At 43.9% G+C, this 54522-nt stretch carries 47 protein-coding genes and 2 pseudogenes; 12 read left to right on the top strand and 37 right to left on the bottom strand.

The window, feature by feature from the left end; translation table 11 throughout:
* Positions 1-493 (top strand): annotated as a pseudogene (locus LOSG293_RS03920) (IS30-like element ISLpl1 family transposase); the annotation flags it as partial.
* Positions 494-779: 286 nt separating this feature from the next.
* Here LOSG293_RS03920 and guaA read toward each other — a convergent pair.
* The 3 genes from guaA to helD all read right to left on the bottom strand — a co-directional run bounded on the left by guaA (position 780) and on the right by helD (position 5723).
* Positions 780-2330 (bottom strand): glutamine-hydrolyzing GMP synthase, encoded by a 1551-nt coding sequence (gene guaA / locus LOSG293_RS03915; protein WP_034527263.1) that lies wholly within the window; start codon positions 2328-2330, stop codon positions 780-782.
* Between the two features lie 79 nt (positions 2331-2409).
* Positions 2410-3333 (bottom strand): type I pantothenate kinase, encoded by a 924-nt coding sequence (gene coaA / locus LOSG293_RS03910; RefSeq protein WP_034527260.1) that lies wholly within the window; start codon positions 3331-3333, stop codon positions 2410-2412.
* Positions 3334-3425: 92 nt separating this feature from the next.
* A complete protein-coding gene (gene helD, locus LOSG293_RS03905) occupies positions 3426-5723 on the bottom strand; it encodes an RNA polymerase recycling motor HelD (protein ID WP_034527258.1) in 2298 nt (765 codons plus the stop codon).
* A 202-nt stretch (positions 5724-5925) separates the two neighbouring features.
* On the opposite strand from helD, the gene LOSG293_RS03900 reads away from it, so the two are divergent.
* Positions 5926-6585: a histidine phosphatase family protein gene (locus LOSG293_RS03900; protein WP_034527256.1), complete on the top strand. Its 660-nt coding sequence runs from the start codon at positions 5926-5928 to the stop codon at positions 6583-6585.
* A 476-nt stretch (positions 6586-7061) separates the two neighbouring features.
* On the opposite strand, the gene LOSG293_RS03895 is transcribed toward LOSG293_RS03900, so the two are convergent.
* The 6 genes and pseudogenes from LOSG293_RS03895 to LOSG293_RS03870 form a co-directional block, all read right to left on the bottom strand.
* Entirely contained in the window at positions 7062-8024 is a 963-nt protein-coding gene (locus LOSG293_RS03895; protein ID WP_034527251.1) for an ABC transporter ATP-binding protein, read from the bottom strand.
* Positions 8024-9115, bottom strand: coding sequence for an ABC transporter ATP-binding protein (locus LOSG293_RS03890; RefSeq protein ID WP_034527248.1), 1092 nt, complete (start codon positions 9113-9115; stop codon positions 8024-8026). The genes LOSG293_RS03895 and LOSG293_RS03890 overlap by 1 nt, the downstream gene beginning before the upstream one ends.
* Before the next feature lie 14 nt (positions 9116-9129).
* Complete coding sequence (locus LOSG293_RS03885) at positions 9130-10158, bottom strand: ABC transporter permease (RefSeq protein ID WP_034527245.1); 1029 nt, start codon at positions 10156-10158, stop codon at positions 9130-9132.
* Positions 10159-10167: 9 nt separating this feature from the next.
* Positions 10168-11097, bottom strand: a complete 930-nt coding sequence (opp3b, locus tag LOSG293_RS03880) for an oligopeptide ABC transporter permease (RefSeq protein WP_034527242.1) — start codon at positions 11095-11097, stop codon at positions 10168-10170.
* A gap of 133 nt (positions 11098-11230) precedes the next feature.
* Positions 11231-12823, bottom strand: a pseudogene (locus LOSG293_RS03875) (peptide ABC transporter substrate-binding protein).
* Between the two features lie 41 nt (positions 12824-12864).
* Positions 12865-14502, bottom strand: a complete 1638-nt coding sequence (locus LOSG293_RS03870) for a peptide ABC transporter substrate-binding protein (protein ID WP_034527239.1) — start codon at positions 14500-14502, stop codon at positions 12865-12867.
* 327 nt (positions 14503-14829) lie between these two features.
* On the opposite strand from LOSG293_RS03870, the gene hflX reads away from it, so the two are divergent.
* Entirely contained in the window at positions 14830-16101 is a 1272-nt protein-coding gene (gene hflX / locus LOSG293_RS03865; RefSeq protein ID WP_034527237.1) for a GTPase HflX, read from the top strand.
* 60 nt (positions 16102-16161) lie between these two features.
* Here hflX and LOSG293_RS03860 read toward each other — a convergent pair whose 3' ends face one another.
* From LOSG293_RS03860 to LOSG293_RS03815, 10 genes are all read right to left on the bottom strand, one after another.
* A complete protein-coding gene (locus tag LOSG293_RS03860; protein ID WP_034527236.1) occupies positions 16162-17085 on the bottom strand; it encodes an L-lactate dehydrogenase in 924 nt (307 codons plus the stop codon).
* A gap of 175 nt (positions 17086-17260) precedes the next feature.
* Complete coding sequence (locus tag LOSG293_RS03855; protein ID WP_034527235.1) at positions 17261-17917, bottom strand: amino acid ABC transporter permease; 657 nt, start codon at positions 17915-17917, stop codon at positions 17261-17263.
* A 12-nt stretch (positions 17918-17929) separates the two neighbouring features.
* The gene (locus tag LOSG293_RS03850; protein WP_034527233.1) at positions 17930-18568 is read right to left on the bottom strand and encodes an amino acid ABC transporter permease; all 639 of its coding nucleotides are present in this window, start codon (positions 18566-18568) and stop codon (positions 17930-17932) included.
* Positions 18565-19398 carry a transporter substrate-binding domain-containing protein gene (locus tag LOSG293_RS03845; RefSeq protein ID WP_034527230.1) on the bottom strand — a complete coding sequence of 278 codons (834 nt, stop codon included), beginning with the start codon at positions 19396-19398 and terminating at the stop codon, positions 18565-18567. The genes LOSG293_RS03850 and LOSG293_RS03845 overlap by 4 nt, the downstream gene beginning before the upstream one ends.
* Positions 19399-19412: 14 nt before the next feature.
* Positions 19413-20156, bottom strand: a complete 744-nt coding sequence (locus tag LOSG293_RS03840) for an amino acid ABC transporter ATP-binding protein (RefSeq protein ID WP_034527226.1) — start codon at positions 20154-20156, stop codon at positions 19413-19415.
* A 247-nt stretch (positions 20157-20403) separates the two neighbouring features.
* Complete coding sequence (locus LOSG293_RS03835; protein WP_034527223.1) at positions 20404-21234, bottom strand: DUF6681 family protein; 831 nt, start codon at positions 21232-21234, stop codon at positions 20404-20406.
* Between the two features lie 16 nt (positions 21235-21250).
* Positions 21251-21658, bottom strand: a complete 408-nt coding sequence (locus tag LOSG293_RS03830; protein ID WP_081919883.1) for a hypothetical protein — start codon at positions 21656-21658, stop codon at positions 21251-21253.
* Between the two features lie 103 nt (positions 21659-21761).
* Positions 21762-22199, bottom strand: a complete 438-nt coding sequence (locus LOSG293_RS03825) for a Fur family transcriptional regulator (RefSeq protein ID WP_034527217.1) — start codon at positions 22197-22199, stop codon at positions 21762-21764.
* Between the two features lie 74 nt (positions 22200-22273).
* Complete coding sequence (locus LOSG293_RS03820) at positions 22274-22840, bottom strand: AAA family ATPase (RefSeq protein WP_034527216.1); 567 nt, start codon at positions 22838-22840, stop codon at positions 22274-22276.
* Positions 22841-22953: 113 nt separating this feature from the next.
* Entirely contained in the window at positions 22954-24600 is a 1647-nt protein-coding gene (locus tag LOSG293_RS03815) for a peptide ABC transporter substrate-binding protein (protein ID WP_235786801.1), read from the bottom strand.
* A gap of 109 nt (positions 24601-24709) precedes the next feature.
* Here LOSG293_RS03815 and LOSG293_RS03810 point away from each other — a divergent pair, with 109 nt between their 5' ends.
* Positions 24710-27136: a Xaa-Pro dipeptidyl-peptidase gene (locus LOSG293_RS03810; RefSeq protein WP_034527214.1), complete on the top strand. Its 2427-nt coding sequence runs from the start codon at positions 24710-24712 to the stop codon at positions 27134-27136.
* Positions 27137-27203: 67 nt separating this feature from the next.
* On the opposite strand, the gene LOSG293_RS03805 is transcribed toward LOSG293_RS03810, so the two are convergent.
* Positions 27204-28079, bottom strand: a complete 876-nt coding sequence (locus LOSG293_RS03805) for a DegV family protein (protein WP_034527212.1) — start codon at positions 28077-28079, stop codon at positions 27204-27206.
* A 135-nt stretch (positions 28080-28214) separates the two neighbouring features.
* On the opposite strand from LOSG293_RS03805, the gene LOSG293_RS03800 reads away from it, so the two are divergent.
* On the top strand, positions 28215-29126 hold the full coding sequence (locus LOSG293_RS03800; RefSeq protein ID WP_034527209.1) for a proline-specific peptidase family protein: 912 nt from the start codon (positions 28215-28217) through the stop codon (positions 29124-29126).
* 44 nt (positions 29127-29170) lie between these two features.
* Here the strand turns inward: LOSG293_RS03800 and LOSG293_RS03795 are convergent, their stop codons facing one another.
* From LOSG293_RS03795 to LOSG293_RS03760, 8 genes are all read right to left on the bottom strand, one after another.
* A complete protein-coding gene (locus LOSG293_RS03795; RefSeq protein ID WP_051907200.1) occupies positions 29171-29902 on the bottom strand; it encodes a YoaK family protein in 732 nt (243 codons plus the stop codon).
* Between the two features lie 75 nt (positions 29903-29977).
* Positions 29978-31531 (bottom strand): bifunctional metallophosphatase/5'-nucleotidase, encoded by a 1554-nt coding sequence (locus LOSG293_RS03790; protein ID WP_034527206.1) that lies wholly within the window; start codon positions 31529-31531, stop codon positions 29978-29980.
* Between the two features lie 4 nt (positions 31532-31535).
* Positions 31536-32345 carry a phosphonate ABC transporter, permease protein PhnE gene (phnE, locus tag LOSG293_RS03785; protein ID WP_034527204.1) on the bottom strand — a complete coding sequence of 270 codons (810 nt, stop codon included), beginning with the start codon at positions 32343-32345 and terminating at the stop codon, positions 31536-31538.
* Positions 32342-33130 (bottom strand): phosphonate ABC transporter, permease protein PhnE, encoded by a 789-nt coding sequence (gene phnE, locus LOSG293_RS03780; RefSeq protein ID WP_034527202.1) that lies wholly within the window; start codon positions 33128-33130, stop codon positions 32342-32344. Before phnE (LOSG293_RS03780) ends, phnE (LOSG293_RS03785) begins: the two co-directional genes overlap by 4 nt.
* A complete protein-coding gene (gene phnC / locus LOSG293_RS03775) occupies positions 33130-33939 on the bottom strand; it encodes a phosphonate ABC transporter ATP-binding protein (RefSeq protein ID WP_051907199.1) in 810 nt (269 codons plus the stop codon). The genes phnE (LOSG293_RS03780) and phnC overlap by 1 nt, the downstream gene beginning before the upstream one ends.
* A gap of 83 nt (positions 33940-34022) precedes the next feature.
* Complete coding sequence (locus tag LOSG293_RS03770) at positions 34023-34958, bottom strand: phosphate/phosphite/phosphonate ABC transporter substrate-binding protein (RefSeq protein WP_034527198.1); 936 nt, start codon at positions 34956-34958, stop codon at positions 34023-34025.
* A 259-nt stretch (positions 34959-35217) separates the two neighbouring features.
* Complete coding sequence (locus tag LOSG293_RS03765) at positions 35218-35826, bottom strand: L,D-transpeptidase (protein ID WP_034527196.1); 609 nt, start codon at positions 35824-35826, stop codon at positions 35218-35220.
* A 91-nt stretch (positions 35827-35917) separates the two neighbouring features.
* Positions 35918-37471, bottom strand: a complete 1554-nt coding sequence (locus LOSG293_RS03760) for an ABC-F family ATP-binding cassette domain-containing protein (protein WP_034527194.1) — start codon at positions 37469-37471, stop codon at positions 35918-35920.
* A gap of 154 nt (positions 37472-37625) precedes the next feature.
* Between LOSG293_RS03760 and LOSG293_RS03755 the strand changes: the two genes are divergently transcribed.
* On the top strand, positions 37626-38303 hold the full coding sequence (locus LOSG293_RS03755; RefSeq protein ID WP_034527191.1) for a CPBP family intramembrane glutamic endopeptidase: 678 nt from the start codon (positions 37626-37628) through the stop codon (positions 38301-38303).
* Between the two features lie 52 nt (positions 38304-38355).
* Here LOSG293_RS03755 and LOSG293_RS09925 read toward each other — a convergent pair whose 3' ends face one another.
* The 3 genes from LOSG293_RS09925 to LOSG293_RS03740 form a co-directional block, all read right to left on the bottom strand.
* The gene (locus LOSG293_RS09925; RefSeq protein WP_034527188.1) at positions 38356-40392 is read right to left on the bottom strand and encodes a WxL domain-containing protein; all 2037 of its coding nucleotides are present in this window, start codon (positions 40390-40392) and stop codon (positions 38356-38358) included.
* Between the two features lie 51 nt (positions 40393-40443).
* Positions 40444-41403 (bottom strand): hypothetical protein, encoded by a 960-nt coding sequence (locus tag LOSG293_RS03745; protein ID WP_034527185.1) that lies wholly within the window; start codon positions 41401-41403, stop codon positions 40444-40446.
* Positions 41404-41502: 99 nt separating this feature from the next.
* A complete protein-coding gene (locus LOSG293_RS03740) occupies positions 41503-42504 on the bottom strand; it encodes a WxLIP family cell surface protein (protein ID WP_034527182.1) in 1002 nt (333 codons plus the stop codon).
* A 434-nt stretch (positions 42505-42938) separates the two neighbouring features.
* Between LOSG293_RS03740 and trpX the strand changes: the two genes are divergently transcribed.
* From trpX to LOSG293_RS03725, 3 genes are read left to right on the top strand one after another with little or no spacing between them, the layout of a single operon-like run.
* On the top strand, positions 42939-43943 hold the full coding sequence (gene trpX / locus LOSG293_RS03735) for a tryptophan ABC transporter substrate-binding protein (protein WP_034527180.1): 1005 nt from the start codon (positions 42939-42941) through the stop codon (positions 43941-43943).
* Positions 43940-44839 carry an ABC transporter permease gene (locus LOSG293_RS03730; protein ID WP_034527178.1) on the top strand — a complete coding sequence of 300 codons (900 nt, stop codon included), beginning with the start codon at positions 43940-43942 and terminating at the stop codon, positions 44837-44839. The genes trpX and LOSG293_RS03730 overlap by 4 nt, the downstream gene beginning before the upstream one ends.
* Positions 44832-45605, top strand: coding sequence for an ABC transporter ATP-binding protein (locus tag LOSG293_RS03725; RefSeq protein ID WP_034527176.1), 774 nt, complete (start codon positions 44832-44834; stop codon positions 45603-45605). Before LOSG293_RS03730 ends, LOSG293_RS03725 begins: the two co-directional genes overlap by 8 nt.
* Before the next feature lie 44 nt (positions 45606-45649).
* On the opposite strand, the gene LOSG293_RS03720 is transcribed toward LOSG293_RS03725, so the two are convergent.
* The 5 genes from LOSG293_RS03720 to LOSG293_RS03700 form a co-directional block, all read right to left on the bottom strand.
* Positions 45650-46522: an NAD(P)-dependent oxidoreductase gene (locus LOSG293_RS03720; RefSeq protein ID WP_034527174.1), complete on the bottom strand. Its 873-nt coding sequence runs from the start codon at positions 46520-46522 to the stop codon at positions 45650-45652.
* 83 nt (positions 46523-46605) lie between these two features.
* Positions 46606-46923: a thioredoxin gene (gene trxA, locus LOSG293_RS03715; protein WP_034527172.1), complete on the bottom strand. Its 318-nt coding sequence runs from the start codon at positions 46921-46923 to the stop codon at positions 46606-46608.
* Positions 46923-47693: a TerC family protein gene (locus LOSG293_RS03710; RefSeq protein ID WP_034527170.1), complete on the bottom strand. Its 771-nt coding sequence runs from the start codon at positions 47691-47693 to the stop codon at positions 46923-46925. The genes trxA and LOSG293_RS03710 overlap by 1 nt, the downstream gene beginning before the upstream one ends.
* A 67-nt stretch (positions 47694-47760) precedes the next feature.
* On the bottom strand, positions 47761-48378 hold the full coding sequence (locus LOSG293_RS03705; RefSeq protein WP_051907198.1) for a glycoside hydrolase family 73 protein: 618 nt from the start codon (positions 48376-48378) through the stop codon (positions 47761-47763).
* 88 nt (positions 48379-48466) lie between these two features.
* Positions 48467-49468 carry a choloylglycine hydrolase family protein gene (locus tag LOSG293_RS03700; RefSeq protein ID WP_034527167.1) on the bottom strand — a complete coding sequence of 334 codons (1002 nt, stop codon included), beginning with the start codon at positions 49466-49468 and terminating at the stop codon, positions 48467-48469.
* A 121-nt stretch (positions 49469-49589) separates the two neighbouring features.
* Here LOSG293_RS03700 and LOSG293_RS03695 point away from each other — a divergent pair, with 121 nt between their 5' ends.
* On the top strand, positions 49590-50498 hold the full coding sequence (locus LOSG293_RS03695) for a magnesium transporter CorA family protein (protein ID WP_034527165.1): 909 nt from the start codon (positions 49590-49592) through the stop codon (positions 50496-50498).
* A 26-nt stretch (positions 50499-50524) separates the two neighbouring features.
* Here the strand turns inward: LOSG293_RS03695 and LOSG293_RS03690 are convergent, their stop codons facing one another.
* Positions 50525-50770, bottom strand: coding sequence for a hypothetical protein (locus LOSG293_RS03690; RefSeq protein ID WP_034527163.1), 246 nt, complete (start codon positions 50768-50770; stop codon positions 50525-50527).
* 182 nt (positions 50771-50952) lie between these two features.
* Between LOSG293_RS03690 and LOSG293_RS03685 the strand changes: the two genes are divergently transcribed.
* Both LOSG293_RS03685 and LOSG293_RS03680 read left to right on the top strand, forming a co-directional pair.
* On the top strand, positions 50953-53646 hold the full coding sequence (locus tag LOSG293_RS03685; RefSeq protein WP_051907197.1) for an MMPL family transporter: 2694 nt from the start codon (positions 50953-50955) through the stop codon (positions 53644-53646).
* 162 nt (positions 53647-53808) lie between these two features.
* Positions 53809-54288 (top strand): C40 family peptidase, encoded by a 480-nt coding sequence (locus LOSG293_RS03680; protein ID WP_034527161.1) that lies wholly within the window; start codon positions 53809-53811, stop codon positions 54286-54288.
* Positions 54289-54522: the final 234 nt, after the last annotated feature.

The following is a 54522-nucleotide window of genomic DNA, read 5'->3' as shown; positions in this document are numbered from 1 at the left end:
GATGATTAATCAACGTAATCGCATCGGCGATTTTGAACTAGATACAGTCGTTGGTCCTCGTGGGCATAGTAAGGCAGTTTTATTAACTTTAATCGATCGAAAATCACGGTTCCTTTGGGCATACCGGTTAAAAGATCGGACGACAGCGACTGTTAATGAAGCACTAACTAAGTTCCTAACAACTTTTAATGGTCCGGTGCACAGCTTTACTGTGGACCGTGGCACTGAGTTTAGTGGGCTAGTATCACTTGAATCACAATATGGTATTAAGACCTATTACTGCCATGCTTATACTCCAGCTGAACGTGGTAGTAATGAACGCTTTAATCGGAATTTACGTTATTTTTATCCTAAGGGGACTCGTTTTGAGCACATTAGTGCTCAAGATTTAACGACGACGTTACTCCAAATTAACCAGAGACCGCTTAAAATACTCGACTGGCAAACACCGTATCAGGTTATGCTGACAAATTTTTCCAAAAATTCGGATTAAATTTGCAATCTACCATGTTGCAATCGCTGTAATTGAGGCCTCATCACCCTGAAGGCTACTAATAAAATACGTATCTGTCATATATACCACTCCATCCATACGTTTAGGTTCCACAATCATTATATGCTAAAGCCATCAAAAAATCCCCGCCAGCTTAGCCCTCATTCGGCCCAAACTTGGCGGGGATTCTGGCGGGGAACGTAACAAATTCCCCGCCAATCGTATCCTTTGTATCTTCCGAAAATGCCGTTAAATCAACATTCCGGGTTCAATTTACATGTACCTTTTATTCCCATTCAATTGTCGAAGGTGGCTTGCTCGTAACGTCATACACGATACGGTTAACATGCTTCACTTCGTTCACAATCCGAACAGAGATGTCACTTAAGACTTCCCAAGGAATGTGCGCAAAGTCAGCTGTCATCCCATCGATGGAGGTTACGGCACGAATACCAACTGTGTAGTCGTACGTTCTACCGTCACCCATGACGCCGACTGAACGGATACCTGGAAGTACCGTGAAGTACTGCCAGATGTCACGATCTAGGCCAGCTTTTTTAATTTCTTCTCGTAAAATTAGGTCACTATCACGGACGATTTCGAGCTTTTCTTCGGTGATTTCACCAATTACTCGAATTCCTAAACCAGGTCCAGGGAATGGTTGACGCCAAACAAGTTCTGAAGGCATCCCCAGTTTTTCACCCAACTCACGGGCTTCGTCTTTAAAGAGTGAACGCAATGGTTCAATCAATTGGAAATGCATGTCTTCTGGCAGGCCACCAACGTTATGATGAGACTTGATGGTTTGCGCCGTATCAGTCCCACTTTCAATCACGTCAGTATAAAGTGTGCCTTGAGCCAAGAAGTCAATGCCATCCAGCTTTTGAGCTTCATCGTTGAAGACTTGGATAAACTCGTTACCAATGATCTTTCGTTTTTGTTCAGGTTCACTAACGCCTTCAAGCTTAGATAAGAACCGGTCACGGGCATCTACAGCCACAATATTAAGACCAAATTTACCTTCCAAGCTATCCATAACTTGTTCAGCTTCGCCCTTACGTAATAGACCGTGGTCAACGAAAATACTCGTCAGTTGGTCCCCAATGGCTTTGTGCAACAGCACGCCGACAACGGAAGAATCAACGCCACCGGAAAGGCCCAAGAGCACTTTGCGGTCACCGACTGTTTCACGAATTGATTGAATTTGTAGGTCGATGAAGTCATCCATTGACCAGTTAGCCTTGGCTTCACACACGTCAAAAGCAAAGTTCTTCAAAATTTGGATACCAAAGTCCGTGTTCCGTACTTCAGCATGGAATTGGATGCCGTAGAAGTTACGGTCCAAGTCCTGCATCCCGGAAACAGGGCAATCATCGCTAGTTGCGACAATTTCGAAGCCTTCTGGTACTTTGGTTACTAAGTCACCATGACTCATCCAGACGTTTTGCGTCTTAGGGGTGTCCTTGAATAACTTAGCGTTATCAGAAGTAATGTTAATCTCGGCACGACCGTATTGACCGTTATCGGTATTAACATCGCCACCAAGCGTGTATGCCATCAACTGCATGCCGTAACAAATTCCCAAGATTGGAATCCCCAACTTGAAAATTTCTGGGTCAACGCGGAAAGCACCCTCATCATAAACACTGTTAGGGCCACCGGAGAAAATAATCCCCTTTGGATTAATTTTCTTAATTTCTTCTGCGGTTATTTTGTGAGATATGAGTTCAGAATAGATGCCTAAGTCCCGAATCCGTCTCGTAATCAATTGATTATACTGACTACCAAAATCTAGGACAATAATTTTATCAAATGTCGAAAGATCTACATTGGCCACTGCGTTCACCCTTTCAAAATTAACTATCTAATTATGATACCTATGAAAAACGACCCCGTCAAATATATCTGGAATCTGATTAGTATTTCCTGAGAGACAACCGGTCAATCAGGTGATTATCCGTTTTATGAATAATCAAATCCGCCCGTGAACGGGTAGGCAAAATGTACTCGTTTAAGTTAACTAAGTCCACCTCACGCCAAATTCGTTTGGCCATATGGAAAGCCGCCCGTCGATCGCCAATTGCGTAAGGATAGTAGTAATTGGCCGGGTCTTGGAACGCCGTATCCAGCAAGGCGCCAAATCGTTCCAGGTACCACTGCTCTACCAACTCCGCCTCAGCATCAACGTAAATCGAAAAGTCGGTAAAGTCTGATACGAAAATCGGTTCCGTACTTGGTAGTTGTAACGTGTTGATGCCTTCCACAATCAGCACATCTGGCCGATTAATTTCCTGAAACTCCTCCGGCACAATATCGTAAATTTGGTGTGAGTAGGTCGGCGCCTGCACAATCGGCTTGCCACCCTTCACATCGTTTAAAAATTGAATCAGTTTCTTCATATCATAGCTCTCGGGGAATCCCTTGCGGTCCATGATGCCACGTTCCGTCAACTCCGAGTTTGAATAAAGAAAACCATCCGTGGTGATTAATTCAATTCGGTCTGACGAGAAAAAGTGACGCAACAGCACCGCTAATAGCCGAGCCGTCGTACTTTTCCCCACTGCGACACTTCCCGCAATCCCAATAATATATGGCACATTGCGGGGTTCCTTTTGTAAGAAATTGGCCTGCACCACCTGCCAGCGCTTAAACTGCGCCAACCGGAGCGAAATCAGATACACCAACGGAATATAAATATCTTGAACATCTTGAAGCGAAATCCGGTCGTTAAACGCTTGAATTTGCTGAAGACTTTCCTGCGTCAACGGAACCTGGGCCTCTTGATAGAAATTTTTCCACTGCTCTTTGCTAAAAGAATCATAATTGATCAAATCTGCCATGATGTTCTTCCTTATCCTAGAAGTTGTGCTTAACGAAACCATTATATCATTCACCCAACAAAAAAAGACGACCATTTCTGGCCGTCTTCCGTTTATTTGATTACAGTGTAGTCACTCTCTGGTACTTGATCAAAAAGTGGTGATAATTCATTAGTTGCCAAGATTGAAAGTTGGTGCATCGCTCTTGAACAAATCGTGTACATGAGTTGGCGTTCATCGTCGTCATGGTAGTTGGTTTTTGAAGCTTCCCAAACAATCACGGCGTCAAACTCCAGTCCCTTCGCCAGGTATGATGGCACGATAATCGTTCCAGCGGCCAAGCGTTGGTTTTCGGATTGAATCAAGGTTGCTTTCAGCCCGCGTGCCTGCATGAGTTCAGATAAAGCGCGACAATCCTCCAGCGTCTTACCAATAATCGCTGTCGTTTCGCCTTCCTGATCATTAAACGCTAATTGCTTCTCCAACTTTTCTAAAGTCTTTTCAGCCGATGGTTGTACGCTAATAGTTGGTAAATCACCATCTCGGGCAAACGAGTCTACCGCCTCGCCGTTCGTGAGAATGTGCTTCGTAAAGTCAGTAATCTGCTTGGTTGAACGGTATGACTTGGTTAATTGAATGACCCGCGTCTTGTCCTTATCAAACATTGTACTCAACTCTTCCAGCAAGGTCCGACTGTTCTCCTTCGTGAAGATGGCTTGATTCAAATCACCAAGTAACGTAAATCGAGCCTTCGGGAAGCTGTACTTTAGATAAGCCAACTGGAATGGCGTGTAGTCTTGAATCTCATCGATGAAGACGTACCGCATGTCGCGCTCGCCCTTTTTACCAGTCATTAGATCGTAGAGATACAAGTACGTTGAAATGTCCGCTAAGCGCACGTGACGGTCTCTCAAGTGTTCGACCGTTTCATCGATCTCAGCTTGCCAGTCTTCACGACTAATCCCGTGCTTTTCTAAATTGATAATTTGTGGAATCGCCCGCATAAAGTGAACAAATTGCGAATTGATACTTAAGAAACGACTGCGCATAATCGCCTTACGGACAGACTGGAATTCGTTGACCACTATTTTACGGGCCAAGAATTTAAATTGCTTGTCTTCCGACTCGTCCTCACGCGCTTCGCCGGCATACATATCATTAATCTGCTCTTGGCTCAGGTCCTGAACCGCTTGCTCAACCCACTTGGTCTTCATTTCGGATGAAATCCGACGGTTCAGGTGCTTAATCAAGCGCTCCTTGGTACCTTGAAGACGGTTCGATAAGCTGTAGTTTTCATTAAAGCCATAGTAAATTTCGGCGATTTGTTCCGCTGAGATAAAGGTCTTACCTCTAAATGGAATGTTCCGGAAAATCATATCTTCCTTATTTAAATGGTTAGCATAAGTCGTAACCGCCTTAAAGAAGGCTAAGCTGCTAACTAACTCATTCGTCCGTTTTTGTGCCGGACTCATGTCCTGGGAAAACCGCTCCGTCAGTGTTTCAACTTGCATGTTTGGTACCCGACGCCCCATAAATTGGTAGTAGGTCATCTGTACCATATTGTGCTCACCTAGCTCTGGGAGCACTTGGTCAATATAGTCGTTGAACAATTGGTTTGGTGAGAAAAGAATCACCTGACCGGCCGTTAAATGACCACGGTAACGATACAATAAGTAAGCGACTCGTTGCAGCACAGCAGCCGTCTTACCTGAACCAGCAGATCCCTGAACAAACAGGAGATCCGACTTCGTATCCCGGATAATTTGGTTTTGTTCCTTTTGAATCGTGGTGACGATACTCTTCATCTTAGTGTCAGATTGCCCACTTAAAGCGTCCAAGAGCATCTGGTCACCAACCGCTTCTTCAGTATCGAAAACGGTCTTAATCTTGCTATCTTCAATCTGGAATTGGCGTTTGAGTTTGACGTTTACCACCTGGTCCCCATCAGGTGTTTGGTACGTCACCTCACCGATTCCACCATCATAGTAAACACTGGAAATTGGCGCACGCCAGTCATAGACCAAGAAGTGGTCTGGTTGATCTGAAAACGAAGCCAGTCCAATATAAATCGTTTCGGTTTTTGGTTCGCCCTTCTCATGAAAATCAATCCGAGCGAAATAAGGGGTCTTTTCCAAACGTGTCAGTGTTTCTAACTGAGACGTTGCGTGTTGCCAACTATTTTGGCGCTCTGCCAGTAATTGCTGTTGTTGCCGAACTGAAATGGCAGTTTCCATCATACCCGTATAGGAGTCAGTCTTGATTCTCAGGTCATTCTGGAAATTATTTCGAATGCCACTCTCGTCGGTTTCAGCGACCTTAATGCGGCGCTTAGCTTCAACTTGAGCATCCTTGATTTTAACGACAACGTCATCAAGGTGCTTTTGTTCTTGTGCTTTTATAGAATCTGGCATGTAACCCCTCCATTCTCAAATTCAACTTAAAATTTTACCACTTTTCGGTGCGAGAAGCTATTATAATCCGCTTTATGAAAAGCTTTCGCGCTGATTTCACAAATTCTGATATTTTTTATGAAAGTGGCTAATAAAGCGTTTTCAATTATGTTAGAATGAATCTGGTAGGTTAAAATTAGAAAAATTAAGGAGCGAATTTCACATGACAACTTTTAATATCTATATGGTTCGCCACGGACAAACGTATCTCAACAAGTACCATCGCATTCAAGGCTGGTCAGATACCCCTTTAACTGATAACGGGGTTGCTGATGCTAAACGAGCCGGTGAACGCCTAAAAGACGTTATCTTCACCCATGCAGTATCCAGTGATGCTCGTCGGGCTCGTCAAACGGCCGGCTACATTCTTGAAGCCAACAATGGCAAAATCAAGGAACCCGAAATCGATATTGCCTTTCGGGAAGAAAACTTCGGCTACTTCGAAGGAAATGACGACTACGCCACTTGGCACATGGTGGGTAGCCCTCACGGTACCAACAACTTCCACGAAATGATTGATACCTTCTCAATCGAAAAAACCAAAGACATGCTTCACGAAGCTGATCCTTACCATGATGCAGAAGACAACGCAACGTTCTGGGGTCGTTTGCAACCCGGTTTTGATCATCTCATTAACAAGTGCCAAGATGGCGACAAAGTTTTTGTTTCCACCCACGGTACCTTAATTCGAAGTGTTGTTTCAAAATACTCAGATATCGACGTGGCAGTTTCAGCCATTAACGGTTCCGTAACTAAATTGACAGTCACTGACGGTAAAATCTCAGTAGACTACTTCAACAATGTCGACCAACCAATCGACTAATTAATGCAACGCAAAAGGCGCTTGAGAATTAACTTCTCAGGCGCCTTTTGTGTGTTCTATAGGTTTAGAAACGAGAGAAAGACTTGGCAAGACCTGCTGACCCAACCGCCTCTCAGTTCGGTGAGTCATGGTTAGTACCAAAATATCGCTGTTGACTTGTACTTTGCCAACGTCGAATCATTTTCAAACGAGGCAGCCGTAACGGCCCTGGCCATCAGCATTGAAATTCTTCTTAGCGGCACGCTTAGAAGAAGGACGGGTCTGGAGACCGCTCTTCGGCTCCAGGGAGTCCCAATGCGTTCCATGGTCAGAAGGCCGGAGGCTGCTTTACTAACATTTGTAAACCTAAGCAACATTGCCGAAACGAGCTCCAACAATCTGCCCCTTACGTTTAATAGCACCTGACAATAATCCAAACCCGATTATTTTTTGTCAGGCGCCCTTAATCCTCAGGGCCACCCAATTGTTGTCGCTCTCTAATCCTTCACCAATGACTCTGCTTGCGCACGCTTCTGGTACATTGGAATTTCGTCCTCACTCGCACGAACCCAATGACGTGGTGAAATTTCAACCATTTTTCGTTCCTTATCATCGTGTTCAAGCTTGGCATCATAATCCAATTGTTGACGTGTCCGCTCGTACTCTGGATCCGGAACTGGAACAGCAGAAATCAAACTCTTCGTGTAATCATGCAATGGGTGCGCATAAATTTCATCGGCATCCGCAATTTCCAGCATCTTACCGTAATGCATAACCCCAATACGATCACTGATGTACTTAACCATTGAAAGGTCATGCGCGATGAACAAGTAAGTCAACTTACGTTCACGTTGCAGGTCCTTCAACAAGTTAACCACTTGGGCTTGAATGGAAACATCCAAGGCTGAAATAGGTTCATCAGCGATAATAAAGTTAGGTTCCAAAGCCAATGCTCTGGCAATCCCAATCCGTTGTCGTTGACCACCAGAGAATTCATGAGGGTAACGACTTGAGTGGTCTTTGTTCAAACCAACTGTTTCCAGCAAGTCTTCCACTCGTTTGCTACGGTCGTCATCGTCCTTAGCCAAATGGTTAATGTCGATTCCTTCCGCCACAATATCCTTAACCTTCATCCGTGGGTTCAATGATGCATACGGATCTTGGAAAATCATTTGCATGTCACGACGGAATTTCTGCATCTTCTGACGGTCTTTTAAGCCAATGATTTCTTCACCATTAAATTTAATGGAGCCACTCGTTGGTTGGTATAAGTGAATGATAGCTCGACCAATCGTGGTCTTACCTGAACCAGACTCACCAACCAAGCCAAAGGTTTCACCTTCGTAAATATCGAATGAAATGTCATCAACCGCACGCACTTCATCTGACTTGCCAACGTTGAAGTATTGCTTCAAATGGCTTACTTCTAGAACTTTTTTGCCGTTTTCGTAGTCAACCATTATAGCTCCTCCTCTTCCTTAACAGGTTGTTTAGCTTCGTCAGCTAACGCTTGTTGCATTTTTTTGTACTTCTTTTGACGTTCAACGATTTGCGCTGGTGGCGTTACTGCTGGTGCATCCGGATGGAGCAACCAAGTAGCCGCATAGTGCGTATCGGAGACCTTGAAGAATGGTGGTTCTTGTTGCGTATCAATCTTCATCGCGTACTCGTTACGAGGCGCAAACGCATCCCCTGTTGGTGGATCCAACAAATCAGGAGGCGTTCCTGGGATTGAAGGCAATGAATCATCTGCTGTATCCAAGGTTGGCATTGAGTTCAACAAGCCCCAAGTATATGGGTGCTTTGGATCATAGAAGATTTCGTCAACCGTTCCGTATTCCACGATTTTACCCGCGTACATAACGGCAACTCGATCAGCCATCCCAGCAACAACACCCAAGTCATGGGTGATGAAAATGATGGAAGTTGAAATCTTGTCTTGAAGTTCCTTCATCAAACGCAGGATTTGCGCCTGAATCGTCACGTCCAAAGCAGTCGTTGGTTCATCAGCAATAATGATTTCTGGGTAGTTAATCAACGCAATCGCGATGACGATCCGTTGACGCATCCCACCAGAGAATTGGTGCGGATAATCGTTAATTCGATTTTCAGCATCCGTAATACCAACCAACTTCATCATTTCGAGCGCTTGTTTCATCGCTTTATCACGCTTCATCCCTTTGTGAATCATAAGGGGTTCAGCAATTTGACGACCAATTTTCATCGTTGGGTCCAATGACGTCATTGGATCCTGGAAAATTTCAGCAATTTCAGCCCCACGCATGGACTGAAGTTCCTTGTCGTTCATTTTTAAAATATCCTTATCATGGAACATCAAACTACCCTTAACCACTTTGGCATTTGAGGCGTTCAAGCCCATGATAGAACGGGTTGTAACCGTCTTACCTGATCCGGATTCACCAACGATTGCCAGCGTTTCGCCCTTGTGGAGGTCGAAGCTAACATCACGGATGGCCTTAACCGTTCCGGCATAAGTATTGAAATTAATGGTTAAATCTTTAACTTGGAGAATTTTTTCTGTACTTTGCATAGTTGTTAGTTCACCTACCCTCTAGATTGTGATTGTGGATCAAAGGCGTCACGAAGACCATCACCGAAGAGGTTGAAGGCAATCATGATAATCGACAGAACGATCGCTGGATACCACATTTGATAAGGTAAAAATTGGAAGTTCTTTTGGCCATCATTCAGCAACGTACCAAGTGAAGCTTTTGGTGAGCTAATCCCAATACCGATATACGAGAGTAGCGCTTCGAAGAAGATGGCGTTAGGAATCGTGAACATGGTTTGGATAATGATGACACTTGATAGATTAGGTAATAAATGTTTGAAAGCAATTTTGAAGGAACTTTCACCCAAGGTTTCGGCAGCCAGAACATATTCTTGCTCCTTAATTTCTAGGGTTTGGGCCCGGACAAGTCGTGCCATCGTGGTCCAACCCGTAAAGGCGATGGCCAAGATGATTGACGTCATTCCTGGCTTCAAGATCAGGATTAACAGCACGATAACCACCAAGTTAGGGATTGAAAGGATAATTTCAATCACCCGTTGCATGAAGTTATCAACACGGCCACCCTTCCAGCCAGAAACGATACCGTAAGTAACACCAATTGTTAAATCAAAGAACGTTGCCACAACGGCAATAATCAATGAAATCCGAGTACCGTAAAGCATCCGTGATAACAGGTCACGACCAAGATAGTCAGTACCAAAGATGTAATGAACGTTTGCGCCCGCACCAGCTTGGGCATAGGCGTTAACCCGTTCACCGGCTTGAACCAGCGTCCCGTTTAACCCGTTAATACCAATGCCAGGCCACTTAGGTGGAAGGTTGGCAAACTGTGGGTTAACCGCATTAGGATCGTGTGGTGACCACAGAATTGAACCGAAAGCCAGGATAAAGAAGAGGATTAAGATCCACATCGAAATGACGGCTCCTTTGTTCTTCTTCAAACGACGCCAAGCATCTTGGACGAATGTTAGTGACGGTGCAGCAATTTTTTCGCTATCTAGCGTATCGCCCTTCGTTAGCTTTTCAAAACTATCGAGAGGGAGTTTAATTTCATCAGCCATAATTATTCTCTACCCCCTGCTTCCTGAGATTCGGATTCGTGGATCGATGATGCCGTATACGATATCCGTAAGCAGCAACACAATCGTCAACATGAAACTATAAACAATGGTTAGACCCATGATGGTTGGGTAATCATTCGTCAAAACAGATTGAACGAATTGGTTACCAATACCAGGGATTGAGAAGATGTTTTCAATAACCATTGATCCAGTCATGATGTTAACGGCCAGTGGTCCAATAATGGTAACCAGCGGAATCAAACTGTTCCGCAGAGCATGATGATAAATCACACCTGTTTTGCTGAGTCCCTTTGCCCGAGCAAGCTCGATATAATCAGAACTCAACACATCCACCATTTCCGTTCGGACGAAACGAGCCGATTCAGCCAATGGTGCCATCGCCAACGCTAAGGTTGGCAGCACGGTGTAGCTGAAGCCACCCCAGTCCGCAATTGGGAACCAGCCAGCCTTCAAACCCAAGAAGTATTGAAGCACAACGGCCAAGACGAAACTTGGAATCGAGATTCCGAGAATTGAAATAATTGTTGTGGCACTATCCATCCATGTATTCCGTTTAACGGCACCAAAGGCACCGACAACGATCCCGATAATGACACCGATCACCATAGCTTGGGCACCTAATTGAACAGAAGCGCCAATCCGGCTAGAGATCAAATATGAAACGGGTTGATCACTAAATTGGAAGGAAGTTCCGAAATCACCGTGGGTTGCATTGATTAAGTAGTCAATGTATTGAACCCAAACCGGCTTATCCAAACCATATTGCTTATAAATCAAAGCAATTTGTTCTGGCGAAAGTTTTTCTTGGTTCGTAAGTGGCGTACCGGGCATTAACTTCATCAAGAAGAACGTGATGGTCGTCACGATAAACAAAGTCAAAACCAGGTAGAAGATTCGTTTACCTAGATATCTTGCCATAGTATTTCCTCTCATTTCTAAAAGTCTAAATCATTTCTTAAACCTAATATTTACATCATAAACGTGTAGCCAAAGCACTTCAATATGTAAAAGTAAGGATCGACGACTAAGTCAATCCTTACTTCAGCCAAGTCTATTTAACGACATACATTTCTTTGAAGTTAAATGGTGTTCCGGCGGTGTTGTAAATGACACCCTTCACCTTAGGATTCATCATTTGTGGTTTGCTAGTTTGGAATAATGGAACGACACCTTGGTCCTTCATCAATTCCTGTTCAGCCTTAACCATGTTGCTCCAGCGTTCTGACTCTTCGTTAGCGCCAGCATTGTTTGCTGCATCCATGTACTTATCAAACTTCGCGTTCTTCCAAGAACCGTTGTTTTGTGGGTTGTCGGAAGTCATGATGTTCAAATCGTTTGATGGATCCGCATAGTCAGCGCCCCAAAGGGTAATGACAGCTTGGAAGTTCTTTGAAGCCGAGCGTTGCAAACGCGTCTTGTATGGCAAGCTTAAGTTTTCAACTTTCACTTGTGGGAAGACCTTTTGAAGTTGGCTTTGAATATATTCAGCTGTGTTCTTTTCCTGTGGTGTATTATCTGCACTCAAGGTAAATTCGAGCTTCTTCAACCCGACTTCTTTAAGACCTTCCTTCATTAACTTCTGTGCCTTTGCTTTGTCGTAAGAAATTCCTACGCCATCTGCATCGGCATCTTCAGTAAAGTCGGCACCAGTCTTGGGATTCTTCGCTAAGTCCTTGGTAACAAAACCAGGGGCAACTAACGAGCCATCCGCAATGACATTTTTGACTAATTGCTTACGTTGTAAGGCATAAGAGATCGCCTGACGAATTTTCACATTGCTGAAGGCCTTACCAACCTTTTTATCTTTCCGGTTGAACTCAAGGTAAGCCAGACGACCCATTGGGCGAACCACCATGTTCTTTTTAGACAACATGTTCTTCACTTGTTGTCCTGTTAACGTAGCGGCATCTAACTTACCTGACTGGAATTGGTTTAACGCGGTGTTTGAATCAGCCACAACTTGGTCATGGATCTTCTTCAAAGTGTAAGGTCCGTTTGAAAGAACTGCACTTGATTTTGTCCCGTAAGCCTTACCTTGTTTTTCAACAAATTGTTGATTTTGAGGGAAGAACGGTACAAATCCAAGTAGATACTTGAAGTATGGAATGTTCTTTTCCAAGCTGACCGTCAACTTGTACTTACCATCCGCTTTAATCCCCAAGGTGTTAACGGCTTTTTTACCGTTAATAATCTTGTCGGCATTCTTGATACCTGAGTAGATGTATGAATATTGATCACCAGTCTTAGGATTAACCGTTCGACGCCAACCATAAACGAAATCGTTTGCGGTTACTTCGTCGCCGTTGCTCCACTTGGCCCCCTTACGCAATGTAAATGTCCAAGTCTTGCCATCCTTCGATTGTGTCATCTTGGTTGCCATGCCATCTTCAACCTTGTTGTTCTTGCCTAAACGAACAAGTCCTTCGTTCGTGTTGTTCATCATATTGAAACTGATTTCATCAGTTCCCTTTGAGCTGTCCATGCTTGGCAATTGAGATGATTCCATCCAGTTAACCGTTTAGTCAGCCGCCAGGTTTCCTTTTGATGAACTGCCAGTGTCGCTAGACTTATTGCTGCCACACGCGACCAAAAGTAGCGTTGAAGCGGCAACAGCGAGTGTTGCACTAAGCTTTTTTAAATTCATTTGACTCTCCCCTTATACTCTTACAAAGTATTCAATTATATTTATTTTGCGACGTAAGTTTGACTGTAATCCCATTGTGCGCCGGTTGGGAAGTAGATTAATCCCTTAACCTTAGAGTTCAACAATTGTGCTTTTGCTTGTTGGTAAAGTGGCACAATGGCTTGATCTTTCAAGATGGTCTTTTCGGCGTTTACGAGATTATCCCAACGCTTAGAAGCATTGTTGGCATCGCTGCCTTCAGCGTTCTCAACATATTTGTCGTATTCCTTGTTACTCCATGAACCGTTGTTGTAGCTGTTGCCTGAAGTGAACAATGAAAGGAATGAGATTGGATCTGGGAAATCAGCACCCCATGCTGAGACAACTAGGTCAAAGTTTCCTTTTTTGGAACGATCCAAACGTGTCTTGAATGGTAAGTTTTGGTTGGTAATCTTCAAACCGTCCAATTGCGTCAATTGACTTTGAAGGAATTCAGTTGTCTTCTTAGCGGCATCCGTATCATCAGAAAGAAGATTTAATGATAATGACGACTTACCTTCTTCTTTAAGGGCTTCCTTCCAAAGCTTTTGAGCCTTCTTCACGTTATGCTCTGCAGCAGAACTAACTTTGGCATCTTCTGTAAAGTCTTTATCATCGCGTGTAGCTAAGCCCTTAGATACTAAACTGTTAGAAAGCACTGAACCATCTGCTAAGACATCATTCACAAATTGCTTCTTGTTAATCACTAATGAAATAGCTTGACGGGCTTTCTTGTTCTTAAAGATTGGATCTTTCTTTTCGTTCATTTCGAGGTAGAAAGTTGAAGCAGATAAACGATTGTGTAGGTTCTTATCATTCTTATACTGCTTTACTTGAGTGCCGGAAAGTGTTGTTGCATCCAACTTCTTGCTGTTGAATTGGTTCAAGGCAGTACCAGGATCCTTAAAGACTTGCCAGTGAATCTTCTTAAGCTTAACGTTCTTGGCATTCCAGTACTTGGTGTTCTTAACGTAGTCCCATGAATCACTAGTACCGTTCCAGTGTTCCAACTTGAATGGTCCGTTGTAGACTAAGTTGTCTGAACTTGAAGCGTACTTCTTACCGTCCTTCGTTACTTCTGACTTCAAAAGTGGGAAGAATGGTGCGTTCGCAACTAATTGGTCAAAGTAAGCTTGTGGTTTGCTCAACGTCACGACCAGTTTGTAATCGCCGTCGGCCTTAACGCCAAGTTTGGAAACCGGCAACTTACCAGTGTTAACCTTTTCTTGGTTCTTCACATGGTCAAACAGGTAAGCATACTGAGAAGCGGTCTTTGGATCGTTGGTCCGTTGCCAGGCATAAACAAAATCATGCGCGGTAACTGGTTTGCCGTTGCTCCATTTTGATTTTCTAAGGTTGAAGGTCCAAGTTAATCCGTCCTTAGATTTTGAATAGCTCTTAGCCACCCCTGGTCTAAGCTTAGAATGGTTGCCAAATCTCAGCAGTCCCTCGTTAACATTGTTAAGCACACGGCCACTCGCAACGTCTGTTGATTTTGAACTATCCATTGTTGGAAGTTCGGCACTTTCGGGCAAGTTCAGAATTTGGTCACTGGCCAAACTCTTGCTCGAAGAACTACTATCTTTGGAACCACAGGCAGCCAACAGTACAACTGAAACCGCAGCGACTGCGCCTAGTTTTGCAACTGAACTAATTTTCATGTATACCTCTCCTTTACTTCTCTAGGTCCTCGAAACCTATGTAGTAACTTTTAAAAAAAGTTGAATTTATTGTATATTAGAAAACCATTAAAATCAATGCACCATTTTTAATGAAAGCGGCTATAATTATAACGATTCCCGCTATACAGGCAATGTATGGATTGAATATTTTTTTAAAAAAGCCAATAAATACTCATTTTAAGGTCATTTTTATTTTGAAAATTTTTAAATAATGAGGGATTCCATCATTTACTTCACACAAAAATTCATTCGAACTGGTTAGATGCTATAATGGTGGGAAGAAAACAGACAAAGGATGGTGAGCTAATGGCTGAAACCGAAACAATTAAAGCTGTTGCCATCGGTTTAAACACCGGACAGCGTGACTTTGACTACTCAATGGAAGAGTTGAGTGCTCTAGCCGCTGCCAATAACATCGAAATCGTTGAAACAGTGACACAAAATTTAGATCGACCAGTTTCCGGAACTTATTTTGGTTCTGGTAAGGTTGAAGAACTAGCCCAGATTGTGCTAGATGATGAAGCAACAATGGTAATTGCAAACGACGAATTATCGCCCAGTCAGATTCGGAACCTGGAAAAAGTCGTTAAAGAAGATGTGATTGACCGGACCGGTTTAATCCTCCAAATCTTTGCCGACCGAGCTCAGAGTCGCGAAGCTAAGTTACAAGTGCAACTAGCCAAGTTGCAGTACCAATTGCCCCGTTTGCATACCAGCGCTTCTCAACGGTTAGACCAACAAACCGGGACAAGTAGCGGTGGCGGTTTTACCAACCGTGGTGCGGGTGAATCACAGATTGAATTGAATCGCCGTGTTGTTCAGCGCCAAATCAATCATGTTCGCCATGAGCTGAAGGAAATCAACAAGTCTGAACAAACAAAGCGCCAACAACGGGAACGCAAAGGCCTCCCCATGGTTGCCCTGGTCGGTTATACTAACGCCGGTAAATCAACCATCATGAACGCGCTCGTCCGCCAATTTGGCATGAACGACGATAAGCAAGTTTTCGAAAAGAACATGCTTTTTGCCACGCTAGATACCAGCGTGCGCCAATTGACCTTTGACGATCAAAAACAACTCCTTCTAAGCGATACAGTTGGGTTCGTTGATCATCTACCTACTCACTTGGTTGAGGCGTTTAAATCAACGCTGTATGAGGCTGCTAACGCCGACCTACTAATCCAAGTCGTTGACTCGGCTGATGCCAATCGCGATAACATGATGGCAACGACGATGAAGACGCTATCCGACATTGGTGTCCCTGACCTACCAATGATTACGGTTTATAATAAGGCTGACCTTACTGACCGGGCTTTTCCTAGTCGCGAAGGTGACAGCTTAACCATGTCTGCCAAAGATGCCACATCAGTGGACTTGCTGGTTGATATGGTCCGTGAGAAGGTCTTCACCAACTACGTGACTGCAGAGTTCCTCATTCCATTTGCCAATGGTGATGTGGTCTCTTACCTGAATGACCACGCCAACGTTCTGGAGACGGAATACGTTGAGGATGGAACCAAGGTTAAGGTCGAACTGGAACGAACTGATTACGACCGGTTAAATCAATATTTAATCTAAAAAAACGGGATCATGCTAACGATAGACGCTAGCATGATTCCGTTTTTAAATTGGTCTTAATTAGACTTGGCTTTCAGCGAACTTAGTTTTAATGTAGTCGGCTGAAATTTGAAGTTTATCAAGTTCCTCTTCGGTTAATTCTAATTGAAGTTGTTCAACGATACCGTCACGACCAACGATGGCTGGGTAAGACAAGTAAGTGCCGTACTCTTCACGATAATTGGAAACTGGTAATTCTGTTAAGGCGTCATTCAGGATGGTGTTTGCAAGAAGCACTGCAGCCGTCGCCACCCCGTAATTAGTGTATTTCTTGCCACTGAAGACGACGAAACCACCTGATTTGGCTTCATGATCCAGTGCTTCCAGGTCAAGGCCTTTCTCTTCGGCAACTTCAGCAATAGGCTTACCCAATACGCGCACGGTTGACCAAGCTGTAAATTGAGAATTACCATGCTCTCCCAAGTTATAGCCAGCGACTGAACGTGAATCAATTTGAAGTTGCTCGGAAACCGCGCGTTTCATGCGTGCAGAGTCTAGTAACGTTCCCGTTCCAATCACGTGGCTCTTTGGTAAGCCGGTCACCTCTTGGTAAATTGAGGTAATGACATCAACCGGATTTGTAATCACCACGATTTTGCCATCAAAGCCAGAATTCTTGATATTTTGAGCCACGTTCCGGGCCTGGGCACTTGTGAATGGTAGCTCAGCAAAACGGTCGTTGTTGGCGTTATCCTGCAACTTGATATTTCCAAGCGCTGAAATAATGACGTCTGCATCCGCTAATGCATCATAATCGTTTACGGTAATATTCGTGTGAAACGGCAGGTTGGGCATTGCGTCCTGTAAATCAATGGCATCCGCAACAACCTTCCCCTCGTTAGTGTCGATTAACACCAAGTCATCAGTGAAACCGTTCGCCAAGATGTAGTGAGCGGCAGTTGATCCCACGTTTCCCATTCCAATAACAGCTATTTTGCGACTCATAAGTTCACCTCATAAATTAAAATTTGAATTTAAGTATCATTCTAATCTATTCTTAATCATTCGCCTAGTTATTTTTCATTTAATTTCAAAAGGACCAGTTTCAGTGAACGCACACTGAAACTGGTCCTTTTTATTAAAGCTCAAGTGCAAACGATTTATGACGCAACTTGTTTCTTTATGCCATTCGTTTCTCTAAGTAACGGGAAACCAATGAAAGTGCATAACACACCACGAAGTACATGATGGCAAGCATCAAGAACATCGGAATGATGTAGTTGGTGTTTTGACCATACACGATTTGCGTGTTGTGCATGACGTCTGGCAAGACAATGATCGTTGCCAAAGACGTATCCTTAATCAACGAAATAAATTGACTCACGATAGCAGGAATCATTTTCTTCATTGCTTGTGGCAAAATGATGTGCCAAAGCGCTTGGGTGTAAGTTAACCCGTTTGCACGGGCTCCTTCCATTTGGCCCCAATCAACTGCTTGAATCCCAGAACGCACAATTTCAGCGAGCATAGCGGATTCAAAGACAATCATTGCGATAATGGTTGCCCAAATACTACTTGGCTTCAAACCGATGCTTGGCAAACCGAAATAGATAAAGAAGATAATCAGCAGCAATGGTAGGTTCCGGATCAGGTCGATCACGAAGCCGACAACTGCAGATAAGTACTTAATCTTAACGTAACGGATAATTCCTAAAATGGCACCGATAATGTAACTACCGATGATGGAAATAATTGAAACAAAAATTGTGATGCCTAACCCTGCAAGAAGATATCTTAGGTTCATAAGGGAATAGGCGTTGATAAAGTCATTTAACATTGTCCATTCCTCCTATGCTAATTTCTTTTCCAGGTGCCGCATGTAGTAACTGAGCGGCATGGTAATGACAAGGTAAAGCACCCCGACTGCCATGTAAGTATTGATTGTTTGCAGTGAATTGGATGCAATGACGTTTCCTTGGTACATCAAATCAAATCCAGCAACGAAGGCCAGAACTGATGAGTTTTTAACTAAGTTAATAAATTGGTTTCCCAATGGTGGGATTACGTACCGGAACGCTTGAGGCAAGATGATGTAGCGCATAGCTTGCCAGAATGTCATTCCGTTGGCACGAGCCCCTTCCATCTGACCGGATTCAACTGAGTTAATTCCGGAACGAACGGTTTCAGCAATAAAGGCGGACGTGTAAATGGTCAACCCAATTGTACCAGCAGTAAAACCGTCTATTTTAGCAACCATCAGCGGAATAACCACGTAGAAGAACATCGTGATAACCAGTAATGGAATGTTCCGAAAAACTTCAATGTAAATTCGTGCGATGATTCGCAACGCTTTAATTGGCGTTGTTTCGAAAATAGCGAACATCGAGCCGATAATCAAACTAAAGAATAGCGCGATGACACTGCACAACAGTGTGTTTCCCAGACCGAGAAGGAGGTCTGCACCATAGTTTTGAAAGATATTAATCATCGTTTGGCCTCCTCATAGTTAAATCCTGGTACGTTTCCAAACCACTTCTTCAAAATCCGGTTGTATTCGCCAGATTTTTCAATTTTGGCCAGTGCCGTATTCAATGATTGTCTGAATTCAGTCTGACCTTGATTGACAGCAATTCCATATGGTTCTTCAGTAAATGTGCCACCGACAACAACATATCCGGGGTTTTCGGCTGCCATCCCGTATAAAATACCGTTATCAGTCGTCAAAGCATCCCCTTGACCAGATTTCAAAGCGGTCAAAGCTTGTGCGTAATCTGACAATTGAAGTAGTCGCGCTTTAGGCGCGTACTTGCCAATATTTTCAACAGAGTTGGATCCCACAACACCAAGAACCGTTTTGCCCTTCTGGTTAAGGTCCTTAACGTTATGAATTGGACTCCCCTTTTTAACCAGTAATGCTTGACCGGCATCAAAGTAGGAGTTTGTAAAGTCAACCTGCTTTTCCCGTTCGGGGGTAATCGTCATGGTGGCGATAATCCCGTCGATGTTCCCATTTGCTAGTAATGGAATCCGAGTTTGGCTGGTCACTTGAACAAACTTAGCTTGACCTTTTGAACCTAAAACTTGTTTCGTTAAGGCTTTGGCGATATCAACTTCAAACCCTTTAATTCGGTTATCCTTGATATCCATTAAGCCAAAAAGCTTGGTATCCGCCTTAACACCCCATGTAATCGTGTTGCTCTTTTCAGAGTTCGTTAAAACGTTTTGTTCGGATAATGGCTTGGCGCCACAAGAAGTCAGCACAATAAGTGCCGCACACAGGGCCGCCATCACACCGATGTAACGGATAATTTTTTTCATCGTGTAAACCCCTCTTAACTGTGCGTAATGATCTTCCCTAGGAATTGACGTGCCCGTTCGTTTGACGGTTGGCCATCAAAGAAGGTCTCTTTACTATCGTCTTCCAAAATTTGACCGTCCGCCATAAAGATAACTCGGTTGGCCACTTCGCGAGCAAAGCCCATTTCGTGGGTCACCACAAGCATCGTCATTGAGGAATCGCGCGCGATATCCTTCATAACGTTAAGCACATCATCAATCATTTCTGGGTCAAGGGCACTAGTTGGTTCATCAAATAAGAGTGCCTTTGGTTCCATGGCCAATGAGCGAGCAATCGCAATACGTTGTTGTTGTCCACCAGAAAGTTGGGCTGGCATCTTGCTAGCTTGATCAGCTAACCCGACCCGATCCAAAAGATCCATTGCTAGTTTCTTGTTGGCAGCTTCATCCTTTTTCAAAACGATGCGTGGGGCGAGCATGATGTTTTCCAAAATGGTCTTGTTAGCATACAAATTAAAGTGTTGGAAAACCATTCCGACATTTTTTCTGATACGGTTCATGTCAGTCTTTTTGTTGGCCAAATCTTGACCGTTTACAATAAGTTGTCCTTCTTCGATTCGTTCCAAACCATTAATGGTTCGGATGAGTGTTGACTTACCAGATCCAGATGGTCCGATTAAAACCACCGTTTCGCCAGCATCAATAGTTAGGTTAATATTTCTCAATGCGTGATAGTCGCCGTAATACTTTTGAACGTCATGAAATTCGATCATTGACATAGTTAAACCCTCCACTTTTCTCTTCTCATAAGAGACTTATAAATGAAAATCAGGGGATCAAAGCACATCCCCTGTCACAATTTCTAACATCAAATTGTGTCTCTGTTGAATATTCTAAACCAAAAACCCCTAGCGGTCAAAATTTATTGTTCAAAAACCCTATCAAATCGGCTGTTTATCGGCTTTTTTCGAACAAAGAAAAACAGCTAAAACCTGGATTTTAGCCGTTTTATCTTTACTTATTATACTAATGTTTCTTTTCGTATGCGAGTTGTACCGTAATGGTAAACGGTTCATCATGCTCAATTGGTTGATTCCGTCCCATCACCTTAAATGGACCGCCCATTAACGTGGCCGCCGCTAGATAAAGTTGAACGCGATCTCTAACTGCAGCAACTGGCTGTAATCCGACTGACGAGACAACGCCAATTTCTCGTTTCTCTGCTTGGTTCATCCCACCGAAGATCACGAGCTGACCGTCACGTTCACGCATTTCAAAGTATGGTAACAAGACGCCAGGACCAATTGCGTAAACGGGTTTATCGTTGGCGGTTAGTTGGCGCCCAATTTGGTCCTCTGACAAACCGCTATAATCAGTCGTAATGAGATTTTGTTGTTGCAAGCGACCTGCTAGTTCATCAATATTCATCTGTTGTAACGATGAAATTTGCAGTTTCCCTGGTAATACCTTCTTCTGGTCAAAATAGCCGTTAGCCGGAATATTTTGCGCCATTCGGGAACGTGTTGCCTCAAGTTCCTTCTTTTCAGCTTCCGCCTGCGGATTAAAGCCAAACGTTTTTCCCATAAATCTTTCAATTACTGGGGAGATATCAAATGGCGGTTTTTTCGTCGTGAAATAATAGAAAATGTTCATGATGGAAAAATACAATAGGATAATGGCCGCCAACATGATGAGTGACCCGCGTAAATAGTACTGATTGCTTAGCCATCTAAATGCAACATAGAAGAGGTATAAGTCGCCAAGCATCCCTAGCACGGTGTAGATTCGATTTTTAAACTTAATGTTGATATTGAAATAACCCAGATAGTGGTTGACCATATCAAGAAAACTAAACACTGCTTATCCCTCCTCGCTAGTATGCATCTTGCTCTTCATCATCCGTGGTAGTCGTGCTAGACGATTCCTCGTTTGTGCCGCTAGATGACTCTTCGTTCGTTGTATTTGTACTGGTTGATTTTTTATTGGTTGCCGATGATGTCCGTCTTGCTGATGATGTTTCCGTTGTGCTCGACGCCTTCTTTGAGCTAGAACTGCTGGAACTCTCATCTTCATCAGAAGACTCACTTTCACTATCACTAGAGCTAGAACTTGAACTTGGGATGGACGAAGAACTGGAGCTAATACTACTTGATTCCTCGGTCCTTGGTGAGCCCTCATTGGTTTTGGAAACCGAGTTCACCACAACATTGGTCGCACTCAGCGCCAGGGCAATCGATAGGATTGCGAAAGGCGTGAGAAACGGCGGTGTTCTGTATGCCAATTTGTGCTCCTCCTTTTTAAAACTAGTTGCTAATAGTATCGCAAACAAATCTGAATATACAATAAAATAAACCTTAATATTTCACTAAGGTTTATTGGCTCAATCAACTATTCAACTTAGCGTTACAATCCGCACAAAGACCATAGATTTCAAATCGATGGGTGTTGATTTTGTAGCCTGGTAGTGCAGCTTGGAATCGATCCATTGGACAATCGTCCACTTCCTCCACCTTACCACAGTTCTCACAGATAAAATGGTGATGATGACTGTGCTGGAAATCACATTGGTATTTAACGACGCCTTGACCACCTTGAATTCGTTGTTCGACCATGCCGGCGTCTTCAAATTCCTTCAAGTTGCGATAAATCGTGTTATGGCTCATACCAGGAAATAGGCCACGCATGTACTCGTCCACTAAGGTCACTTCATGATAATGATCTTGATGGTCCAGCAAGTAGTCTAAAAGTGCTCGCCGTTGCTTCGTGATTTTCAAATGATTGCTTTTTAAAATGTCCAGTGCATCTGCAAGCGTTTGTTGCATAGGAGCCTCCGTTTGTTTTCTAAATAATAATCATTACGTTTTACATAGTTTATCACATTTCAGCCAAAAGCCAACTATTCCGCGTTAACCTGCAAGCTGGCCATGATGCCGTCCAACGCTTTTTTGGCCTCCGCCAAGTGGTCATTTAAAACAACCTTGGCCTTTCCCTGTAATTCTGCAGGCAGTTCTAGGTCGCGGCGGTACTCGTCACTCTCCAGACGATGATCGATAGCGTTAGGATCATCCCCACGTTCCGTAATCCGCTGTTGCAACGTTTGTCCCTGTGAAACCGTCAGAAAAATGATAACGGCTTGATCACCCAATTTTTCTGCATACGTAATCGCACCCTGGGTATCGAGAACAATACTTAAAAATGGTGAATTAGCCCAGCCCCGTTCAAGAGCTTCATAAGATGATCCATACTGGTGACCGTCGTAAATAACAGACTCTAAAAAGTGACGTTTTGCAAACGTATCGTCCGTTTCAAAGTAGTAGTCTACGCCGTCTACCTCGCCGACCCGTGGTACTCGGGTGGTATGGGTAATAACACGGGGTACTTGGTAAGCCTCGCGGAGATACTCACTCACAGTTGTTTTTCCCGTCCCGGTTGCGCCAGTGATGACGATAATTCGATTATGCATGTTGGGGTCCGTCCTTTAAGCGAAATTAATTAACTCCTATAATAGCTTATTTTCTCAAAGAGGCAAAGTAGACGGATAGAAAAAGGACGTCGCTCACGCGACGCCCTTCAAAGTTAACTATTAATTTTGACGTTTCGATAGAACAATGTCGTCCCGTATGGTGAAACGGCAAGTCCCTTCACTTTCGGATTCTGTAGATAGGCATTGGCGCCTTGGAATACAGGTGCCATAAAGGCGTCACGCTGGACCACCTGCTGTTCGGCATTTTTCAATACCTGATAACGCTCGGTCGAATCCGTTGCGTATTTTCCACGCGCTTCTTTTAAATCGTTCCAGTAAGTCTTGTTCTTGTAATCTGAGTCTAAGTGGTAAGCCCCACCATCACCGATAAAGTTAATTGGATCGGCGAAATCAGGTGCCCAGGTACCATAGACAAAGTCGAAGTTGTACGCTGTGGTCATTCGCAAACGTTGCTTTAATGGCACTTGATGAATCGTCACGTGCAACCCTGGCAAGTTCTTCTCATACTCTGCCTGAAGATACTCAACCACCTGCTTGGCTTCTGGGGTGTCAGCTGCCAAAATCTGGATGCTGGCAGACTTGATACCTAACTGCTTCTTGGCAAGTGCCCATTCTGCCTTAGCCTTCTTAAGGTCGTATGGTACCAAATCACCACTGTACTTTCGGAAGTCTTCTCCGGTCTTAGGATTGAACGTAAAGTTGGCTGGTACGATGCCGTTCAATGGCGTTGAGCCATCTTTCATCACTTGCTTCGTCAATGCTTTTTTGTTGAAGCTCATGGCGAGCGCCAAACGAACGTGGCGGTTTCCCGTCACTTTTCGCTTGGTGTTGAAGCCAAGATAGCCAATTGAAGGCGATTTCTTGACGTGAAAACCAGCCTTGTTTTGATAACGAGAAACGTACTCGTTGCTCAACATTGTGTAATCTAACTTCTTCGTCTCGAATAAGTTAGCACCCGTTGCCACACTCTTAACGACTTGGACGTCAATCTTCTTAGTCTTGACGGCTTTTTTATCCCAATAATCGTTGTTCTTCACGTACTCCCAAGTATCATTAGTCCCGGTCCACTTCTTCAATAGAAATGGTCCGTTACTAATTAAATGTTTCGAATCCGTGGCGTACTTACTACCCATTTTTTCAACGTAGGCCTTATTCAATGGCATAAACGGTGCCCCTGTCAAAATCTCAGGCAAATACGTGATCGGTGACTCTAGCGTTACTTGCAGGCGATACTTACCCAGTGCTTTAACACCTAATTGACTGACTGGTTTCTTGCCATTACGCACATCGTACCCATTTTTAAGAAAATCCAGTCGCTGTGCGTTTGGTGACGCCGTCTTTGGATTGCCTAGCTGTTGCCAAGCGTAGACAAAGTCGGCAGCTGTAACAGATTGACCGTTAGACCACTTACTGTGTTGTAGCGTGTAAGTATAAACGGTTTTATCCTTATTGGTCGAAACCGTCTTCGCCAGCGCTTTAACTGGTTGGCCCTTCGCGTTAAACCGGTAAAGGCCCTCAAACGTATTTTGAATGGCTTCAACGCTCCCCGTATCAGAGTATTTCACGCTGTTAGCCGACCCGATGTTGGCATTCGTCCCCACCGTTAAAGTACTATCTTGCGTGTTGCTCGTCTTACCGCCGCATGCGGCTAAAATAATGGCTAATCCCAAACTAATTGTAACTAATCCAATCATGTTTCGCTTTTTCATAATCTCACCCTTTAATATTAATACCTTCATTCTACCACCTAAAAGCTTACGCTATCGGCTTTTAAAGTCAATCAATTCGACTTTATGGCACTCTCGTCGGAATTATTAGCGTATAATTAGAATAAATGGAGGTCTTGCTATGAAAATTAATCAATTTGCGCGTCTTGAGGTCGATTTTGAGACGGAACTCACTGAACTTCAGCGCATTCATTTTATCGAAACTACTGACATTGTGACCCAATCACCTACTGAAGTGCTAGCGGCGTTACTTCATCTTTGTTATCCTGAAATGCCAACGCAACAGGGCGTTGATTTCAAACTCAGCACCTTGCTCGTTGATGCCCATACTAATACATACGATTTTATTCAGAACGAGCACGAAATTTCTCAGGCTCATTTTTATAACTTGGCCATGCAGTTACTCCAATTTGAAGTAGATTTGGACTTCTCATTAGACAACCCAACTGCCGCCATGAGCAAGATGGCCTTACCTTTTATTGCGGCCATGCAGTTAACCACTAAGGATTTGCTCCACGCTTGGTACCTCCTATTAACCACGCACACAAAAAATGGTCAGGTTTTCCTCGACTACCTGACGACTAAAGGTTATTTTGCCGAACTATCAAAGCAAACTGATTTGCCTAAGCCCCTCTTTTTCAATGGTAAGGCTCAAGCCGTCTTCGATACGACGCAACTCATTCGTGAAGTCGTTTACGTGGAATCGGATCAAGATACTGACCATGACGGCAAACGTGATCTTCTAAAAGCTGAAATTTTACGCCCCGTCGAAACGGATGATGGTCTTTCCGTTCCCGTACTTTATACTGCTTCACCCTACAATCAAGGAACCAATGATGAGGATGGCGCGAAACTGACGCACAATGTCGATGTCCCTCTGCAAAAGAAACCCGTGATTACGCCCACGTTAGCTGAACTCGATGCTGCACAGCCCGCCAAGGTTGATTTACCACCAAAGCGAGTGCCAAACGGCGTCGCCACCCACGCTGAACAAAGTTTCGCCCGTGAGTCTTCATACACCTTGAACGACTACTTCCTAGCCCGGGGCTTCGCAGTCGTTTACGCTGCTGGTATCGGCACCATGGAATCGGATGGATTCAGAACAACTGGTGATCCCGAGGAAACGACCTCAACCGTCGCAATCATTGAGTGGTTGGCAGGAGATCGCCAAGCCTTCACCAATAAGACTGATAACGACCTCATCGAAGCCTGGTGGTCAAATGGCCATACCGCTATTACGGGCCGCTCCTACTTAGGAACGCTTGCGATTGCTGCCGCAACTAGTGGCGTGAAGGGGCTTGACACCATCATTTCCGAAGCTGCCATTTCAAGTTGGTACGACTACTATCGTGAAAATGGCCTGGTCATCGCACCCGGTGGTTTCCAAGGTGAGGATGCCGACGTACTGGCTGAAGAAACCTTTTCACGCCAAAAACAAGCGTCCGACTACTATCCAATCAAAGCTGATTGGTTGGCTAGTCTTGAACAAATGGGTCGAGATCAAGACCGTGAGACTGGCAACTATACCCCGTTTTGGGACGCGCGGAATTATCTTAAACAGTTGAAAAACATCAAGGCCGACATTATGATGATCCATGGCCTCAATGATTGGAACGTTAAGCCAAAAAACGTTTGGAAACTCTGGCGAGGACTGCAATCACTACCGGTTCAACAAAAACTAATTTTGCATCAAGGTCAGCACATCTACATCAACAACTTCCGTTCCGTTGATTACACTGATATTGTCAACCTGTGGCTATCCAATAAACTGATGGGTGTGGATAATCATGCCAACGACATTTTGCCAGATGTCCTGGTTCAGGATAATACCAAACCCGAAACGTGGGATACTTACACTGATTGGGGCAATAGTGATGCTTACCTAACTTACCATTTTGACGAAAATCAACTCCTCGAAAAGGCGTCAGCCACCAATACAGTCCAGTTTACAGATCATCTGACGGACGACGCGTTTTCAGCTTACAAATCTGACTACGCTACTTGGCGCCATGATTTAATGACAGCAACGGATTCGCCAATGAGCAGTAATCGGTTACTATTTAAATCCGCCCCACTCGACCACGAACTTGTGCTTGGTGGCCGGCCACAATTAAAACTGCGGGTTGCTTCTAGTCAAGATGTCGGCCTACTGAGTGTCAGACTAGTAGACTACGGCAAGGCCAAACGCCTGTCAGTGAGCCCACAGCTTATTAGCCGTCATGCACTCGATGAAGGTTTCCGTTGGCGAGAAGATGATTTGAAGGAATTTGCCCTCACCAAGGCTAGTGATGCCAAACTGATTTCACTGGGTCACATTAACCTGCAAAATCTGGCCAATGCTTACCAAACCAATGAAATTGTACCTAATCAATTCTACGATTTAACGTTAGGCCTACAGCCAACCGTCTTTCGCCTGCTAAAAGGTCATCAAGTTGGCGTAATTGTCTACGCCACCGATATGGAAATGACCGTTCGTGGCAATCAGGCGATCACGTACCAGTTGGACTTGGCTAATTGTTCCATTGAATTACCGCTTCAGTCAAAATAAGCAAACTAAAACGGAGAACGACTTTGACGTCATTCTCCGTTTTTTCATTGGACTTCTGTCACAACTTCTACATTTTATCCCAATCTCGACTCCAAACGACACCCATCACGCCTTCACCGGTATGGACGCCAATCGATGGCCCAATCTCGCCAGTTTCAACCGTGACGGGTTGTCCACCGGCCATGAAGTTTTCTGCTTCAATAGCTTCAACCCAGCGTGCCTCTTCCTCTGCGTTATTGCCATTAATAATCCCAATTCGAACCGGATAATTCATGTCAGGCAAGGATTCCGCAATGTTTTCTTTGATTTTGTTCAGTGCGCGCTTCATCGTCCGTTCTTTAGACAATGCGACAATCTTTCCGTCTTCAAACGTGAGGATCGGCTTGATTCTCAACAAGTTCCCAATCAATGCGGAACTATTGGTAATACGACCAGTCCTCAAAAGGTGGGACAGGTTGTCCACCGCAAAACGAACGTGGTTGGCATCGCGTAATTTTTCCAATTCTGGCACAATTTCATCGGCATTTTTACCAGCCCGAGCCATCTTGGCAGCTAGTAAGGTTAGCCAAGCTTCCCCTTCGCTAGCCATCTTCGAGTCGAATGGCACAACTTTAATGTTTTCTACCGTTTGCGCGTACGCACTCAGGTTTTCGAAAAACGTTGTGATTCCGCTAGAAAGGTTCACACAAATCACTTCGTCGTAGCCTTCTTCAGCCAACTGATCAAATTCCGCTTGCATCTGTGCCATTGTGACTTGCGCGGTCGATGGCATATTTTTGTCCGCTCGCATTTTATCGTAAAATTCTTTATAGGTAATGGTTTCATTTTCAAGGTAGGTTTGTTGTTCGAAGATCACGGTAATGGAAACGATATGGATTCCCGCCGCTTTTGCAATTGCTGGATCTAAGTAGCTTGCTGTATCTGTGATCACTGCCGTTTTCAAATAAAGTCCTCCTGTGTGTTACCCCTAGTTTTGATTTAGTTTACCTGATTTTAGCCGATTTTCATGAAAGTTGCACGCCCTATCTAATGATTAGTGCTATTATTGTTGTTAATCTATGTTGAAATGAGGGATACCATGAAACAAGGAACAACGATTATGACATTAGATAACGGCTACCATTTATGGACCAACACGCAAGGTGAAGGCGACATTCACCTGTTGGCCTTACACGGTGGTCCTGGTGGCACTCACGAGTACTGGGAAGATACTGCCCAACAACTCAAGAAACAAGGCTTAAACGTACAAGTGCACATGTACGATCAATTGGGTTCCTTCTATTCCGACCAACCCGACTACAGCGACAAAGCAGTTGCTGACAAATATTTAACTTACGATTACTTCTTGGACGAGGTTGAAGAAGTTCGCCAAAAGCTTGGCATCGACAAGTTCTATTTGATTGGTCAATCATGGGGTGGCGCACTCGTTCAAATGTACGCTGCTAAATACGGCGATCATTTGAAGGGCGCAATCATTTCATCAATGGTCGATGACATTGACGACTACGTTAAGCACATTAACCAAGTTCGTGAAACAGCTTTAACGGCTGATCAAGTTGCTTACATGAAGGAACGCGAAGCAGCCGGTGAATACGATGACGCCAAGTACCAAAGCTATGTGGATATTTTGAATGATGGTTATGTTGACCGTAAAAAGCCAGCAGCCATTGCCCACTTAGGTTCAACTATGGCAACACCAGTTTACAACGCTTTCCAAGGTGATAACGAATTCGTCATTACAGGTAAATTGGATCAATGGCACTTTACTGACAAGCTGAAGGACATCAAGGTACCAACCCTGATTACCTTTGGCGAACACGAAACCATGCCATTGGAATCTGCTCGTAAGATGCAAAAAGCCATTCCTCACGCGCGTTTGGAAACAACGCCAGAGGGTGGTCACCACCACATGATTGATAATGCACCCGTTTACTACGATCATTTGGCAAACTTTATTCGCGATGTTGAAGCGGATAACTTTAACGACTAGACTGATAAAAAAGGGTTATGACAAATTTTGTCATAGCCCTTTTTTTAGTGTCTTCTACTCATTCTGGATGCTCGCGTTAGTTCCTCCGTTTCACTGTCCATTTGAACAACACCATCGTAGCGGTGACGGTTTAAATAGACCATTCCACCAATGACCAAAAGTACTGGCACAATCAATGCTGCAGTTTGGATCCACGAAACTGCTAATGCCGTCAAAACGACCCCAGCCAAGAAACCGCCAATGACAATACCGATTGATTTGAGTCGACTTTGCACACCACGATTCTGTTTAATCAAGAGTTCATATAAATTATCGGCGAGATTTCGAATGTTTCCTGTCATCATGAGCGAGGTAAATGGATTGCCTTCCAACTGTCGGAATTGTTGAAGCTGCCCCGCCATCGTCATTGCCAGTAGCACAATGATGAGGACGTTAGAAGCACCAACCCCCATTAAGATAACAATTATCATTAAAATTAATTCATAAATCAAAACCAGAAACGCCTGACGCATAGGCTTTTGATGCATAAAGTGTTGCACAACCTTGACTAAGATGGTCCCGAGGATAAAGGCAAAGATAGCTAATGCGTATCGGCCAACCTTACCGATTTCTCCCTGGTTCAAACTCACACCCATTAAAATCAGGTTCCCAGTTTGCAAGCCGGCAAAAACGCCGCCATGTTCCAAATAGGTATAGGCGTCCACGCCACCTGCAATGGCTGCCAAAATAGCGCCAAAGTATAATTGCTGATAAGCAGGATATTGTTGTGTTCTCAAAAAAATACTCCCTTTCACTCAAGCTGCAGACTAGACTTTATCATGCTCAAGCGATTAGGAGTATTTTTTGACTTTTTATAACTGAATTTTAAAATTATGATCTTGCTTAGCTTCAACAATTGGGTGGCTTTTAAAGTAGTCACCAATCAATTCCGTCATGTCCACTTGCACTTCTTTGACGATTTTATCTGGCCCGAACATATCGTAGCCACCACCGCCCATCCCCCGGTACTGATTCAAGGCAACGTCAACTTTTGCCTCGTCCGAAAGCGGTTTGCCGTCAATCAATAAGTTCGTCACCCGATTGCCAACCGGCTTTCGCAAATCGAATTCATACACAATGCCACGATAAACATCATAGTTGTAGTACTGAACTTTAGGTTTACTGAAGGCTGCCGAAATACCAGCCTTCCCATCAGGCGTGACTGAAAAGAAACTAGCAGAACGCTCAAGAGCCTGCCGCAACTCCGCACCAGTGACACGGGCAACAACAAGTGTATTTGGATAAACATAGCTATTGAGAATTTGGCGCATGGTGACAGTTGAACCATACCCCAGCACATCATCATTGAAAAGGGCAGTCCCAGAAATGGTCGCCCCAGTGGCTGCCATTTGGACATCGTTAATAAACGTTAGGTAGGAGTGACCGTTAAAGCGCGCAGCAAACGGGTCAGTGATGCGCATATCGCCATTGATTTGTCCCATTTCCTGATCCAACCAATTCTCGACTTCATCGTTCAACTTAGTCATCAGGCGTACATATTTGGCAGCTGGTTGCACATCAGCCATGGAAATCAGTTGCGCATCCGTAGCAATAATCTTATGCTCATCACTCAAGTCTATTGTGATTTCACCAATTGTTTGGCCTTTCTCACCCGGTTGCGTTACCGGCGTTCCTAGGCTGATTGTGGCAATCTCACGATGTTGATGGCCAGTGATTAAAGCATCAATACCCGGCACCTCTCTTAATAAGGCGGATCCCTCGTTTTCACCAGTTAAGGGTTCCGTTGGATCGCCCGTTTGGAGGTCTCGTTCAAAACCACCATGATACGCGACGACCACGACATCAACTTTTTCTCGCAACAAAGGTACCCACTTTTTTGCAGTGGCAACCGCTGACTTAAATTGCCAGCCGACAATGTGGTCAACCGACTCCCAGTGAGAAATAAACTGGGTGGTTAATCCGAGAATGCCCACTTTAACACCCTGTTTTTCCAAAATTCGGTATGGCGCATTGATAATGTCCGAACCGGCGGGTGCCTTGAAATTCGCATTTAAAATGGGATAGTTGCGTCCTGCCTCACAATCCGCCAGATAGTCCATGCCATAGTTGAATTCATGATTTCCTAAAATGCCTGCATCAAAGCCGACTGCATTCGTCAATGCAGTGTAAATGGACCGCCATCTTGGCGCTTGTTTGGCAGTGTAGTACGTCAAGGGTGAACCCTGGATAAAGTCACCGTTCTCAATACAAATCACCCAATCATCAGGATTCGCTGCATTCTTCAGTTGCTCAATTTTAGTGGCAATCTTGAGGAACCCGTAGCCTTGCTGATTCGTTCTGGAACTATAGTTAGTCGGATAAAGATACCCGTGAACATCGCTCGTTGATAAAATTCTCAGTTTCATGAGCCTACACCAGCCGCTTTCTAATGGAACCCGAGACGAAGTCAATCAACGTTACCGTTACAATAATCCCTAGTAAAATGATGCCCACTCGAGACCAGCTCCGGGTTTGAATGGCAAATAACAGTGGTGTCCCAATCCCGCCGGCACCAACCATCCCCAAAATAGAGGCAGATCGGACAGCAATTTCAAATCTGTATAGCGTGTACGACAAAAATTCGGGAATTACGGTCGGCAATGTCGCAAAAGTTAGCGTTTGGGCATGATTGCCACCAGCGCTAGTTAAGGCTTCGCCAGGACCGCCATCCATATTTTCAATCGATTCACTAAACAATTTACCTAACATCCCAATTGAATGCACACTAACGGCCAGGACACCGGCAAACGAACCAGGGCCAACCGCTTTAATGAACATAATAGCGAGAACAATTTCTGGGAACGTCCGGATTAAGGTTAAAACGACTTTTCCAGATGTCGACCGTAAATGAATCCGTTGACTACCTTTACGGGCTGCCCAAAAGGCAAACGGGACACTCAATAGTGCGGAAATAAAAGTTCCCAAGAACGCCATTGCTAGCGTTTGAAGCGTTAGACCAACTAAATCTTCTCCACTACCATCATAGACATAAGCCCAATCAGGATGAAAAATCCCGTACATAATTGATTTAGAAATCTCTGCTGCCGAATTTTGAAAGCCATGGAACGGCACCCCAGCAAAGGCCCAACCAAACAGGATAGCAATGATAAGAAACCAAAAACCCCATTTTAGTTGCTTTTGCTTTGGCAGATGATTTGTCGTTAAAGTCGCTGATTTCATAGTAGTCGCTCCCTCATCGTATTGCTAATGGTATCAATGATTAACACCACAACCAGAATTGCTAAAATGATAATTGCTGTTTTATCATAGGCAAATTCATTTAACGACCGTTGCAAGTAGACCCCAATTCCGCCGGCGCCTAAGTACCCCAGTACTGTTGAAGCCCGAACGTTAATCTCAAACGTATAAAGGAAGTAACTGATGAAATAATTAAAGACCTGTGGAATGACCGCAAAAATGACCACCTGACTCCGATTAGCCCCCGTTGCCTGGAGTGCTTCAAGCGGTCCCTCGTCAATGGTTTCAATGGCTTCATAGAACAACTTCGAAATCATCCCGAACGAGAAAACTGCGAGTGTGAAGACCCCCGCAATAGGGCCGATTCCCACGATGGCCACAAATAGTGCAGCTAGCATCAAATCTGGTAATGTTCTCACCAAATTTAAAATAAACCGGATAATCGTCCGAATAAACGGATTTTTCACAATGTTTCGCGCTGCTAAGACTGAAAATGGAATTGCAATGAGTGTACCGATAGTTGTCCCAATCAGCGCCATTTGAACCGTTTGGAGAATGGGGTTGATAACTAATTGCGTATACGACCAGTCGGGACGCGCCATTTTATCAAGCAAGGCTGTGAACTGATCGAAATTTTCAAAGAACATGACCAAATTAACCCCAGTTAAACTGGCTGTCCAATAAACCAGGCCAATGAAAAGTCCAAGCCAAATAATCAGTTTTAAATGAATACGCTGCACAAAAGAGCGCTTTGGAACCTCGTTCATTAGATCACTCCCTCTGTAGCGGAGTGCATGACAATTGCCTCCGATTCCGGTTCTGGTCCTTCCGATTGATAAATGTTGTCGAGATCAGTATCCGTAACCTGATCGATGGTCTTGTCGTAAACCAGTTCTCCGCCTCGCAAACCGACAATCCGATCGGCATATTTACGAGCAAGTTCAAGTGAATGCAAGTTAACAATGACCGTGATGCCAAAATCGTCATTCAGCTTTTTCAAATCATTCATAACCGAATCCGTCGTGAGTGGATCGAGTGAGGCAACAGGCTCATCAGCCAACACAATTTTAGGATCCTGCATGAAGGCCCTTGCTACAGCAACTCGCTGCTGCTGACCACCAGATAATTGATCCGCCCGTGTATATAATTTTTCACCAAGTCCAACCCGTCGCAAGGCCTCAACCGTCTTTTGTTTGTCCGCCTGACTGAATAGACCAAGCGCACTTCGCCAGGTTGAATAATAGCCCACCCGACCTGACAAAACGTTACGTTGAACACTTGACCGTTTGACCAAGTTGAAGTTTTGAAAAATCATCCCGATTTTGCGTCGCAAATTGCGCAATTGTTTGCCTTTGTAATTGATAATGGACTGACCATCAATCATGATATCGCCTGAGCTGATGTCGTGCATTCGGTTAAGTGTTCTCATCAAGGTACTCTTTCCAGATCCAGACAAGCCCACAACCACCAAAAATTGGCCCTTAGGAATCGTCAGATTAATATGGGATAAGCCAACTGTTCCATTCGGATAAACCTTCCCCACATCCTTGAATTCAATAAAATTTTCCGCCACCATTGTGATCTTCCTTTCTGCTTAAGGAAAAGGGAGTCCGCAAAGTTGCGTCTCCCCCTTCTAATTCTTATGACTGACTTACGTGATTATTGATCGATCTTTTTAGCAATTTTGTCGTATTGACGAATAACTTTAAAGTTGCTGTCCTTCGCATCTACGTAGCCTTCATGACTGTAAACTGAGGAAATAATCTCATGACCTTTTTTAGTCTTGGCAATGGCTTTAAATGCCTGGGCAATCTTCTTGTCCCACTTTGAGCTCATATCTTTTCGTACGGTAATCGTGTCGTTTGGAATCCCTTTGGTGGTGTAAATTGGAACCACTTTGCTCATGACATCTTTGGCATCTTTTTGAACCAGCGTTCTAGCTCCTTCAAAAACAAATGCCGCGTCGGCAGTTCCGTTATAGACCGCCATGACACCTTGGTCATGACCCTTAACCTGAACCGTTGAAACATCTTTCTTGTTAATGTTGAACCCGTGTTGATAAAGCTCGACAACTGGGTAAATCCAGCCGGCAGTAGACGTAGTGTCTTGCACGGCAATCTTCTTACCCTTCAAATCCTCGATTGATTTGATTCCGCTGTTCTTACGCACCAAAATTTGTGACTTGTAAGAATCAACGAGTTTGTTTGTGGGCTGATCATTTGGTTGTTTGTAACCGTAACGTTCAGCTTGGAGAAGCACTTTTGACCCATATTCCTTGTGTGCCAACACATAAGCATCAGGTGGCAAGAAACCAACATCGACTTTCTTAGACCCCATCGCTTCTACAATCGTGTTGTAGTCAGTTGAAACGGAAACTTTCACTGGAATGCCCAACTCTTTTTTCAAGAGCCCCTCCAGTGGTTTTGCCTTTGCCTCAATGGTGCTGGCATTAGAAGATGGAACAAACTGGACCGTTAACTCCTTAGGTGTATAGCTACTTTTTGAAGAACTTGATGAGCTCTTTCCACAAGCAACTAGGACCGTCGTGAGCAAAAGTGCACTAACAATTGTTGCTAACCTTTTGAAGATTTGCATCGAACTGTCTCCCCTTTTTCTATTTAATTTATCGAGCAATTTAAGTGTACAGGTAAAAACGAACTATTTCAATAGCTAAAAAAATAATGTTAATTTTTTAATCAATTTTCGCTATGTTTTTCTCAGTAAATCGTTTTATTTTACTAAAACAAGAACTATTATGAAAATAGGCAAAATAAAAGAGCGGAAACTCAGCGTTTCCCGCTCTTTTAACTTAACATTCCATTAGGTTTCCTTTGGAATGTCCATATATTGTGTTTTAAGACTTAGTTATAACCACTTTCATACCATATGGTGCGTTTTCGTAAACCCACTTTGCATCTGCAATCGTCAGTCGGACACACCCATGCGAGTTGGCTTCCTTGCCTAGACGATCCGCTTCAGACTTGATGTAGTGACCATCCTTATCCACAGGAACAGAATGGAACAGGTAAATCCCATGATCCTTCCAAGAAACCCAGTAGTTGGCTCCTTCACCAGATTCTTGATTGAAGAATGAAGTACCACGTTCCGCTTCGACGTGGAACGTCCCAATCGGTGTCGAGTTTCCCTTACCGGTCGAACAGTACATGGTGTACTTCACCTGTGCACCACTCATGACATACACTCGTTGGTCCTTCACGGAAACCTTGAACCACAGATTATCGAGTTGATCTAAATTCGGATAAGCCTTCTTCTGTGAAGGCTTCCGCCAATTCACAGTTTTCGGCTTGACTAAGCTTTTTTCTTTATCATCAGTTTTGCTAACCTTAGCTTCTCGTTGCTGCAAAGCAGCGGATTGGTGCGGTTGCACAACAAAATGATTGATGAGAAACGCTGCCAAAGCTAGCGCAATAACCGTCATCACGATTCTATAAAGTCGCTTCATTACTGCCACCCTTTATACACTTATTCTACTACCCTACTAAACCATAATTCGGTTAAAATTTCAGCTTTTTAACAACAACTTAATCTAACTTTTAAGCCTGCTGATTCTTTAAACTCAATTTTTCAACGTTCAAAACCTTATCAGCTAGGCCATTGTAGAAACTCGTTTCATGACTAACCACAATCGCATTACCTGGGAAGGCTTTAATGGCGTCCTTCAAGGCATTTTTAGTTTCATCGTCCAAGTGATTGGTTGGCTCATCCAAAATCAAGAAATTACTTGGTTCAAATTCCATCATGGCTAGCTTAACCTTAACTTGCTCGCCACCAGAAAGTTGCTTAATAGGTTTCATTGCGTTGGCAGAATCCAAGCCACACTTTGCTAACTTCGTACGAATCGCCTTTTGAGGCATTTTTTCGTACTTCGCTTGAATAATCTGAAGTGGGGTTAACTGGTCATTTTCCCAAACTAAATCCTGGCTAAAATAACTCACCCGAGCAGAAGGCGAAAACTCAACGTTACCACCCTTGGCTTTAATTTGACCCAAAATGGTCTTGATCAAGGTCGACTTCCCGACCCCGTTGAAACCTTCAAATCCAACTTTTTGGTTGGTATTAACTGAAAAGGTCACCGGTTTTAATAGTGGTTTGTCGTAACCTACTGTCAATTCATCCACCACTAACGCATTTTGCGAGCCTGTATCCGCATATGGGAAGTTAAAGGTCGCCTGAATATTAGTCGAAGGTGGATCAACCCGTTCCATTTTGTTCAGCATCTTTTCGCGAGACTTCGCTAAGGTTGAACGTGAGCCCGCCTTGAACTTGCTGATGAACTTTTCAGCTTTTTCAATTTGAATTTGTTGCTTTTCGAATTCACGACGCTGCACTTCTTCCTTTTCGGCCCGCTGTCTCATGGCGCTTTCGAAAGTACCTCGATACTTCGTAATCTTACCGAAGGCGATGTTTGCAATACAGTTAGTCACTTCTTGCAAAAATTCATAATCATGAGAAATGATCATTGCGGCGCCTTCAAAGTTGTTCAGATAATCTTCCAACCATTGGATGTGTCCCACATCCAGATAGTTGGTGGGCTCATCCAGCAAGATTACATCAGGATTTTCCAACAATAGCTTAGCCAAAATAATCTTTGACCGCTGACCACCAGACATCTTGGCAACTTCATGGTCACGACCAATATTGTCGAGGCCCAAGCCAGAAATAATTCGTTCAATTTCGGTTTCAATATCGTAAAAGTTGCGCGCTTCAAGCTCTTCTTGAATCCGCCCTGCTCGTTCAAGTAGTTTATCTTCCATTTTTTCGGCGTACTCGGTGTAGAGTTCCGTCATCCGTTCGTTCTTCTCATACAAATCCGCAAAAGCTGTATGCAAGAAGTCTACCAATGTCATCCCTGCAGGAATATCAGCATATTGATCCAGATAACCAACTCGTACCCGATTTTGCCATTTAATAGCACCATCGAGTGGTAATTCCGTTCCGGTCAAAATTTTGATCAGAGTGGATTTTCCGACCCCATTTTGGCCTACAATTCCCATGTGCTCACCCTTATTTAATTGGAAGCTCGCACCATCATATAATTTTTTATCAGCAAAACTCATGCTTAAGTCGCTGACCTCTAATAAAGCCAAATCCGTTTCTCCTCTCAAATCCTGTTCAGTATCGTTCGTTAAATCACGTAAACACTAGAGTAACACGCTAAAATTAGTCGGTCAAATAACGTGAATTGCAATGGCGTGCTATAATTTGAGAAATATTGTTTCAGAGGAGAAAGGGGGAAGGCTTATGACAAGAATTATTGGAAGAACCATCGGTCGAATCGGCTTGTTGATTCTATTCTTTATCGCCTATCAACTCGTTTCCTTGCTACTCATCAATGCGACCAATACTGCGGCCAAAGCCCCACTGGTTTCAAGCGAGTTCTTACTCTACACCACCATCGCAGGTAGTTTGCTTCTGGTTGGTTTCATGCTATTGTATCGCCGACAGTTACGTGGCGAGAATCCCCGTCAATTCGGATTCACCACCCTAACTTTCAAACGCGTTGCTCTGTTCATTGCCTACTTTGCGGCCATGCTGGGCGTACAACTCTTGTGGGAACAACTCATTATTCACCACATATTACCTTCACCCCAAAACCAAACGATGATCGAGCAAGCTGTCAACAAGTTACCTTTGTGGAACAACTTCTATGATGTCTTCGCAGCACCCATCTTCGAAGAATTTATCTTTCGCGGCTTTTTCTTTAATTACTTTTTCAATCGCAAAACTAAGCGGACGGCCATTCTCGGAATTCTAGTAAGTGGCCTCATTTTTGGCTTTCTGCACACGCTCGATTTTAGTGTTTCCACCCTACTATACTCCAGTTTAGGCTGGATTCTGGCAGGCGCCTACCTGTACTTTAAGGACTTGCGTTATCCAATTGGCCTTCACGTTTTAAATAACTTCTTGAGTATTATCTAAATCAAAAAGGAGCCCTCTCAGGGGCTCCTTTTTGACTGGTTCAAAATTCACTTTAATTTGGATTCATATTCGTCGCCAGCGTGTAGGTAATGGTTGATTTATAATCACTTATTTCATACGTCCCAGCGCTAAATTGGAGTTTAATATTCGGATAATCCTTGTGCCAATACCCAGTGTTCGAACCGGTTTGCTGAGCGAGCAAGGTATTGGTGTTTGTTGCCCAAACCAGTGAGGCACTCGATTCGTAGGACAAGGCAGCGGACGAGAATTGTGTGCCATTACCGGCAAACGGTGTCATTGAAGCACTGACCTTCCAGCCATTGCTGGTAGTTTGACCATCACTCACGGCTAACGTATTGGTCGTCGCTTCATTATCAAACACATCCCCAGCTGTAGGTACTTCATGACTATCAAAGTTAAGCGGACCTGGTACTTGAACAAGCGATAACGCCCCACTCATAATTGGTAACAATGTGACACTATTTGACCGACCACTCAAAGTGGGCCCGTTCATCAACTGGTCGGTCAGCGTTACCCCGGTCGTTGCCAGCAGATTTGTCACCTGAACTTGATACTGAACGATAACGTGGTCCTGAGCCTTCAACGCACTTGGCAATTTAATACTTAAAACGTTATTAGCAACTGAAGCAGTTGCCGTCACTGGCGAACCGTTAACCATAACGCTCAGACTCCCCTTATACGTGAGCGCACTACTCAAATTACTTTGAATGACTGGAGAATCAAGTTGTGTACCCCGATTCGTGATGTCGGACCTCAACGTCACCGTTTCACCGGCTACTGTTGAGGTTGCATTCTTAACGGGCAACGTGGTCATTAAGCTACCACCGCTCACCGCCGATTTGGTGATGCTAACGTCGGCCAAATTAGAATCATCAATAACATTAACCGTAAACACCCCGGTTCCCGTTTTACCAGTATTAATCGTTTGACCATTCGCCAGCTTAACCGACGGCTGCGTAATGGTATTAGTGATCGTATGAGTCCCAACCAGCGTTGAACCCGTTCCCAAATTAAGCGCACCTGAAACGGCGCCGCTACTTAACTTAACGGAAAAGTCTTTGCCTGAACTTGCTGATAAGCCACTCGCTACGGTAGCCGTGTTTCCAGTCACACTATCCTTGGCGGAAATGCTATCCGCATTAGCATAATCATCCGCCCACTTACCGCTAGCTGAAACGGTTTTGCCACCTGCCAGTTGGCTCGTATAAACCGTCAACGAATTATCGGTCATCGAGACACTTGGTGATGGAATCGTCCCCTGGGTATAAAACAGTGGCGCCGGTAGAATCGGTACGCTCCCGTTAGTTGGCAACGTCGTGTTCCTACTATAGTAGACGTACTGATTATTGGTTGTCGTTAGATTAGGTAACGTGTTGGTCCGATCGCTGCTCAAGTTAATAGCGCCCGCCGTTGCCGCAATCCGGTACAGAGGCGATAGACTTAGCCGACTTGCAGCGACAACCTTCTTGTCCTGCAGCAATGCACCTTCATTATTCGTATCTAAAGCACTTGTATCAAAGTAGTTCACAACTCTAGCAAATCGGTTGGCTCCGACTGCCCCCACGGTTCCCGTGGTTGAGCCAGAATAGTCAGTACCAGCGTCATCGCTACCCTTGCCCGTATTGACCATTAGACCATCTAACTTGATATCTAATTTGGCGAGCCGGTCCGTTAGCGTATCAGTAGCAGAAACGTTTGGTAACCGTTTCGAGCTACCTGCTGCGGTTTCCCATGCAGAGGTCTCAGTGTTCAAACTATTTATTGACCGACTATCAAACGGTGAGGCATAGGCGTTCCAAGATTTTACGTTAGACGTGACTGGGATATTAGTTCCCGAATTAACCTGGTCAGATTTCACCCGAGCATTATCAATTGGTGACGTCCCAGCCGCATACGTGTAGTTAGAAACACCTTGGTTGACGTTGTAAGGATCAACCAATTGGCTACTACCGTACATCGACATCTTCATTTCTAGTTTGCCATCTGCACGTGGGGATGGCGCTAATTTACCCTTCGTCAACTGTTTGCCTGGTGACTTGTCAGACACGTTTCCATCATACTTAGCCATATTAATATAGAAGTTAATGTTGGCCTTGCCATCAAAACCAGAGCCGACAAGTCAACTAAGCCCACTCGCTCGATTAATCATAGCCAAGCTGTAACCGACCGAACCATTGAGACCAACGGAGCCAACGAATCCTGGTGGTAGAAATTCCCACACATCAAGAACCGATCCATACTCGGTTTTACCATTGGCACTAGTCCCTAGTTCACTCGGTGTAATCACGGAACCATCACTAGCCACGTTATTCTGGTAATCAATGCTATCCTGAGCAAATCTGGCTAATTTAATTGTACTGGACTTAGTTTGAAAAATTCCGTTAGTTTCCGAATGAATTAACGGAATGCCCTTTACCTTCAAGAAGAAAACGTTACTATGGTCAGGATCCAAATAAACATGGTGGTCGAATTGCATTGGGAACTGTGGTGAACCCGCAAGTGGCACGCTCATTTGTAGCATCATGTAGGCTTTATCCCATACAATGGCCTTCGCCATGGCACTCGCATCCATATCCTTTGGCAATTCAATTTTTACCATGACCCCGTAGTTTCCGGAGGACATGTTGTTAACAAAATTAGTCCCCGAAACGCTACTATCCAAAGTTACTCGGAGAGACAGATTTCCATGCGCTTGCAAATAACCGCCAGAATAAGCAGAATTGCCATTCTTCATTAACTGATTATTATTCAAAGTAATGTTACCGCTACTATCCGTTAGGTTGCTAACCCCGCTAGGATTAGTTGACCCATCTGGAGAGACATAACCGGTTTTATCAACGTAATTTAGCGCAAAAGAACCACTACTCGGAAAGACGATAGTAACCGGGGAAGACGTTGAAAGTGCTGTACCAGTACTCGAAATTCCGGAATCCCTATTTACACCGGTGCTAGCGGTGTAGTCGTTGTTATTAGACCCTGCTGCATGTACCGCAACGCCCACACTGAATAATCCAACCGCCATCATGACGATTGCCAACCCCATTTTTATAAAATTAATTCTCAACTTATGCTTTAGCATTGCAGTCAACTCCCTACATTGGTGACAACGCTTGATTGAAACCCTTTTCATCTAATGTATGATACCTTGTTTTCCCTAAAAGTTCTAATGGTTGACTCCCTATTTTTCTCTTCGTTTTTTCATGTTCGCCAGCTTCAACCCGGCAGCAATTGCTACAATCACTAAACCTGTGAGCCAAAGCCAATTTTCACGCCACCAGGTACCCGGTGTTTGGCTATTTTGAGTGACTTGATTAGCCTTAACAGTGAAATCTTTGTTAAAATGCCACACTTGATTTGTCGCCGATGCCTGAGCTGTGTAGTGCAACGTGTAATCACCTGCAGCCAATGCCTTTTTAACCTGCACTGGCAAACTAAATTGACTATTTGGTGCTAAGGCCATTTCTCGCTTCTTCAACGTGGTGACCACTTCATTGTCACTCCGTCGAATGACATTGCCGGTAACTTGAACGCTTGGCAAAACCCAAGGTGCGGTATTTTGCGTCTTCAAATTAATCACACCCACACCGTTTTCTAAACGATAACTGGCTTTAACTAAGTTAACCTGACCCTTCAACTGATTCTTAGTCTGTCGAATAACCACGGGGACAGCGACCGAGTATCGATCCGTAATACTTCCCGATTCCTGGTCAGATTCACGAACGACTTGTAAGCCGCCCATCACTTGACCTCGAAAAGCTTGATCGGGCATTTGTAATTTAAAAGAGACTTGTCGTGTCTTGCCAGCAGCAATCGTCACGGTCTTTTTTGAAGTGCCAGCGACGAGCTCACCGAAGGATTGCTCAAGCGTAGCCCCAAGCTTTGGTGTCTTCTGGTCATACGCGATCACACCATTGGAGCTGGTATACGCTTCGTTCAAATTGATGACGAACTTCCCAGTTGTCTTAGCTTGATTCGTAATTTTAATTGTCACGGCTGAGTCAGTATCTGGCTTGAGCCGTAAATCAAAGTAACCACTTTGACTGATGGCGTCTTTATTTTCTACTGGGGCAACCGAAAAGCTCGTCGGTTCTGCGGCTAAAGCCGTTTGCTTGTCGGCAAAACTAAATATCCCTAGAGTCAGCATTGCCATCATGACGAGAAGTTCATTTATCCGCTTCATTTTGATGTCCCCCACTATTCTGTTAATTCCCTTTTCACGCGCTTATTGTACCGTTTTCAGCAGTGATTAGCTATCTAAACGCTTCATTCAAATTTGTTGCCTAACGATTTTCTTCTTGACGAATCCTAATCAGTTTCTTATAATTATTCTCAATTAGTCAGAGAGGGGAAAGTTAGTATGCTAGCACATTCATTTTTACAATTGAATAGTTCTTGGCAAAGCCGATAATCGGGTGTTCTACTTCATAGGCACACCTGATGGAAAGACAATCATTAGGATGTGTCTGTGTCGGCTAACTTTTCTGTGAATTCTAAGAAAGCCTGCATGGATTGAACTTAACCGCAGGCTTTTGTTATTTAAAGGCAATTATCCTGCGGGGTGATTGCCTTTTTTTATTTCCAGCAGCGACTAAAAATTTTGAGGAGGATTTAATTATGAAAAGACTTTATTCGTTAATTGCCATCATTCTAGTCTTTTTGGGGTTTGCGTTTGTACGCGGCCAGCGCGACGCCAACGACGCAGCCAATCAAAAGAAAGTGCCAACGGTGGGGATTTTACAACTCATGTCTCATCCGGCACTGGACACAATTCACCGGGGGATTCTCAAAGGACTTGAAGATGAAGGTTACAAGCCCGGTAAAAATGTGAAGATTGATTTCCAGAATGCGGAAAACGACCAAAGCAACATGAAGACCATGAGTGCCCGCTTCGTGAATGAAAACGCGGATGCCATGATTGGGATTGCCACCCCACCCGCTCAAGCACTTGCCAATGCGTCAAATAAAATTCCTATCGTTTTAGGTGCCATCACGGATCCTAAGGGTGCTGGCCTAGTCAAGAGCAATAGCCGTCCTGGTGGCAATGTCACTGGGGTTTCTGACCAAGCGCCACTTGAAGCACAACTAAACTTGATTAAACGAATCATGCCAAAGATGAAGACACTCGGTATCATTTACACATCTAGTGATGATTCAGCAACTGCCCAGTACAAGATGTTCAAAACCATTGCCAAAAAGGAAAACGTCACCTTGAAGGCTTACTCAATTGCCAACACCAACGACGTCAACCAAGTATCTCAACAAATGGTTCGTAACGTGGATGCCGTTTACGTGCCAACCGACAACACGATTGCTTCCGCCATGCAAACATTGGTCGCAAACGCTAATGCCGCCAAGGTACCTGTTTTCCCAGCCGTCGATACGATGGTGAAGGACGGTGGCCTCGCAACCTTAAGTATCAACCAATACGACTTGGGCGTTGAAACGGGTAAGATGACCGCTCAGATTTTAAAGGGTAAGATGAACCCTGCCGTTACTCCAATTCATTTCTTCCGCAAAGGTGACATGACAGTCAACTTGAAACAAGCCGGCAAACTAGGAATTAAATTACCACAATCTATCATTAAAGAAGCTGAAAAGAACGGGGAGGTATTCAAATGAATTTAATCGTATCTGCAATTGGACAAGGCCTCCTTTGGGCCGTATTGGGGTTAGGCTTGTTCCTAACTTTCAGAATTCTCGACTTTCCTGACATGACGGTTGAAGGCACATTCCCACTTGGGGCTGCCGCTTCCGTTGCCGCCATTGCCCACGGATTCTCACCATTAGTGGCAACGCTGATTGCAATCGGCGTCGGCATGCTGGCCGGTTTAATTACCGGACTACTCTACACCAAAGGTAAGATTCCAATTCTATTGGCCGGAATCCTTGTGATGACCGCTGCATATTCAATCAACCTGCGAATCATGGGCCGCGCCAACCTGTCACTACTCGGTAAGCCAACACTGTTCAAGACTCATTTTCTCCAATCGTTACCAATGTACTTTGACAGTGTTACCTTAGGCATGATCATGATTGTCGTGGTCACCCTACTCCTCATCTACTTCCTCCAAACCGATTTAGGCCAAACCTTCATCGCAACTGGGGACAACGAAGTGATGGCCCGTTCATTAGGAATCAAAACCGACAATATGAAAATTATGGGCTTGATGGTTTCTAATGGGATGATTAGCCTTGGTGGTGCTCTGGTTGCTCAAAACAACGGCTATGCCGACGTCAACATGGGAATCGGAATTATCGTGATCGCCCTCGCCTCAATCATCATTGGCGAGGTGGCCTTCGGTGAATTGACGCTCAACCAACGCTTAATTGCCGTAACGCTGGGTTCGATTCTGTACCGATTCGTTTTACTTATCGTCCTAAACTTAGGCTTCAACGCCAACGATTTAAACCTATTATCAGCTATCGTGCTTGCATTATGCATGATGCTACCAGTTTTCCGAAAGAAATTTAGCTTCAAACACATGATGAAGAGGGGGCTTGAGACAAATGACTAAGCCAATTCTAAAACTTGATGACGTGGTCGTTAACGTCAACCAAAACACACCAGAACAGATTACCATCCTGAACCACCTCAATTTAACGGTCAACGAGGGTGACTTCATCACCGTCCTGGGTTCAAACGGGGCCGGTAAGTCCACCCTGTTCAATTCAATCGGGGGTAACCTAAAAATTGACGGTGGCAGCATCACCGTTCGCGATAAGGATATTACCCACTTTTCCGAAGAACGGCGAACGCACTTCTTAAGCCGGGTTTTTCAAGACCCCAAATTGGGTACTGCACCCCGAATGACCGTAGCTGAAAATCTACTGTTAGCTAAAAAGCGTGGTGAAAAGCGTCACCTTAAGCCCCGCGGTTTAAAGCCCAACATGGCAGAATTCAAAACACTAACCGAAACCATGCGCAACGGTTTGGAGCATCGTTTAAACACGCCTACCGGCAGCTTATCTGGCGGACAACGCCAAGCCTTAAGCTTCTTGATGGCAACGTTGAAGCGACCAGATATTCTCTTGTTGGATGAGCATACCGCTGCTCTAGATCCTAAGACGTCTCAACAATTGATGGAAGCCACTAACGACCGAATTAAAGAAGAAAAATTAACTTGTTTAATGATTACCCATCATTTGGAAGACGCCCTCAAGTACGGCAATCGCTTGATTGTCTTACAAGATGGCCAAATCTCATTTGACGTTTCAGGTGCCGAAAAAGCCTCTCTGACACAAGAACAATTATTAACGTTCTTTGCGGATATTGAGCAATAGACATTAAAAATGGACTAGACAGTTGACTGTCTAGTCCATTTTTTCTACTTATTCCATGCAGGATAGGTCTTAATGAGCCCTTGAGTTCCATCATCACCCAGATTTGCTTGGTCGACCATTATCTCATATAGGTCCTTAGCTCGCTCTGTTGCTGGCAACTTCAAGCCCATTTTATCGGCTTCGTCCAGCGCAATGCGCAAGTCCTTTAAGAAGTGCTTAGCAAAGAATCCCGGCGTGTAGTCGCCTTGTAAAATCCGCGGAACGTAGTTATCCATACTCCAATTGTCTGCGCCACCACTGCTTAGCGTATCAAGCACTTGCTGCAATGGTAAATTGGCTTTTTTTGCGTAAACTAACATTTCAGTTAAACCAGTCATCGTCCCGGCAATCATAATCTGATTTGCCATCTTAGCGTGTTGACCGGTTCCAGCGGCACCGAAAAAGTTCACTCGTTTACCAATCGTTTCAAATAACGGCAACATCTTTTCGTAGGCTGGCTTATCACCACCGACCATCACCGTTAATTCACCATTTTGGGCACCGATATCCCCACCAGAAACTGGGGCATCCAGAGCTAATGAATTTTGGACATGTGCTTCTTTATCAATCCGTTCCGCCAATGAAGGCGTACTGGTTGTCATATCAACCACGATGCTACCAGGTTTTAATCCAGCAAAAACACCATTATCGCTAAAGTAAATCGACTCAACATCTTTCGGAAAGCCAACCATTGAAAAGATAACATCAGTCTTCTCAGCTAACATTTTTGGTGTCACAACCCACTTTGCACCGTTAGCAACGAGGCTGTCCGTTTTTGATTTCGTTCGGTTATAGACCGTTAGTTCGTGACCTGCGTCCAAAAAGTGTTGCGCAATTGCGCCACCCATGACACCGGTTCCAATAAATCCAATATTCATCAAATTCACCATCCTATTACTAACTAATCTAAAACTTTTCTCGCCCTGAATGCAACAAAAAATCCCCGTTTCCGGGGATTTAATTATTCAGCAAGTTTACGTTCCAAATAGGCTGCCAGTTTTTCTTTAGGATACACACCAGAAACTTTTTCTAATGCCTTACCATCTCGGAAGAAAACCAGACTAGGAACACTCATGACCTTGTAGCTCATTGCTAGGTCTTGGTTACCGTCGACATCAAGTTTAGCAAACTTAATCTTTTGACCAAATTGTGACTCTAATTGATCTAGAACGGGATCCATGATTTTACATGGTCCGCACCAATCAGCCCAAAAATCGACAACTGTAACGCCGTCCGCCGTTTGCTCTATAAAATTATCTTTTGTCAGTTCAACTGCCATTACTGGTCCTCCTCCTTCTTCGGATTTTGATCTGTTTTTTTAGCACGAATGGCGTGAATAATTAACGTAATCACAATTGCGCCAATTACGATGCCACCAAACGCTGGGGCCGGAATTTCAATATCAATAGCCGGAATCGTTAGGAATAATTTAACCGCGATAAAGGCAATTAAAAGGTAAGCCATCGGTTCCAGTTCGGGAATCTTTTGCATCAACTTCATGATAAATTCGGCAATCCCACGCATGGCAAGAATTCCAATCATCCCACCCAGTAAAATAATGACGGGGTTGGGTGAAATAGCCAATGAGGCTAAAACAGAGTCAATTGAAAAAACGATGTCCATCATTTCAATCTGAACCACGACAGACCAAAACATCGCTCTATGGCTCTTCTGTTTCTTCTCACCGACTAATTTACGCGTGTGAACGACCTTAGTCTTCGTGAAGTAACGGAACGTTAGGAAGATTAGATATAGCGCACCTAAAACCTTGATTTCCCATAAGTGAATCAGGAAGGTTCCGAGTCCAATAATTAGGAAGCGGAAGATGTATGCCCCCCAAATACCATAAAAGAGTGATTCTTCTTGTAGCTTTTTAGTTGGTAAGCTTTGCGTCTGCGCTGCTAAAACCACAGCGTTATCAACGGAAAGCAAACATTCGATTAAGACTAGCGAAAAAATTAAAAGCCAGTCGTTTCCGGAAGTAATAACTGTTTGCCAGTTATGTAAATCGAAAAAGGGGCCATATAGCTCACCTAATAAATGTAACAACGATAAATTCCCCACTTCAAATTAAATTTTATAACCTTAGCATTTTACCGTGTTCCATGCCTCTGGTCTAGTTATCATACTGATTTAAATTATAGGTTTGAATCATTTGAATGATTTTCTGCGCGTAATCGGGATCCGTCGCGTAATTATTCTCCTGCAGGAAGTTGGCTGCGGTTTGATAATCAGTGGTAGCCTGCGGAATAAACTTCGCCCGCAGGACCTGATCATGATCAAGAATCGCCGACTTCAAATCAGGATAATTTCTGAAGTAGTCGTTGATAGTCACTTTTTTACCATCAATATACTCTGCAGTTGGAAAGGCCTTCGAACTACCGTTGTAGCTTCCTTTCATTCCAAACGGGTTATTCGCCTGTTGATACAATTCGGATTTACCCCAATTAGATTCCAAAATAGCCTGTGCCACCACGATACTTGGTAACACCTGATGATTCAGTTGATAGACCCGTTTAGCTGGGGCCGCCATCTTTTTAATAAAAGCCGTTTGTGCAGCCGTCACAGTTTGCCCGCTTGTTGAACTAGTTGTCGTTGAAGTGGTCGCATGCCATTTGGCTTCAATAGCGGGACGCAGTTTCAATGCAGCACCAAAAACTAACGCCATCACTACAGCGACTAATAAAAACGTGCCAATTCCAGATTTCTTTTGTTTTCTTGCGATTGGATTCACCCACTTCTCCCATTTGCTACAAATTATAATGAAACAATCTGAGCCGGCAAGGATTGCGCGTTAACTTATCAAATCTTTACAATTCGGTTTAAGCACCTGTCACCGTATCGCGCAAGTTCAGGTCATCCACAACCAAATCATCCACGACGGAGTAAAACTTTGGCTTCGTCCAAGTCAGCATTTCGGGAGTAAGCTGTAACTTTACAATCGACATCCGGTCATATGGCTCAAAGTAGTACGTTAAAGATTCACTACTCGTTCCCGCTCGATAAATTGAGTAGGTACTCCGATGATCCGTACTCCGAGGAACACTAACGCCATTCAATAGATGCCAACTGCTAACCACGGCCTCCTCTTCGTTAGCCGGAATATTCGCGCGTTCTTTATCGTAGGCTGCCCGAATGAAGCGCGAACCAGGTGTGAAGGAACCGGTAGGCACCTTCTTCCCTGAGAAATTACCCGTTGTAACCTTGGGTGTATTCAGTGGCACTGTGCCATTCTTAAACTCGGGCGTAAATTCCATATAATCCGATAACTGGCTAATTTGTTTTTCAAAATTGTAGGAGTTGGTCAGAATCCCTAGTGGATTGTTCTTAATTGCCATTGGTTGAGTCGTTGGCTCAATGACCACAATTCGCCCGGTTTTATCCAACACGGTAAAGTGCAATTCAGGGTGCCCATACTTACGGTCAGCTTCTTCGTCCCCCATAAGTTCAATTTCATCAATGTGGGCTTCAATTTCGGCAACTGATTTAAAGTTACCTAATAAATAGAAAGGTAATTCAAATGGCGCCAATTGCACTTTGTCATCATTACGCTTAACCGATAGTTTGGAGCCGTTGGTGAACGTCAGTTTTTGGACGCTAAGCCCCCACTCGTTAATGCCATCAGAAACATCAATTTCATCATCATGAGGACCGCCGCCACCAATCAATGCATACTTATTATAGTAAGTATGGTTGTTATAGACACTCTTCCATTCATATTGACGTGGTGAAAAGAGCGGCATGCTGCCCATTCGATGCCAGTCCATCGTTCGTGACAAAAAATGGGTGCCATCCTTCGCAATTTGCAAAATACTCGTACACATGGCTTAACCTCCGTTTGATTGACTATCTCTATCTTACTGCTTCTCCAAATAAATGACCTCAATCTTTACTTTTAGGTGGGTTGGCGATTTAATTAAAGTAAGAAATGGTGGAGGTGCTTTCATGGTCGAAGTAGTCAAAATCAATGATGACTTTAGTTGGATTAAAGTTGAAAACTTAACCGATTCAGATCGAAACGAATTACAAAGCAATTATCAAATTCCGAAACGCTTCCTACGTTATGTATCCGACGTCCACGAACGGGCACGATTTGATACGGATGAGGACAGTAATGCGACGTTAGTTATTTTTGACGTGGTCGTTTCACAGCATTTTGACGGTATGGATAACACCGAACCCGTCGCCTTTCTTATCACGCCGGACACGTTCATTTCGTTTACTCGACCGAAATCTAGCTTTATCAACCATTCCATCAAGGAATTAATTGACCATCACTTGACGAAGAAAAAACCAATCCGCCCCTTTTTCCTTCTAACACGCTTATTATTCCAGTTGTCATTAGAGTACTTCGATATTCTGGACGATGTAAACGTGGCTCGAACCGATATTCAAGTTCATCTGATGAACCAAAAAAGCCACAAGGCCATCACTCAACTCATGAACTTAGAAACTAGTCTAGTGTTCCTTTTGACTTCACTGACTTCAAATCATGAATTATTAAATGATATGGAGCGGACAATGACTTTATCTCAAGAAGAACACCAAGCTCTAGACAATGTTTTAATTGAAGCCAAGCAAGGCCAGGAGATGGCCCAAATGGCATCGGACATCATCGATCGGGTCTCTAACGCCTACTCAAACTTACTTGATAGCAACTTGAACAACACGATGAAATTTCTGACGGTGTACTCCATTATTTTGATGATTCCGCCAATTGTGTTTGGCTTCTACGGTCAAAACGTCCCAATTCCGTGGCAGCATTCGCCACTGGCCTGGATCTTGACCATTGTTGTATCTGCTATTTTGATTGGCATTCTAGTTCGTTACTTCCATAAAAACAATTTACTCTAATGAAGCGCCTATTCGGTGCTTCATTTTTATTTAGTGCCTCTCAACAGTTGAAGCGTTTTGCCAAATTGTTCATCAATCTCTGGTTGCAGAGTAGCTAGGCGTGTATCGTTATCGTGCTTAGCAGAAATCTGCGCAATGGTTTGCATGTAGGCAAACAGGACTTGCCCTGTTTCAAGCTGATACGTCGCGGCAATTTTAGTCGCGGCAGCAAACCGATCATCACCATTTAATGCCGCATAAGGGCTCATGGGTTTGGGCTGTTTTCTTTTCATTTTATGTCGTCACTCCTATACAGTTGAAAGCTCATTATAGGTGCCCGTCTCTTTTATTTCAAGAAAGAACGACGGTATCATTTTAAATTATTTCATTTTACAAATTCACGAGAATCCGCTTTAAACCTATGGTAGAATTGAGTTATTACATATTATAGATGCATGAGGGGACCGGACAACATATGCAAGAACGTATACAAAAACTTCACGACTACCGCATTTTTTCGCTTATCGTGTGGTTAGTTGTGATCTTTATCGCCATTATTTCAATGCCAAAAACGAGCACGATTGTGCAATACTTTGGCCAACCACAATTAACAAGCACTAGCCAACCTGCCAAAGCTCAGAAAATCAAAAACGTTTGGGGACGTGATTTAAACGGCACTTATACGGTCAATGCCGTTTTCAATAATCCAAAAGGTAAGTTGACTACTAATCAACAAATCGAAATTGCTCGAGTCGTTGCGAAGCTACAGGGCAAGCAAAAGTTCTATGGGATTAAAAAAATTACGACTGCCACCAACACTCCCGAAGCTAAAAATCAGCTGATTTCAAAAGATCAGTCAACTCAAATCGTGCAACTGGCGGTTACTCGGGAACAAGGTACCGTACGGACGCTTTCCAAGCAACTCTATAGCCAAGTTCAAACGGCAAGCTTGAAAGCTTATGTCACGAGTCCTGAAATCATTAATGATAATAATAACGCTAGAATTGCTGGTTATATCCAAATTGCCGCCATCATTCTCTTTATTTTTGCGATGATTACATTAGGAATTTTATTCCAGTCTGTTGCCGTGCCAATTATTTCACTGATTACGCTACTCATTAGTTATGTGACATCTTTGAGCCTCGCTAATAACCTGACTTATCGCGGCAACTTCCCTTACTCAGAATATCTTCCACTCGCTATTTTGCTTGGGACCATCATCGTGGGAACGTTCGAGCTGTTCTTTATCTACCGACGCTTCAAGATTAACTTAGTCGAAGGTATGGAAGCACCAGCAGTGACGTCAAGAAGTATGCGTTATGTTCGTTACCCAATCATTGCGGTTGGAGTCGTACTTACCCTAATTTTTGGTTCCTTCTGGTTCCTACCATTTTCAACAATCCGTTCGTTCAGTAGTCTGGCGCTCACGTTCATTGTGTTGACGCTTGCCATCTTGACCATCCCCCCAATCTTCATGGGAATGCTCGAAGAAAACTTCTTCTGGCCAACGGCGGATCGTCTTAAGACAACTGAACGTCATTTCTGGGGTAGACTTGCCAAGTTTGGTCTATGGCAACCAATCGTTGCCGTCATTGTTGTTTTGTATCTTGTGGGACCATTCGCCTACAGTTACCGAAACAACTTAAGCTACTCAGTGATGGATAACCTTACCACCGAGAACCAGGCTGCTAAGGGTGCTAAAGTACTTGCCGCCCACTTCTCACAAGGTAAAGCAACACCAGTCAGTGTTTACATCAAGTCTGATAAGCGACTTGATAGTGCAAACGCTCTTTACCAAATCGATAATTTAACAACGAAGCTCAAGAGTATGCCCGGCGTCCAAAGCGTTACCTCTCTTACGCAACCCGACGGCATGCCGGTTTCTCAAAACTATGTTTCAAACCAACTTCTTGACCTCAATCAGGATCTTAAAGGTGCCAATGACAAATTGAAGTCCCTCCAAAGTGACCTCAAGGATAACCGTTCGGACCTCGATGTAAACACGCTAAAGGACATTAACGATAGCTTAACCAAGCTTGCAACCTCTGCAAGTGAACTATCAAGTGATACCGGCTCGGTTCAATCACAAGTAAGCAGCATCACGAGTGCCGCAAACCAAACACAGCAAAGTAACAGTGCTAGACGAACCGCAGCCTACAATCGCCAGGTTAGTGCCTTGGCAACTCAATTAACCACTATCGCTTCTAATGTGCAAACGCTCACCACTGAAGCAAGTTCTAGCCAATCTTCCGTATCAAGTTATCGATCCAAAGTTGAATCCATCGCAAAAAGTCTAAAAGCCTCACAGACTAGTTTGAAAGAAATGACGTCTCGTTTCGATGGCATTTACAACTACTTAGGTAAGCTTCAAGCTTCAGATGCTGCGAAGATTTACTTCATGACGCCAGAACAAATTATGACACCGACCTTCCAGCGTACCGTTATCAACAATACCAGTCAAAATGGTAAGACAACGATGCTGACGGTTTACCTCAAAAAATCAGCAGATAGCCACGAAACACTGGCTATCACTCAAAAGCTGCAAGATCAAATTCAAACTCAACTCCAAGGTACGTCTTTGAAAAAGGCAACCGTTGCAATTACTGGTCAACCAGTTGTGCAATCTGAGATTCAATCATCATTCGAACGTAACTTACCAAGAATGATTCTAATCGTGGTTGGCTTAATGCTTCTTGGTTTGATGATTATCAGTCGTTCAGTGCTACAACCAGCCTTCTGGGGAGCTACTTTCCTTCTAAGTTCGCTGGCCGGCTTACAGTTAGCTCACTTAACAATGCGATTTACCTCTGGTGACCCTCAGTTTAACTGGCAAGTCATCGTACTAGCAATGGTGCCACTGACCGCTTTAGCAGCCCTTCAGTTGATACCATTAGCCATCGACTACCGTTATAATGAGGATTCGTTACTTGAGTGGTTGTTACCAGCTATGTCAAACTCGGGACAAACACTTCGGCATACCCTGTTCATCAGTTTCATGGCAGTCTTCGGACTTGCTTTTCTCCGATTTGAACCACTTTCTGAAATTGTCTTAATCTTCATCTTCACCGCCATTATCTTCAACCTAGCGCTTCCCGTTATGGTTGCAGCACTTGGCAAGCTCACTGTGACACTCCCGGCTAGAAAGCCACATTTCCGCCGTCACGGTTAATTCAAATTCATTCAAAAAAGATCCCCGCTAGATTCTCTAGCAGGGATTTTTTTATGTTACGAGGTTCAAATTAAGCTTAATCGCAATGACACTACATTGTAACGTTGTTGTTACATTAGTTTGGTAAAGTTTTTATTGTAAACAACGAAGGAGATTTAGCTGATGAAAAAAGTAATTGTACATAGTTTGGTTTTAGTTTCACTTGTCGCACTATTCATTCTTGGTCTTGGAACTAAGACAGCTAACGCTGATACTACAACCGATGACGCAGCTTCATACAGCAACGTTCACCAGGTTGCTAAATCAAAATTAGGCTCACCATACTCATGGGGTGCCGTTGGTCCTAACCGCTTTGATTGCTCAGGCTTCACTAGTTACGTTTACAAAACGGCAGCTAAGGTAACCATTCCTCGTACTGCTCAAGCTCAATACAACAAGTACAAGCATGTTTCATGGGAAAACATCCAAAAGGGTGACTTAGTTTTCTTCGGTTACTCAAAAGGTAGCATCAGCCACGTAGGTCTCTACGTTGGTAACGGTAAGATGATTGATGCTCAAAATCGTGGCGTTGTTAAAGAAGCCGTTCATGCCCCATGGTGGCACGCAGTTGGCTACGCACACGTTACAGACTTCGCTGATTAATTTACAAAACACACATATAAAAAAGGGGATGTGACATAAGTCCCAAAATAAAAGGCACTACCGTCAGATTTTAAAAACTGATGGTAGTGCCTTTTTGATATAATGAAAAATAAAAAAAGAGTATCGGTCGCCCCCAATACTCAAAATTTCCCGAAAGGAAATAAAAAATGCAAAATAATTATAACATGAATCAATTAACTTTGAGTCTTACAACTGAATATATTCCAGAAAAAG

Origin of the sequence: Secundilactobacillus oryzae JCM 18671, assembly GCF_000740055.1 — a bacterium.
GTDB classification, from domain to species: Bacteria; Bacillota; Bacilli; order Lactobacillales; family Lactobacillaceae; genus Secundilactobacillus; species Secundilactobacillus oryzae.
This window is presented reverse-complemented; position numbering and strand designations above follow the sequence as displayed.

Coding starts and splice junctions, on each gene's coding strand:
- LOSG293_RS03900 (WP_034527256.1), top strand. CDS start 5,926: ATGACAACTTTTAATATCTATATGGTTCGCCACGGACAAACGTATCTC.
- LOSG293_RS03895 (WP_034527251.1), bottom strand. CDS start 8,024: ATGGTTGACTACGAAAACGGCAAAAAAGTTCTAGAAGTAAGCCATTTG.
- LOSG293_RS03885 (WP_034527245.1), bottom strand. CDS start 10,158: ATGGCTGATGAAATTAAACTCCCTCTCGATAGTTTTGAAAAGCTAACG.
- LOSG293_RS03765 (WP_034527196.1), bottom strand. CDS start 35,826: ATGAAGCGACTTTATAGAATCGTGATGACGGTTATTGCGCTAGCTTTG.
- LOSG293_RS03845 (WP_034527230.1), bottom strand. CDS start 19,398: ATGAAAAAAATTATCCGTTACATCGGTGTGATGGCGGCCCTGTGTGCG.
- LOSG293_RS03730 (WP_034527178.1), top strand. CDS start 43,940: ATGAATTTAATCGTATCTGCAATTGGACAAGGCCTCCTTTGGGCCGTA.
- LOSG293_RS03790 (WP_034527206.1), bottom strand. CDS start 31,531: ATGAAACTGAGAATTTTATCAACGAGCGATGTTCACGGGTATCTTTAT.
- trpX (WP_034527180.1), top strand. CDS start 42,939: ATGAAAAGACTTTATTCGTTAATTGCCATCATTCTAGTCTTTTTGGGG.
- LOSG293_RS03850 (WP_034527233.1), bottom strand. CDS start 18,568: ATGATTAATATCTTTCAAAACTATGGTGCAGACCTCCTTCTCGGTCTG.
- LOSG293_RS03860 (WP_034527236.1), bottom strand. CDS start 17,085: ATGAGTCGCAAAATAGCTGTTATTGGAATGGGAAACGTGGGATCAACT.
- phnC (WP_051907199.1), bottom strand. CDS start 33,939: ATGGTGGCGGAAAATTTTATTGAATTCAAGGATGTGGGGAAGGTTTAT.
- coaA (WP_034527260.1), bottom strand. CDS start 3,333: ATGGCAGATTTGATCAATTATGATTCTTTTAGCAAAGAGCAGTGGAAA.
- LOSG293_RS03870 (WP_034527239.1), bottom strand. CDS start 14,502: ATGAAAATTAGTTCAGTTGCAAAACTAGGCGCAGTCGCTGCGGTTTCA.
- LOSG293_RS03820 (WP_034527216.1), bottom strand. CDS start 22,840: ATGCATAATCGAATTATCGTCATCACTGGCGCAACCGGGACGGGAAAA.
- LOSG293_RS09925 (WP_034527188.1), bottom strand. CDS start 40,392: ATGGCTAAGTATGATGGAAACGTGTCTGACAAGTCACCAGGCAAACAG.
- LOSG293_RS03725 (WP_034527176.1), top strand. CDS start 44,832: ATGACTAAGCCAATTCTAAAACTTGATGACGTGGTCGTTAACGTCAAC.
- LOSG293_RS03680 (WP_034527161.1), top strand. CDS start 53,809: ATGAAAAAAGTAATTGTACATAGTTTGGTTTTAGTTTCACTTGTCGCA.
- opp3b (WP_034527242.1), bottom strand. CDS start 11,097: ATGGCAAGATATCTAGGTAAACGAATCTTCTACCTGGTTTTGACTTTG.
- LOSG293_RS03770 (WP_034527198.1), bottom strand. CDS start 34,958: ATGCAAATCTTCAAAAGGTTAGCAACAATTGTTAGTGCACTTTTGCTC.
- LOSG293_RS03890 (WP_034527248.1), bottom strand. CDS start 9,115: ATGCAAAGTACAGAAAAAATTCTCCAAGTTAAAGATTTAACCATTAAT.
- LOSG293_RS03720 (WP_034527174.1), bottom strand. CDS start 46,522: ATGAATATTGGATTTATTGGAACCGGTGTCATGGGTGGCGCAATTGCG.
- LOSG293_RS03745 (WP_034527185.1), bottom strand. CDS start 41,403: ATGCTAAAGCATAAGTTGAGAATTAATTTTATAAAAATGGGGTTGGCA.
- phnE (WP_034527204.1), bottom strand. CDS start 32,345: ATGAAATCAGCGACTTTAACGACAAATCATCTGCCAAAGCAAAAGCAA.
- LOSG293_RS03755 (WP_034527191.1), top strand. CDS start 37,626: ATGACAAGAATTATTGGAAGAACCATCGGTCGAATCGGCTTGTTGATT.
- LOSG293_RS03815 (WP_235786801.1), bottom strand. CDS start 24,600: ATGAAGGTATTAATATTAAAGGGTGAGATTATGAAAAAGCGAAACATG.
- trxA (WP_034527172.1), bottom strand. CDS start 46,923: ATGGCAGTTGAACTGACAAAAGATAATTTTATAGAGCAAACGGCGGAC.
- LOSG293_RS03700 (WP_034527167.1), bottom strand. CDS start 49,468: ATGTGTACGAGTATTTTGCAAATTGCGAAGGATGGCACCCATTTTTTG.
- LOSG293_RS03800 (WP_034527209.1), top strand. CDS start 28,215: ATGAAACAAGGAACAACGATTATGACATTAGATAACGGCTACCATTTA.
- LOSG293_RS03840 (WP_034527226.1), bottom strand. CDS start 20,156: ATGTCAATGATCGAATTTCATGACGTTCAAAAGTATTACGGCGACTAT.
- LOSG293_RS03810 (WP_034527214.1), top strand. CDS start 24,710: ATGAAAATTAATCAATTTGCGCGTCTTGAGGTCGATTTTGAGACGGAA.
- LOSG293_RS03855 (WP_034527235.1), bottom strand. CDS start 17,917: ATGTTAAATGACTTTATCAACGCCTATTCCCTTATGAACCTAAGATAT.
- LOSG293_RS03740 (WP_034527182.1), bottom strand. CDS start 42,504: ATGAAGCGGATAAATGAACTTCTCGTCATGATGGCAATGCTGACTCTA.
- phnE (WP_034527202.1), bottom strand. CDS start 33,130: ATGAACGAGGTTCCAAAGCGCTCTTTTGTGCAGCGTATTCATTTAAAA.
- LOSG293_RS03695 (WP_034527165.1), top strand. CDS start 49,590: ATGGTCGAAGTAGTCAAAATCAATGATGACTTTAGTTGGATTAAAGTT.
- helD (WP_034527258.1), bottom strand. CDS start 5,723: ATGCCAGATTCTATAAAAGCACAAGAACAAAAGCACCTTGATGACGTT.
- LOSG293_RS03690 (WP_034527163.1), bottom strand. CDS start 50,770: ATGAAAAGAAAACAGCCCAAACCCATGAGCCCTTATGCGGCATTAAAT.
- hflX (WP_034527237.1), top strand. CDS start 14,830: ATGGCTGAAACCGAAACAATTAAAGCTGTTGCCATCGGTTTAAACACC.
- LOSG293_RS03685 (WP_051907197.1), top strand. CDS start 50,953: ATGCAAGAACGTATACAAAAACTTCACGACTACCGCATTTTTTCGCTT.
- LOSG293_RS03825 (WP_034527217.1), bottom strand. CDS start 22,199: ATGCAACAAACGCTTGCAGATGCACTGGACATTTTAAAAAGCAATCAT.